General features: G+C 70.7%; 39 protein-coding genes, 3 rRNA genes and 1 riboswitch (2 of these 43 running past the window's edge). Of the genes, 19 read left to right on the top strand and 23 right to left on the bottom strand.

Annotated features, from left to right (window positions below):
- The 3 genes from OG521_19025 to OG521_19015 form a co-directional block, all read left to right on the top strand.
- Positions 1–957, top strand: partial view of a serine/threonine-protein phosphatase gene (locus OG521_19025; protein ID WUW22777.1) — the 3' portion only. 258 nt of this gene lie to the left of the window's left edge; only the last 957 of its 1215 coding nucleotides appear in the window; the start codon falls outside the window, past its left edge; the stop codon is at positions 955–957.
- A gap of 287 nt (positions 958–1244) precedes the next feature.
- Positions 1245–1398, top strand: a riboswitch (cyclic di-AMP (ydaO/yuaA leader).
- Positions 1399–1409: 11 nt separating this feature from the next.
- Positions 1410–2609, top strand: a complete 1200-nt coding sequence (locus OG521_19020; protein ID WUW22776.1) for a M23 family metallopeptidase — start codon at positions 1410–1412, stop codon at positions 2607–2609.
- A gap of 161 nt (positions 2610–2770) precedes the next feature.
- On the top strand, positions 2771–3715 hold the full coding sequence (locus OG521_19015) for an aldo/keto reductase (GenBank protein WUW22775.1): 945 nt from the start codon (positions 2771–2773) through the stop codon (positions 3713–3715).
- A gap of 48 nt (positions 3716–3763) precedes the next feature.
- Here the strand turns inward: OG521_19015 and OG521_19010 are convergent, their stop codons facing one another.
- The 4 genes from OG521_19010 to OG521_18995 form a co-directional block, all read right to left on the bottom strand.
- On the bottom strand, positions 3764–5488 hold the full coding sequence (locus tag OG521_19010) for a PrsW family glutamic-type intramembrane protease (GenBank protein WUW22774.1): 1725 nt from the start codon (positions 5486–5488) through the stop codon (positions 3764–3766).
- 118 nt (positions 5489–5606) lie between these two features.
- Entirely contained in the window at positions 5607–6491 is an 885-nt protein-coding gene (gene trmB / locus OG521_19005) for a tRNA (guanosine(46)-N7)-methyltransferase TrmB (protein WUW22773.1), read from the bottom strand.
- Positions 6484–7740, bottom strand: a complete 1257-nt coding sequence (gene lhgO, locus OG521_19000; protein ID WUW22772.1) for an L-2-hydroxyglutarate oxidase — start codon at positions 7738–7740, stop codon at positions 6484–6486. Before lhgO ends, trmB begins: the two co-directional genes overlap by 8 nt.
- Positions 7741–7884: 144 nt before the next feature.
- Positions 7885–9588, bottom strand: a complete 1704-nt coding sequence (locus OG521_18995; GenBank protein WUW22771.1) for a sporulation protein — start codon at positions 9586–9588, stop codon at positions 7885–7887.
- A gap of 1383 nt (positions 9589–10971) precedes the next feature.
- Here OG521_18995 and OG521_18990 point away from each other — a divergent pair.
- Positions 10972–13083, top strand: coding sequence for an asparagine synthase-related protein (locus OG521_18990; GenBank protein ID WUW22770.1), 2112 nt, complete (start codon positions 10972–10974; stop codon positions 13081–13083).
- A gap of 131 nt (positions 13084–13214) precedes the next feature.
- Entirely contained in the window at positions 13215–16577 is a 3363-nt protein-coding gene (locus tag OG521_18985; GenBank protein WUW22769.1) for an AAA family ATPase, read from the top strand.
- Between the two features lie 45 nt (positions 16578–16622).
- Here OG521_18985 and OG521_18980 read toward each other — a convergent pair whose 3' ends face one another.
- Both OG521_18980 and OG521_18975 read right to left on the bottom strand, forming a co-directional pair.
- Positions 16623–18689, bottom strand: coding sequence for a sigma-70 family RNA polymerase sigma factor (locus tag OG521_18980; protein ID WUW22768.1), 2067 nt, complete (start codon positions 18687–18689; stop codon positions 16623–16625).
- A 435-nt stretch (positions 18690–19124) separates the two neighbouring features.
- Positions 19125–20015, bottom strand: a complete 891-nt coding sequence (locus tag OG521_18975; GenBank protein WUW22767.1) for a TetR/AcrR family transcriptional regulator — start codon at positions 20013–20015, stop codon at positions 19125–19127.
- A 419-nt stretch (positions 20016–20434) separates the two neighbouring features.
- Between OG521_18975 and OG521_18970 the strand changes: the two genes are divergently transcribed.
- Entirely contained in the window at positions 20435–21751 is a 1317-nt protein-coding gene (locus OG521_18970; protein ID WUW22766.1) for an NAD(P)/FAD-dependent oxidoreductase, read from the top strand.
- A 192-nt stretch (positions 21752–21943) separates the two neighbouring features.
- Complete coding sequence (locus OG521_18965; GenBank protein WUW22765.1) at positions 21944–23608, top strand: SpoIIE family protein phosphatase; 1665 nt, start codon at positions 21944–21946, stop codon at positions 23606–23608.
- Positions 23609–23636: 28 nt separating this feature from the next.
- On the opposite strand, the gene OG521_18960 is transcribed toward OG521_18965, so the two are convergent.
- Entirely contained in the window at positions 23637–24944 is a 1308-nt protein-coding gene (locus OG521_18960) for an MFS transporter (GenBank protein ID WUW22764.1), read from the bottom strand.
- A 147-nt stretch (positions 24945–25091) separates the two neighbouring features.
- Between OG521_18960 and OG521_18955 the strand changes: the two genes are divergently transcribed.
- From OG521_18955 to rrf, 4 genes are all read left to right on the top strand, one after another.
- Positions 25092–25646, top strand: a complete 555-nt coding sequence (locus tag OG521_18955; protein ID WUW22763.1) for a MarR family transcriptional regulator — start codon at positions 25092–25094, stop codon at positions 25644–25646.
- Between the two features lie 691 nt (positions 25647–26337).
- Positions 26338–27863, top strand: a 16S ribosomal RNA gene (locus OG521_18950).
- 298 nt (positions 27864–28161) lie between these two features.
- Positions 28162–31286, top strand: a 23S ribosomal RNA gene (locus OG521_18945).
- Positions 31287–31365: 79 nt separating this feature from the next.
- A 5S ribosomal RNA gene (rrf, locus tag OG521_18940) occupies positions 31366–31482 on the top strand.
- The 16S, 23S and 5S rRNA genes sit together here, the layout of an rRNA operon.
- A gap of 84 nt (positions 31483–31566) precedes the next feature.
- On the opposite strand, the gene OG521_18935 is transcribed toward rrf, so the two are convergent.
- The 4 genes from OG521_18935 to OG521_18920 are packed head-to-tail and all read right to left on the bottom strand — an operon-like array spanning position 31567 to position 35281.
- Positions 31567–32232: a response regulator transcription factor gene (locus tag OG521_18935; protein WUW22762.1), complete on the bottom strand. Its 666-nt coding sequence runs from the start codon at positions 32230–32232 to the stop codon at positions 31567–31569.
- Positions 32229–33488: a histidine kinase gene (locus OG521_18930; GenBank protein WUW22761.1), complete on the bottom strand. Its 1260-nt coding sequence runs from the start codon at positions 33486–33488 to the stop codon at positions 32229–32231. Before OG521_18930 ends, OG521_18935 begins: the two co-directional genes overlap by 4 nt.
- Before the next feature lie 54 nt (positions 33489–33542).
- Positions 33543–34352 carry an ABC transporter permease gene (locus tag OG521_18925; protein WUW22760.1) on the bottom strand — a complete coding sequence of 270 codons (810 nt, stop codon included), beginning with the start codon at positions 34350–34352 and terminating at the stop codon, positions 33543–33545.
- Positions 34349–35281 carry an ATP-binding cassette domain-containing protein gene (locus OG521_18920; protein ID WUW22759.1) on the bottom strand — a complete coding sequence of 311 codons (933 nt, stop codon included), beginning with the start codon at positions 35279–35281 and terminating at the stop codon, positions 34349–34351. Before OG521_18920 ends, OG521_18925 begins: the two co-directional genes overlap by 4 nt.
- A 163-nt stretch (positions 35282–35444) precedes the next feature.
- Between OG521_18920 and OG521_18915 the strand changes: the two genes are divergently transcribed.
- Positions 35445–36002 (top strand): GNAT family N-acetyltransferase, encoded by a 558-nt coding sequence (locus OG521_18915; GenBank protein ID WUW22758.1) that lies wholly within the window; start codon positions 35445–35447, stop codon positions 36000–36002.
- A gap of 26 nt (positions 36003–36028) precedes the next feature.
- On the opposite strand, the gene OG521_18910 is transcribed toward OG521_18915, so the two are convergent.
- The 10 genes from OG521_18910 to sigJ form a co-directional block, all read right to left on the bottom strand.
- On the bottom strand, positions 36029–37552 hold the full coding sequence (locus OG521_18910) for a type VI secretion protein (GenBank protein WUW22757.1): 1524 nt from the start codon (positions 37550–37552) through the stop codon (positions 36029–36031).
- Between the two features lies 1 nt (position 37553).
- Positions 37554–38972 (bottom strand): ATP-binding protein, encoded by a 1419-nt coding sequence (locus OG521_18905; GenBank protein ID WUW22756.1) that lies wholly within the window; start codon positions 38970–38972, stop codon positions 37554–37556.
- A 42-nt stretch (positions 38973–39014) separates the two neighbouring features.
- On the bottom strand, positions 39015–40565 hold the full coding sequence (locus OG521_18900) for a hypothetical protein (GenBank protein ID WUW22755.1): 1551 nt from the start codon (positions 40563–40565) through the stop codon (positions 39015–39017).
- The gene (locus OG521_18895) at positions 40562–41911 is read right to left on the bottom strand and encodes a hypothetical protein (GenBank protein ID WUW22754.1); all 1350 of its coding nucleotides are present in this window, start codon (positions 41909–41911) and stop codon (positions 40562–40564) included. Before OG521_18895 ends, OG521_18900 begins: the two co-directional genes overlap by 4 nt.
- Positions 41901–42764 carry a hypothetical protein gene (locus OG521_18890; protein ID WUW22753.1) on the bottom strand — a complete coding sequence of 288 codons (864 nt, stop codon included), beginning with the start codon at positions 42762–42764 and terminating at the stop codon, positions 41901–41903. The genes OG521_18895 and OG521_18890 overlap by 11 nt, the downstream gene beginning before the upstream one ends.
- Before the next feature lie 183 nt (positions 42765–42947).
- Positions 42948–43256 (bottom strand): hypothetical protein, encoded by a 309-nt coding sequence (locus tag OG521_18885; GenBank protein ID WUW22752.1) that lies wholly within the window; start codon positions 43254–43256, stop codon positions 42948–42950.
- Between the two features lie 279 nt (positions 43257–43535).
- Positions 43536–44264: a DUF402 domain-containing protein gene (locus tag OG521_18880; protein ID WUW22751.1), complete on the bottom strand. Its 729-nt coding sequence runs from the start codon at positions 44262–44264 to the stop codon at positions 43536–43538.
- Between the two features lie 464 nt (positions 44265–44728).
- Entirely contained in the window at positions 44729–45106 is a 378-nt protein-coding gene (locus OG521_18875; protein WUW22750.1) for a hypothetical protein, read from the bottom strand.
- A 303-nt stretch (positions 45107–45409) separates the two neighbouring features.
- Entirely contained in the window at positions 45410–46138 is a 729-nt protein-coding gene (locus OG521_18870) for a DUF5701 family protein (protein ID WUW22749.1), read from the bottom strand.
- Between the two features lie 177 nt (positions 46139–46315).
- Entirely contained in the window at positions 46316–47242 is a 927-nt protein-coding gene (gene sigJ, locus OG521_18865) for an RNA polymerase sigma factor SigJ (protein ID WUW22748.1), read from the bottom strand.
- A gap of 103 nt (positions 47243–47345) precedes the next feature.
- Between sigJ and OG521_18860 the strand changes: the two genes are divergently transcribed.
- Complete coding sequence (locus tag OG521_18860; GenBank protein ID WUW22747.1) at positions 47346–47708, top strand: hypothetical protein; 363 nt, start codon at positions 47346–47348, stop codon at positions 47706–47708.
- A gap of 92 nt (positions 47709–47800) precedes the next feature.
- Here the strand turns inward: OG521_18860 and OG521_18855 are convergent, their stop codons facing one another.
- Positions 47801–48586 carry a DUF4232 domain-containing protein gene (locus OG521_18855; protein WUW22746.1) on the bottom strand — a complete coding sequence of 262 codons (786 nt, stop codon included), beginning with the start codon at positions 48584–48586 and terminating at the stop codon, positions 47801–47803.
- A 294-nt stretch (positions 48587–48880) separates the two neighbouring features.
- Here OG521_18855 and OG521_18850 point away from each other — a divergent pair, with 294 nt between their 5' ends.
- The gene (locus OG521_18850; protein WUW26728.1) at positions 48881–50071 is read left to right on the top strand and encodes a hypothetical protein; all 1191 of its coding nucleotides are present in this window, start codon (positions 48881–48883) and stop codon (positions 50069–50071) included.
- 56 nt (positions 50072–50127) lie between these two features.
- On the opposite strand, the gene OG521_18845 is transcribed toward OG521_18850, so the two are convergent.
- Complete coding sequence (locus OG521_18845; protein WUW22745.1) at positions 50128–51318, bottom strand: low temperature requirement protein A; 1191 nt, start codon at positions 51316–51318, stop codon at positions 50128–50130.
- 307 nt (positions 51319–51625) lie between these two features.
- On the opposite strand from OG521_18845, the gene OG521_18840 reads away from it, so the two are divergent.
- The 5 genes from OG521_18840 to OG521_18820 all read left to right on the top strand — a co-directional run.
- A complete protein-coding gene (locus OG521_18840) occupies positions 51626–53263 on the top strand; it encodes a hypothetical protein (GenBank protein WUW22744.1) in 1638 nt (545 codons plus the stop codon).
- A gap of 170 nt (positions 53264–53433) precedes the next feature.
- On the top strand, positions 53434–53817 hold the full coding sequence (locus OG521_18835) for a hypothetical protein (GenBank protein WUW22743.1): 384 nt from the start codon (positions 53434–53436) through the stop codon (positions 53815–53817).
- Positions 53814–55622 (top strand): alpha/beta hydrolase family protein, encoded by a 1809-nt coding sequence (locus OG521_18830; protein ID WUW22742.1) that lies wholly within the window; start codon positions 53814–53816, stop codon positions 55620–55622. Before OG521_18835 ends, OG521_18830 begins: the two co-directional genes overlap by 4 nt.
- Before the next feature lie 83 nt (positions 55623–55705).
- Positions 55706–56158: a hypothetical protein gene (locus tag OG521_18825; GenBank protein WUW26727.1), complete on the top strand. Its 453-nt coding sequence runs from the start codon at positions 55706–55708 to the stop codon at positions 56156–56158.
- Between the two features lie 347 nt (positions 56159–56505).
- Positions 56506–57671, top strand: partial view of an alpha/beta hydrolase gene (locus OG521_18820; GenBank protein ID WUW22741.1) — the 5' portion only. 1162 nt of this gene lie beyond the right edge of the window; the window shows 1166 of its 2328 coding nt (coding positions 1–1166); it begins with the start codon at positions 56506–56508; its stop codon lies beyond the right edge, outside the window.

The raw sequence follows: 57671 nt of genomic DNA, 5'->3' as shown, positions 1-57671 counted from the left end.
ATCGCCGCACTGCTGGCCGTCGCCGGGGTGCGTCTCTACGACGGCCATGTGATCCGGGTCGTGCCCTCCATCGAGATGCTCACCGTCCTCACCGTCTCCGTCCTCGCCGTGGTGATCAACGGCGTCGTGCGGCGCAGTAACGAGCAGCTGGCCTCGGCCCGCGTCATCGCGGAGACCGCGATGCGGGCGGTGCTGCCGACGCCGGCCGAGCGGATCGGCGGACTGCACGTGGCCGCGCGGTACGAGGCGGCCCAGGCGGACGAGTTCGTCGGCGGCGACCTCTTCTCGGTCACGGACACCCCGCACGGGGTGCGGCTGGTGGTCGGGGACGTGCGCGGCAAGGGGCTGGACGCCGTGGAGGCGGTGGCGGTGATCATCGGGGCGTTCCGGGAGGCGGCCGAGCAGGAGGAGACGCTGGAGGGCGTGGCGGAGCGGCTGGAGCGTGCGCTGGCGCGCGAGTCGAGCCGGCGCGGCGGTCTCGACGCGGTCGAGGGGTTCATCACCGCGGCGCTCGCGGAGATCCCGCCGGGTTCGGCCCGGGTGCGGATCGTCAACCGCGGCCACCCCGAGCCGCTGCTGCTGCACACGGACGGGGCGCTGGACGTGCTCGGCCCGTCCGTGCCCGCGCTGCCGCTGGGCATGGACCTGGGGGTGTGGCCGGACCGGGCGGACGAGTGGGAGCTGCCCGCCGGGTCGACGCTCCTCTTCTACACGGACGGCCTCTCCGAGGCCCGTAACACCGAAGGGGTCTTCTACGACCCCGCCGAGCGGCTGCGCGGACGGATCTTCCCGGGGCCCGAGGAACTGCTGTCCGCGCTGACCGACGACGTCCGGCTGCACACGGGTGGCGAGTCGACGGACGACATGGCCCTGCTCGCGGTCCTGCGGCCCGCCGAGGGCCAGCCGGACCGGCGGACGACCGTGAAGATCGTCGGTCTGGGCGACGGCTCCGGCTGAGCGGGTGGCCGCCGGTGCCGGCGGCGGGGGACGGTGCGGGAGGGCTCCGGCCGCGGATACCACTGTCCGTAACTGAAAGACACCCCTCCGCATAACGTTTGACGTAACGTCAGAAAGACGGTATCGCCCGAGAGGCGATCAACTCGCCCGATTCCACCCGGTTGTGTCCCGTAAAGTCCAGGCCAAAGACGTGAACGATCAGTGGGAACGGCTTGGAATCGGACCCGGGTGTCTATTAACGTTCGATAACGCAGCGCGGTTGTCCCTGCCGCCGTCAGTGGCGGCACCGTGCGCGAGCGCCGAATTCCGCAAGGGAACCGGGGAACCACCTACATGGGGTGAATCGGGCATCTCTGTCTCGTTTCGAGGCGGAGGTACTCGTAGGAGACCTTCCTGCTCCGAACCCGTCAGCTAACCCGGTAGGCGAGAAGGAAGGAAAGGAGTGCGCCCCCGTGGCGTCCAACAAGCCTGCCCCAGAATCTCCCTCCCGGTTCGGGTCCGAGTACGGCAATGACTTCGCGACCGGATCCGCTACCGCTTTCGGTACGGAGTACGGGGCCGACTACGCGACCGATTACGGGACCGATCGGGGCAGCGACTTCACCAACGACTTCCGCGCCGACGGCGTCCGCGTCGATACCTTCCGCGCCGACGAGGCCGGGGCCGACCGGGCCTGGGAGGAATGGAATCCCACCGAGGAGTCCGTCCGTCCCGTGCGCGGCAAGCACCGCGTCGCCAAGCAGCGCAATGGTCTGGCCCGCAGCTCCACCGTCCTCGGCGTCGGCGTCATAGCGGCCGTCGGTGCGGGTGGCATGGCCACCGCCCAGAGCAAGCCGCCGGTCTCCATCTCCCTACCCGATGCCATCTCGGACAATCTCCCCGACGCCAAGTCCCTTCCTGGCGTGGGCGCACTGTTCGCGGGCGGGACCGAGTCCGCGGCGGACAAGGCCGACGCCGCGATCGCCGCCGCCCCGCTGACGTCCGCCGGCATCACCACCGCCGAGGCCGAGCAGGGCACCACCGACGCGGGCGAGGCGCTCCGCGCCCGCATCCTCCAGCAGGCCGAGCAGCAGCAGGACTCCGCCGACGCCGAGGTCAAGGCGGCCGAGGAGAAGGCCGCGGCGGAGAAGGCGGCCGCCGAGGCGAAGAAGCAGCAGGACGCCGCCGAGGCCAAGATCGCCGCCGAGAAGAAGAAGGCGGCCGAGGAGGCGAAGAAGAAGGCGGAGGCCCTGCGGCTCGCCAAGCTCGCCGCCAGCTACGCCATCCCCACCTCGTCGTACACGATCACCTCGACCTTCGGCGAGGCCGGATCGATGTGGTCCTCCGGCTACCACACGGGCCTCGACTTCGCGGCGCCCACCGGTACGCCGATCAAGGCGATCCACAGCGGCACGGTCAAGTCGGCCGGCTACTCCGGTTCCTACGGCTACCGCACGGTCCTGGAGCTGGAGGACGGCACCGAGCTGTGGTTCTGCCACCAGTCCTCGATGGACGTCAGCATCGGCCAGAAGGTCACCACCGGCGACACCATCGGACGCGTCGGCGCGACCGGCAACGTGACCGGCCCGCACCTCCACCTCGAGGTCCACACCCCGGACGGCACCGGCATCGACCCGATGGCCTGGCTGCGTGCCCGTGGTCTGACGGTCTGAGACCGTTCACCTCCGCCGGTCCTCCGGCCGGACGATGAAACCCCGGCAGCCCTGACGCTCACCCCCCGACGTCAGGGCTGCCGGTCCGTCTCCACGGCGTTCATCCATGTACCTGTACCGGGCATGGAATAGCGGAGCCGGTGGAGCGGGTTGTTCCACCCATGACTTCTCTTCGCACACTCGGTTCCTCCAGCCTTCAGGTCTTCCCGCTCGCCCTCGGGGGCAACGTCTTCGGCTGGACCGCCGACGAGGCGCAGTCCTTCGCCGTCCTCGACGCGTACGCGGCGGCCGGCGGCAACTTCATCGACACCGCCGACTCCTACTCGGCCTGGGTCCCCGGCAACGAGGGCGGCGAGTCGGAGACCCTCATCGGCAAGTGGCTCGCCGCGCGCGGCAACCGCTCCGACATCGTCGTGGCCACCAAGGTCGGCGCCCACCCCTCGTACAAGGGGCTCTCCGCCACCACGATCAAGGCCGCCGCCGAGGAGTCGCTGCGCCGGCTCGGCACCGACCACATCGACCTCTACTACACGCACTTCGACGACGAGACCGTCCCGGTCGAGGAGATCATCACCGCGCTCGACCAGCTGGTGAAGGACGGAAAGGTCCGCGAGATCGCCGCCTCCAACATCAGCCCGGAGCGGCTCCGCGCCTCGCTGGAGTTCTCCGAGCGCGAGGGACTCGCCCGGTACGTGGCCCTGCAGCCGCACTACAACCTCGTCTCCCGCGACACCTACGAGGGTGAGCTCCAGGACACCGCGGCCGCCGCCGGGCTCGCCGCCGTCCCGTACTTCGCCCTCGCCTCCGGATTCCTCACCGGCAAGTACCGTCCGGGCACCTCCGTCGACAGCGCCCGCGCGGGCAGTGCGGCCACGCACCTGGAGTCGGAGCGCGGGCAGAAGGTGCTCGCCGCGCTCGACACGGTGGCGCAGCAGCGGGACGCGGAGATCGCGACCGTGGCGCTGGCGTGGCTGGCCGCCCGGCCGACCGTCGCCGCGCCGATCGCGTCGGCCCGTACGGTCGAGCAGCTTCCCGCGCTGGTGGCCGTCGCCGAACTGCGGCTGACGGACCAGGAGCTCGCGCTCCTCACCGAGGCTTCCGCCTAGTCCGGCTGCCCGGTCCGGACGTCTGGCCCGGCTGCCAGGTCCGGACGTCTAGCCCGGCTGCCCGGGCCCGTTCGGTCCGTCCGACGGGCCGTGCGGCGGGTCGTACGGTGCGGGGCCCGCGTACGGCGGTGCGCTGTACGGCTGCTGCCCGGCGTAGGTCTGTCCTGCGTAGGTCTGCCCGCCATGGGGCCGGCCGGCGTACGGATACGCGGGGTGCGGGTACTGCGGGTACTGGGCGTACGGGGCCGGTCCGGTCCGGGGGTGGTGCGAGCCGTACGCCCCGTACCCCTGGGGCCGGTACGGCTGGGGCGCCGCGGGTATGAAGCGGGGGCGCAGCCGGCCCGTGGCCTGTGCCGCGTACGCCAGGGCCGGGCCCGCGGTCTCCCTGCGCTGCCACAGGTGGTGCAGCAGCTCCACCTCACGTACGCCGAAGTCCGGGCCCGCCGTGCCGCGGCGGGCCTGCCGGCGCAGAAAGGCCAGCGAGGTCGCGAACGACTCGTACTCGGCGACCGCGCGGGCCGCCTCCTTGCCCCGGGCCTTCGCCGCCTTCCGCACCGCGGCCGGTAGCTGCGCCCGGGCGTGCACATGGTGAGGAGCGGCGTGGTGAGGAGCGGCGTGGTGCGGGACGACGTGTGCGTGGTGAGCGGCGTGCGCGGGGGTGTGTGCCGCGGCCGTCGCCTCCGCCGCGGCGCGTTGCCGCGCGACGTCCCTGGCCATGCCGCGGGCCCGCATGGAGGACAGGGCGAGAGGTTCGGCGGGGGACAGCCAGCCGGCCGCGGCGTAGGCCGGCAGTTCGATGCCGAGGGTGCGCAGTCCGCGCTGCCGGGACCAGACCGCCAGCCAGGTCATCAGCCCGAAGACCGGCACCATGAACGCCCCGTACACGGCGTAGAAGCCGTACGGGCCGAACGACGACGAACCGTTCCACAGGGCGTGCATGCCCATCGCGAGGAGCAGGCCCAGCGGCGGGAGCGCGATGCGGCGGAGGCGCTGGTGGCGCGCGCTGCTCGCGGCGATCCCGAAACCGATGCCGGTCAGCACCGTGAAGAGCGGATGCGCGAACGGCGACATCACCGCCCGTACGAAGAACGTCGCCACGGTCACCGAGGCGAAACCGGAGCCCATCTGCTGGTCCTCGCCGAAGGCGTTGCCCAGGTAGAGGATGTTCTCGGTGAAGGCGAAACCCGTCGCGGTGAAGCCGGCGACGACCACGCCGTCGACGATTCCGCCGAAGTCCCGTCTTCGGAAGAGGAAGAGCAACAGCACGGCGGCCGCCTTGGCGCTCTCCTCCACGACGGGCGCTATGACCGTGGCGCCCAGGGTGTCGGCGTTACCCGGATCGGCCGTGGCGGTGGCGATCCACTGCGTCGCGAAGGAGTTCGCGAGGATCGCGACCAGGGCGGCCGCACAGGCACCCCAGGCGAAGGCGAACGTCATGTTCCGCCAGGGGCCCGGCTCGACCCGGTCCAGCCAGCGGAAGGCCGTCATCAGCACCGGGACGGGCAGCACGGCCAGCCCCAGACCGACGAGGAACCCCTGCGTCCCGGTCTGGTCGCGCACCAGGGCCAGGATCACCAGACCGCAGAGCGCCAGCACGGTGAAGACGGCGACGACGCGAAGTGTCCTGCTCCGCCACAGCACGCCGACGCGGCGCGGGTGGTAGCGCCACTGACCGCGGTCCGGCACGGCAGCCAGGATCTCGCCGACCCGCTGCTCCTCGAGCAACGGGACGGCCGGCTGTGACTGCTGCTGCTGGACAGACCCGTCGGACACCCCACGACCCTAACGAGCAGGACTGACAACGGCCATGGCGTGTGGGTGCCCCCGGCCGGAAGAGGGCGCACGCACGGTGTGACGGGACGGCAGGGGAGGCGGGCCGGCCCGCCCGCCGTCAGCAGCGGGCGAAGAGCAGGTCGTGCACGACGTGGCCCTTGTCCAGGCCCTGTCCCTCGAACCGGGTCAGCGGCCGGAACGCGGGCCGGGGTGCGTAGCCGCCGTCCGCGGCCGTGTTCTCGAAGCGGGGGTGCGCGGTCAGCACCTCCAGCATCTGCTCGGCGTACGGCTCCCAGTCGGTCGCGCAGTGCAGGACCGCTCCGGGCCTCAGCCGCTGCGCCGCCAGGTCCAGGAACTCCGGCTGGATCAGGCGGCGCTTGTGGTGGCGCGACTTGGGCCAGGGGTCGGGGAAGTACACGCGCAGCCCGTCCAGGGTGTCCGGCTCCAGCATCTCCCGCAGCAGGATGATCGCGTCCCCGTTGGCGACCCGGATGTTGGACAGGCCGTTCCGGTCCGCGAGACCGAGCAGGTTGCCCTGGCCCGGGGTGTGCACGTCGACGGCGAGGATGCCGGTGCCCGGGTCGTCGGCGCCCATCTGTGCGGTGGCCTCACCCATGCCGAAGCCGATCTCCAGGACCACCGGGAGGCCGTCGAACAGCTCGGGCAGATCGATGACGCGCAGCCCGTCGATGTCCAGGCCCCACTTCGGCCAGAGCCGCTCCAGGGCGTCCTGCTGGCCGGGGGTGACCCGGCTGCGGCGCGGCTGGAAACTGCGGATCCGGCGCTCGTGGTGCGAACCGGCCGGATCGGCCGCGGGGCCGCCCGGGAAGCGGGGTTCCTGGCGCAGCCTGCGCGCACGGTCCAGGGCCGCGGCGCGCAGCTCGTCCGGGATCCCGGCGGTGGCGTGCGGTGGGGTGGGGGGCGTCCCGGTGGGGAGCGTGCTGTCCGTCTCGGCAGCGGCGTCGCCGGGCGTCGCGGGGGAGGGGTTCAAGGGCTCAGACACAATGCCCTGATTCTACGGCGGGAGGCTTCCACCCCGTGCCCTGTGCCCGGAGCAGCGCCCTGCGTGCCACCTCCCGCCCGATGGGCAGCGCGGCCGTGGCGGCGGGCGACGGGGCGTTCAGCACGTGCACGGTGTGCGGGGCCTCCCGGATCAGGAAGTCGTCCACCAGGGTGCCGTCCCGCAGCACGGCCTGGGCCCTGACCCCGGCCGGGGAGGGGCGCAGGTCGTCCTCGGTCACCTCGGGCAGCAGCCGTCGCACGGCCGTCGTGAAGGCGTGCTTCGACAGCGAGCGGTGTACCTCGCCCGCCCCGTACCGCCAGTGTCTGCGCGCTATCCGCCAGGAGCCCGGCCAGCTCAGCGTGGAGAACAGCTCGCGCGGCCGGACGACCGGCCAGCCATAGCCCTCACGGGCCAGCGCGGGCACCGCGTTCGGACCGACGTGGACGCCGCCGTCGTGACCGCGGGTCAGGTGCACCCCGAGGAACGGGAACGCCGGATCGGGCACCGGATAGACCAGGCCGCGCACCAGACCGGGCCGGGTCAGCTCGTAGTACTCCCCCCGGAAGGGCACGATGCGCATCCCGGGATCGTCGCCCGCCAGCCGCGCCACCCGGTCGCTGTGCAGCCCCGCGCAGTTGACCAGCACCCGGGCCCGCACCACCAGGCCGTCCGCCGTCCGCACCGCCACGCCCCACGGGCGCCGGTCGATCGCGGTGACCTCCGCGCCGAACCGGATCAGTCCGCCGGCTTCCCGCACCTCGGCGGCGAAGCGCTCGGTGACCGCGCCGAAGTCGCACACCCCCGTCGTGCCCACCCGGATCGCGGCGAGGCCGCGCACATGCGGCTCGTACTCCGCGATCTGGGCGGGTCCGAGCTCGCGCACCGGCAGTCCGTGCTCCCGGCCGCGCTGGACCAGGGCGTGCAGCCGGGGCAGCTCGGAGCGCCCGGTCGCGACGATCAGTTTGCCGGTCACCGCGTGCGCGATGCCGTGCTCGCGGCAGAATTCGACCATCTCGGCCGAGCCGCGCAGCGCGTACCGCGCCTTCAGGGAGCCCGGCGGGTAGTAGATGCCGCTGTGGATCACCCCGCTGTTGCGCCCCGTCTGGTGGCGCGCGGGGCCCCACTCCTTCTCCAGCACGGTCACCCTCGTGCCCGGTGCGGTCCGCGTGATCGCATACGCGGCCGACAGGCCGACGATCCCGCCGCCGATCACCAGCACATCGCAGTCGTACGCCGCGTGCGTCATCATCACGCCACCTCCCACCCCGATAGTGCACTGACCCACTGACAACGCGCTCAAACCAGTGCGGGCACAGCGTGGCGGATCCCGGCCACGACACGGCCACGTCCCGGTCCCGGCCCGGCGGGGCCCGGCCGGGGCCTCGTCCTCCGGCTACGCGGGCGCGACGAGCAGCGGCCTGGCGCGCTCCCGCAGCTCGACGACGCGCGGCTCGTCCCCGTAGGGCTCCAGCCGGTGCAGCAGGTCGCGCACGTACTCGGTGGTCCGGGCCGACGAGATGCGGCCGGCCACCTCCACGGCCCGGGTACCCGCCGCGCACGCCGCGTCCAGGTTCCCCGACTCCAGCTCGGCGACGGCCGACACGACGAGCCGCAGCCCGTGCGAGCGGACGAACTCCTCGGTGGGCCGGGACAGCGCCTGCTCGGTGAAGCGCCGCACCTGCCGCGGCGCCTTCAGGTCGAGGTGGCACTCGGCGGCGTCGGCCGCGAACCGGTCGTACGAGTAGAAGCCCAGCCACGACGGGTCCGCGTCGCCGTCCCGCGAGCGCTCCAGCCACCCCTCGGCGGCCTTCAGCGCGGCTCCGGCGGCCGGTGCGTCGTTGGCCTTGGCGTGGGCCCGCGCTTCCACCAGGCGGAAGAAGCTCATGGTGCGGGCCGTCGCGAGGCCGCGGTTGCGCTCGACCGCCGCCTGGGCGAGGTCGACGCCCTCGTCGGCGAAGCCGCGGTAGGTCGCCTGCAGCGACATGGACGCGAGGACATAGCCGCCGAGCGGCACGTCGGCGGCGGCCCGGGCCAGGCGCAGCGCCTGGATGTAGTAGCGCTGGGCGGCTTCCTGCTGGCCGGTGTCGAAGGCCATCCACCCGGCGAGTCTGGTCAGTTCGGCCGCCGCGCCGAAGAGCGCCCGGCCGACCTCGTCGCTGTACGAACCGAGCAGCAGCGGTGCCGCGTCGACGCGTAAGCACTCCGGGACCATGGACGAACGCCAGTCCCCGCCGCCGTACTTGGAGTCCCAGCGGCGCGCGTCCTGGGCGGCCTCGCGCAGCTTGGACACGTCGCTGTGGCCGACCCGCAGCGACGAGATGTCGTGGGCGGACTCCGGTCCCGGCTGGACGGGGATCGACAGTCCGTGCCCGGGAACCGCTGCCGTGCCGGGCCCGGCGGGCGCGGACGGCCCGGTCGCCGCCGTGGGACCCGAAGTGTCCGGTACGAGCGCGGAGCCCGACGGGTTCCGCTGCCCCGGTGCACCGGGCGATCCGGATGATCCCGGGGGTCCGGACGGGAGCAGGATTCCCGGAGCGCCCGATGTCCGTTGCGCCCCCGACGCGCCCCGTGCGCCCTGCGTGCCGTACCGCTGGGGGTCCGCCACCTCAGCCGCCGTCGAGGCACGGGCCACCGACGGGTCGGCAGGGGATATCAGCCAGCGGGACGCGGGGGTCGCGTACGCGCTCACGGAGAACGAACCCGCCAGCGACTGCCAGATCCCGCCGCTGCCGGCCCGCCGTCCGGCCAGATCCAGCCGGTACAGCTCGGTCGCCGAACGGACCGCCTCGCCCACATCGCGCGGAAACGCCAGCCCGACCTCCGGCGCCGGGTCGGCGTCGGCCAGGCCGATCTCGTGCAGGGGGACCGGGCGGCCGAGCTTGGCCCCGATCGCCGCGGCGATGAGATGCGGCGCGGCGCCCTGCGGCACCATGCCCTTGGAGACCCACCGGGCCACCGAGGTCTTGTCGTACCGAAGTGTCAGTCCGCGCTGCGCCCCGAGGTCGTTGACCCGCCGGGCGAGCCCGGCGTTGCTGATTCCCGCGAGGGCGAGAACGGTTCCGAGCTTCTCGTTCGGTCCGCGTTGCTCCCTGGACATGCGCCACCCCTCGACACACAGACGGCAGCCGCGTCACCGTGGAGGCGCGCGGCATTCGTACCGTGTTCTCCCCAGGGACGAACCCCGGCACTCCGGCCGCACACGCATTTGGCCGAGCCCCGAGGAATATGCCGCCCTGCTGAGAACATCAGTAAACCCAGCGTAGTTCGCCGCATCCCTACCGTTAAGGGGCAGACGTCCGTATGGCGGGATTGTTGTCCGTCCCCGGCCACGCGCGGCGAACAGCGGGGAGCCGGAGCGGGCGAGGGGCCCGCGGGGCGGGTGGGGTGAGCGGGAGGCGGAGGATGCGCGAAGGAGCGGGGGAGGAAACGCGGAGGAAGAGCGGGGGAAGAGCGGAGGCCCGGGGGAGACTCCGCCGGACCTGCCCCGGCCGGCCCGGGGAGATCGCCGGAGCGGGCCGCGCCCGGCCGTGCGGCGCCCGGCCCGGTGCCGGTGCGCGGGGCGGTGCGGAGGGTGCGCGGACCGTACGGTTCCGGGTCCCGCCCGCCCGTCGACCTGCCAGGACCCGGGTGCCGGGGGCTGTCCCGGCGCCCGGTCCGCACGGCCCCGGCGGCCCCCTCCGCGGTCCCCTTCCGAGGTGTCTCCGCGTGCTCCTGGCGTGTGGCCGTGCGCCCGGCCGTGCGCTCTGGCCCGGCCACCACGGCAGCGCTTGCATGGATGCTGCGTGGGTCGGCCCGCTGCACTGGACTCGGCGGGCTGGGGGAATACCGCTGCCTCATTCCCCGCAGGCGGCGGACCGGTCCGGGGGGCGGACTGCGCCTCCCGGACCGTGCGACGAGCCCGCGCGGGCCGTCCGCCGGGCCGGGCCGCGGGGCGCTGACCGGGGCGCCGCCCGAGACCTGTCACGGCTCGGAGCCCGCGCACCGATCACTCGGCAGGGGCCCGGCAGCGGCTCGGGCACAGCCGCGCAGCGGTCCGGAACAAACCGGTGCGAACAATGATGAATTCGGCCGCGAAGACCAGGTCGATCGGTTCCCGCGGCTCCTGAGATTGGCCGGATGTCGCCGGTCGGGTGCGGTTGGGCCGACGGATCCGCGGACATCCCGGCGGTCGTCCGGACGGGTGGCCGGCCATGGCCGGATCGGGGCCGTTCGGCCCGGGCGCGTACGGGGAAGGCAACGCGCGGAATGCAACGCTCCGTTGACGCCGGGGCCGACGCGCGCGGGCCGTACGCCGAACGCCGGGTCCGGCGGCTGCTCTCCGGCCTTTGCCAGGGGCGCATGCGCTCGCGACGTGCGCCGTCCGTAGCCCCTCCTGCACGCCGTTGTCGTGGCAGCATGTCCGCAACGGCGCCACGCGTTACCGGAGTTCTCCCGATACCGCCCTGCTGCGCCGATTTGTCCACAGCCTGTGGAGGCGGCGATGCGTTGGTTGGTGGGCTGGAGCAGTATCGCCGCGAGCTTCGGCACGGTCGGAGCGGTCGGCGGCAGTGACGAGGGGCGCACGATGCACCCCGTGGGTTCCCAACTCCTGTGGGGGGACCCGGATCCGCTGTGGGCGGTCGGCGACTGGCGCCCCGACGAGATCCGCACCGTCCGGGTGGACACCGCCGAGGGCACCCCGACCGCCCGGCTCGCCGTACTCGGCTGCTGCGGCGCCACCGACGAGCAGCTGCGCATCGGGCTGCTCGCCGCCCGCGGTGGCGCGCTGCGCCACCTCACCGCGTGGACGGGCAGCTACACGGCCGTCGTGCAGATAGGGCGACGGATCACCGTGACCGGGGACCTCGCCGGTGCCCGCCCGGTCTTCTACACGCCCTGGGCCGGCGGCACGGCGTACGCCACCGCCGCGCTCCCCCTCGCCGACCTCATCGAGGCCCAGCTGGACATCGGCCACCTCGCCGCCCTGCTCGCCTGCCCCGAGACCCCGGAGGCGCTGCGCGACGGCACCCCGTACACGGGAGTGAAGCGCATCCCGCCCGGGCACGCGCTGATCCTCCGCGAGGGTTCGCGGGAGATCACGGGGTACGAGGCGGTGGCCTCCCTCGCTGTGGCCGCACCCGAACTCGACCCGGTGAGCGCCGTCGACGGGGTGCGCGACGCCCTGGTCGACGCGGTGCGCGCCCGGCTCCTGGCCCCGCGCCACGCCCCGGAGACCCTGCCGCCCGACCCCGGCCCGGTGCCCGGCATGGGCCCGGCCGAACGCCGCGCCGCCCGCGGCGCACCCGTCCCCGGCATCGGCTCCGACCTCTCCGGGGGCAGCGCGTCGGCGACCCTCGCCCTGCTCGCCGCCGGCCTGCCCGGTCTGCCCGGCACGCTCCTGGGCCACGGCACGGGAGCGGGGGAGCGGCTGCTCGCCGTCACCTTCAACGACCTGACGACGCGCGCCCACGAGGACGAACTCGAACGGGCCCGCGTCATCGCCGCCAATCCGAGGCTCCACCACGTCGTGGTCGCCGCCGGCGAGGAGGCCCTGCCGTACGCCGATCTGGAGAACGGCCCGCTCACCGACGAGCCGGCCCCCTCCCTCGTCCTCGTCGAACGACACCGCCGCCGGCTCTCCGCGGGCAGCGCCGACCACTTCGTCGGCGACGGTGCCCGGCAGGTGCTCGACGCCCATCCGGCGCGCCTCGCCGATCTGCTGATCGACCGCAGACGGCGCCATCTGGTCCGCCCGGTCGCCGCGCTCGCCAAGGCCGAAGGGCCCTCCGCGCACTCCCTGTTCGTGCCGCTGACCGTCTACCGGGCGGCCCGCCGGCTGGCCCGTACGTCCTACCGCACCGGTCTCGAAACGGCGGCCGGCCGGCTGACCGACGCCAACCGCCTCACCCCCGACCTCGACACCCCCGCCGACGCCTCGCTCGCCGCACTGGCCTGGTCCCGGCCGGGTCCGGCCGCCCGGTGGCTGACCGGGGAGGCGCTGGCTGAAGTATCGGTTCGTCTCCAGGAGGCGGCAATCCGCCCCACGTCCGTCCAGCGCCCCGGCGAGGCCCGGGCCAGGGCCTCGCTGGCCCGGCAGGCCGCCGACCACCGGATCCTGGAGCAGGCCGCCGAGATCCGCAGCCAGCGGCTGCACGCGCCCTTCCTGGACAACCAGGTGGTACGCGCCGCCCGTGCGCTCCCCGAGTCCCTGCGCGTCCAGCCGGGCGCCCGGGCGGCGATCCTGCGCCGGGTCCTGGCGGGCACCGGCATCCACGATCTGCCACCCGGCTGGGGCACCCCGTCCCAGGCCACCTCGACCGCCGTCACGCGCACCGGCCTGCGCGCCTCGCTGCCCGAACTGATCGCCCTCTTCGACGCCCCGCTGCTCGCCGACGCGGGCCTGGTCGAGGCCCGCGTCGTCCGCAAGGCCCTGCGCGCGGCCTCCGAGGGGGAGCCCCTCCCCCTGGACGGCCTGGCCGACCTCGCCTCCACGGAGCTGTGGCTGCGCCGCCTCGTCTCGCGCCGCGGCACCTGCTGGACGGGCACGGCGGCACCGCGCCAGCGCGCGGTCGCCGGCGGGGTGGCTCCGGCCCGGCGGTCGCTGCAGGGGTGACCCGCGCGGCCCGTGCACCGAGGCCGTGATCCGGGGCCCGCATCCGATGCCGGCCGTGCCCGCGGCCCGGTGACCGCGCCCGGTACAGGCGTTCGGTGACCGTTGTCCGAGGGGCGGGACACAATGGCAGAGTGCGGTATCTGATCCTGGGCGTCACGGAGGCGCGAGACGAGAGCGGCGACGCGCTGTCCCTCGGCGGTACGCGGCTGCGCGCCCTGCTCGCGGCCCTCGCCCTGCGCCCGGGCCGCCCGGTGCCGGTCACCGACCTCGTGGACGACGTCTGGGCCGACGAACCCCCGGCCGACGCCCCCGCCGCGCTCCAGGCCCTCGTCGGGCGGCTGCGCCGCGTGCTCGGGAAGGACGCGCTGGCCAGCACCCCGGGCGGCTACCGCCTCGTCGCCGGTCGGGACGACGTCGACCTGTACGTGTTCGAGCGGCTCGCCCGGCAGGGCACGGCCGAGCTGGAGGCCGGCGCCCCGGCCGAGGCCGCGCGTACGCTGCGCGAGGCGCTCGCCCTCTGGCGCGGTCCCGCGCTCGCCGACCTGCCCGACGGGGACCGGGGCCACGCCCTGAGACCGGAGGCCCACCGGCTGGCCGCCCGCGAGCGCCGGATCGAGGCCGACCTGCGCTGGGCGGCAGCGACCGGGAGGCCCCCGGCCGACGCCGACAGCGACACCAGCACCGCCCCCGACCCCGCCGCCCTCGTCGCAGAGCTGACGGAGCTGACCGCCGCCCATCCGTACGACGAGCGCTTCCGGGCCCAGCTCATCCGCGCCCTGCGCGCCGACGGCAGACAGGCCGACGCCCTCGCGGCGTACGAGGACGCGCGCCGCACCCTCGCCGACGGCCTCGGCACCGACCCCGGGCCCGAACTGACCACGCTCCACCAGGAGCTCCTCAGCCCCGCGCCCACCGCGCCCGTCCCGCCCGCTCCGGACGGCGCACCGCCGGCGGCGCGCGGCAACCTCCGCCCCCGGCTCACCTCGTTCGTCGGACGCGAGCCCGAACTGCACGCCATCCGCGACGAGCTGACCCGGTCCCGCCTGGTCACCCTCACCGGCCCCGGCGGCTCGGGGAAGACCCGCCTCGCCGAGGAGTCCGCGGCCCACGAGAACCGCACCGCCGCCGCCCCGCGCGAGATCTGGCTCGCCGAACTCGCCCCGGTGGAGGACCCCGACGCCGTCCCCGGAGCCGTACTCTCCGCGCTCGGGCTGCGCGAGACGGCCCTGCTGCGGGACAGCACCCACGACGGTCCGCTGCCGCGCACCGACCCGGTCGACCTGCTCGTCGACCATCTCGCGCACGGCTCCCGGTCCCGGCCCGTCCTCCTCATCCTCGACAACTGCGAGCACGTCATCGACGCGGCCGCCGCACTGGCCGAGACGCTGCTGACCCGCTGCCCCGAGCTGCGCGTCCTCGCCACCAGCCGCGAACCGCTCGGCGTCCCCGGCGAGTCCGTCCGGCCGGTCGACCCGCTCCCCGCCGACCCCGCCCTGCGTCTCTTCACCGAACGGGCCCGGGCCGTACGCCCCGGATTCGACCCCGAACACGAGCCGGCGCACGATCCCGAGGCCGTCGCTGAGATCTGCCGCCGGCTGGACGGGCTGCCGCTCGCGATCGAACTGGCCGCCGCCCGGCTGCGGCTGCTCGGACCGCGCCAGATCGCCGACCGGCTCGACGACCGCTTCCGCCTGCTGACGGGTGGCAGCCGGACCGTGCTGCCCCGCCAGCAGACCCTGCAGGCCGTCGTCGACTGGTCCTGGGACCTGCTCGACGAGGATGAACGCACCGCGCTGCGCCAGGTCTCCGTCTTCGCGGGCGGCTGGGATCTGGCCGCCGCCGAAGCCGTCGTCGGCGCACCGGCGGAAACCGGCGGCACCGTCCTGGCCGACACCGCGGACCTGATCGGCGCCCTCGTCGACAAGTCCCTGGTCGTCGCGTCCCCGGCGGGGGACGGCACGATGCGCTACCGCCTCCTGGAGACCATCCATGAGTACGCCGCCGAGCGCTGCGCCGAGACGCCGGACATACGGACCGCCGCCGGCCGCGCCCACACCGCGTACTTCACCGCACTCGTCGAGCAGGCTGAACCCCTCCTGCGCTCCAGTGAACAACTGCCGTGGATCCAGCACCTGGAGACGGACCTCGACAACATCAGGGCCGCCCTCCAGCGCACCACCACCGCCGGCCCTACCGGCGAACCGGACGCGGCGCGCCTGGTGCTGGGCATGGCCTGGTTCTGGTGGCTGCGCAACTACCGCCCCGAGGGCCACGCCTGGGCCGACCGGACCCTGGCCCTCGGCCCCGAAACCGCGGACCCCGCGGACCCCCGCTACTGGCCCCGGATGAACCTGCACATGGTGCGGTTCTTCCTCATGATGGACAGCCGGCCCGCCGACCGGGACGAGGAGGGCCCGGACGACCAGCAGGTCCAGGAGGTCATGAGCCGCGTCGCCGAGGCGTTCGCCGAATCCGGGCCGCAGGGCGCCCGGTTCCCCGGACTGCTCTGGCCGATGACCTCGTTCCTCACCTGGACCACGGCCGACGTGCGGCGGAAGATCGACGTGGCCGTCGACAACGCCCGTGTCCACGGTGGCCCGTGGGAGTACGGCGTCGCCCTGATGTTCCGTACGCACATGGTCGTCGACATGCCCGGCGGCATGCCCGGCGTCGACGAGGACCTCGCCGAACTGCGCGTCCTGAGCCGCCGCGTCGGCGACCGCTGGATGCGCGCCCAGGTCGCGAGCGCGGCGGCCGAGGCGGGCATGATGCGCGGACGGTACGAGGAGGCGCGCGCCGACTACGAGGAGGCGCTGCTGCTCGCCCGCGAGGTGGGGGCCCATGCCGAGGCCCCGTTCCTGCTGGCCCGGCTCGCCGAACTCGCCTACCGCACCGGCGACCTGGCCGCCGCCGAGGAGGGCCTGGACCGCTCGGAGACCGAGGCGGAACGGCACCGGACGCACGACGCGACTTCGTACGTCCACTACCTGCGGGCCCTCATGGCGCTCGACCGGGGCGATGCGGTGACCGCCCGCCGGCAGCTCACGTCCGCCCAGGAGGCGAACGGGCGCGGCGGCCCGGCCTCGCACTTCACCGTCATCCAGGAAGGCCTCTCGGCCCGGATCGCGATACACGAGGCCGGGCCCGCGGGCGGCCCGGCCGTCGGGGTGCGAGGGCTGACGGCCGCCCTGGTCCTGGCGAAGGAGGCGCAGTGCGCCGAGAACGTCACGGGGTATCTGGCGGACAGCGCGGGAGTCGCGCTGCCGAGGATCGGCCGGCACGCGGAAGCCGTACGGATCCTCGCCGCCGCCGACACCTGGCGGCTCTCCGGGCCCAGGTCCGCCATGGAGCAGTCCGAGGTGGACGCCGCCGAGCGGCTGGCCCGCAAGGAACTGGGCGAACTGCGGTACGAGGAGGAGCACGCCGCGGGCCGCGAGCTGAGCCTCGATGACGTCACCGCGCTGATGGAGAGCGTCACCGCGGACCTCCCGTGAGCCGGAGGAGCACGGTGGGAGGCGCACCGGGCGGCTCCCGCCCGGTCAGCGGCAGCTGATCCGTGATTCGGCCCAGTCGGCGAGGGCGACCCCGCCGAACGGGCCCGTCGGCTCCACGACGAGCCGGATCCGCTCCTGCCCCTCGATGCCGACACTCACCGGAACGGCCGGGTCGTCACCCTTCATCACGGGGGACTGCCACAGCCGCGCCCCGTCGCCGTTGAACACCGAGAAGCGCACCGAGCCGAGCCCCATCGTCAGGTCGTCGACGCCGACCATCGCCTCGTAGCGGCTGCACCGGCGGTTCAGCTGGATGATCACCGATGACCGGCTGTGGACGGTCACCCCGTGCGCGTACCGCGTGCCGCCGATCGACATGCCGGAGCGCTGCCAGACCCAGCTGCTCTCGCCGAGCACCACCTCGGGGCCGGTGTGGTCGCCGAGCAGGGTGTAGTCCAGCTCGCTGACCTGGTACACCTCCGGCGCAGGTGCGGGCGGCGGCGGGGGAGTCGGGGCCGGCGGCGCCGGAGGTGGTGACGGAGGCGGCGTCGGCTTCGGTGTGGGCTTCGGGGGCGGGGTGGGGGTGGGTGTCGGGGTGGGGGTCGGCGTGGGTGTGGGCGTGGGTGTGGGCTTCGGCGGCGTGGGAGCCGGCGGAGCGGGCGCGGGGGGAGTCGGCTTCGGTTTCGGCTTCGGCGGTGCGGGGCTCGGCACCGCGGGCGCCACGGCCGGGGGCTTGGCGACCGGCTTCGCCTCCGGGCGCGGCTGTTCGTCCCCGACGAGCGCCCATACGAGTCCGGCCGCGGCCGCGACGGCGACCGCCGCAGCGATACCGGCCTTGGCCGGAGCACCGAGCCCCTCGGAGGCGGCGGCGCCACCGGCCGAGCCCGCGGACGAGCCCCCGCCGGTCGCGGCGGCCGCGGCCCCCGCACCGGCGGCACCGGCCGCGCCGCCCGCCACGATCCCGGCGGCCTTGAGCGCGTATCCGGCGGCGAACCAGCCGATGACCGCGACCGGGAGCAGCGCGGGGATACCGGCGTTGACATGGGCGAGTTCGCCCGCGGCGAGCCGGCACTTCGCGCACTCGTCCAGATGCCCGCGCAGCCCGCGCTCGGCCCGCATCCGCAGCCCGCCCCGGGCGTACGCGCCGAGCCGGTCGGCGTAGCGTGCGCAGTCGCCGCCCGAGGTGAGCGCCTGGCTCACATGGGCCTGCAGATAGGCCTGCTTGAGCCCTTCACGGGCGCGACTGGCCAGGACGGACGTGGCGTTGGCGGTCAGTCCGAAGAGCGGGGCGATGTCGCTGGGCGACTCCTCCTCGACGGTGGTGTGCCACAGGACGGCCTGCCAGCGCTCGGGGAGGCTGCGGAAGGCCTGCATCGCCATCGACTGCTCGGCCTCGTGCATCGCCATCACATCGGCGCCGAGATCGAGGGTGTCGGCGTCCGAGATATCGGAGGAGTGGGCCGCCTGGGCGGCGAACACCGCGAAGTCGTCGACCAGTTGCTCACGCTTCGCGGTCTTCGTCCATGCCGCGGCCACGTGCCGAACCGCCGTCATCAGGTAGGCCCGCACGGCCTCCTCGGGGCCCTTGCCGCCCCGGACGGCCTGCAGTGTCCTGGCGAAGACCTCGGCCGTCAGGTCGTCGGCGGTGTGCGCGTCACGGCAGCAGGTGCGCGCATAGCGGCGCACGGCGTCGGAGTGGCGCCGGAACAGCTCCTCGTACGCCAGGTCGTCGCCGTCCCGCATCTGCTGGATCAACTGGGCGTCGGCGGGCGCGAGTCCGGAGGAGGCGACGCCGGACGCGCTGCCGGGCGCCCGCTGCTGCGGCACGGCGGCCGCGGCGGCGGCATCGATCGCGTCCGTGTCAGTCCTGTCGGTCCTGCCGGTCCTGTCCGCAGAGTTCGCCGTGTCCACCGTGTCCGCCGTGTTCTCGACGGGGGCGGGCGGCCACGGCCCGGGCAGGACGGTGCCGCCCTCGTTGTCGTCCTCGGCGTCGGACCGGCGCGGTCGGGCCTGGCTCGGCACCTGTTGGCCGGGCAGCCCGCCCGTCTCCGTGCCGCCGCCCGCGGCGACGGCGCCGTCGAGCGACTCTTCCTGCTGCCCGTCACCGCTCATCGCGGTCGCCCCCGTATGCGCTGTCGGACCCGAACACCGGGCAAGCGTGCCACAGCGGGCGGGAGCGGCGAACCCTCAGCCTAGCCAACCACTCATCCGGGGCGTTTTCCCGAATGTGAGCTCTAACGACGACCCATTCGGGGAAGGAGTAACAGGATGTGCTGACGGGACAGTTGGGGCGGAACGCACCGAGAGCACCACAAGTGCCCTGCCCGGACAGGGTGGGGCAGCCCGGCCGGACGCCGCGACGCTCCCGGGCCGGACGGCCATCACCGCACCGGCCCGAGCATCACCGCACCGGCCCGAGCGTCTCGGCACCGGCCAGCACTGCGCAACGCACGCACCACATCGGTCCGCCCTGCGCACCGCGCCCTACCTGACCGCACTGCGCACCGCGCCCCACCGGACCGCACTCCGCAACGGTGCGCCGCACCCCTACGCGGGCCGCGAGCGCAGGCCCTCCAGCAGGATGTCCAGCAGCCGGGCCGAAGCGGCCGCCTGCTGAGCCGCGTCCGGCAGCGAGGGTGCCGCCGTCGCGATGACCAGCAGCACATCGGCCACCGTCACATCGCGGCGCAGCTCACCGGATGTCCGCGCCCGCTCGACCAGCCGGCCCACGACCTCCAGCAGTTCGGCCGCGCCCGCGCCGAGGTCAACGGCCTCGTCCTCCGGTGCGGCGCGGCGCTCGGCCGCCCGCAGCCCGGCCTGGCCGGTCTCCTGGCGCTGCTGGGGCACCCGGGTTTCGTCCCGCGTGTCCTGCGGCGCCGCCGGCGTCCGTACCTCGCCCGCTTCGCCGACCACCGTCGAGTCGTCGACATCCACCCCGACCCGCAGTATCTGCGGAGGCAGCAGCCGTCCCGCGCCCGAGGCCACCGAGGTCCGCAGGAAGCGCGACAGCGCCGACCACGGCTCGTCCTCCTGCCCGAGCGCGGACCGGGCCTGGTCGGTCAGGCGGGCGGTCTCCTCCTCGGCTATCCGGCGCACCAGCACGTCCTTGCTGGGGAAGCGCCGGTACACCGTGCCGACGCCGACCCGTGCACGGCGTGCCACGTCCTCCATCGGAGCGCCGTATCCCAGCTCGCCGAACACCTCGCGGGCGGCACGCAGCACGTGCTCCAGATTGCGCTGCGCGTCCACGCGCAACGGCGCCGAGCGGTTGTGGGCACCTGAGGCCGAGCCGAGCGCGGCCCCCAGCGTGCTCACTGTTCCCGTCGATGCGGCGGTCGCGCCCGACCCGACCCCGCTCACTGTGCCGACTGCCCCGATTCGCCCGTTTCCTTCGGGCGCGACCGCAGCAGTCGGCCAATGCGATTCCTGAATATGCATAACTGTTCCCCCGGTTATGACGTCTCCCCCCGGAGACTCCCGCCGTGTCAGTCGAGGGTGGACCGTTGGTCACCGTCCGACACCCCGACGACACACGAACATAGTTGAGCCCGGGTCAATTCAGAAGGGGGCAGTCCGTCCGGAGCGCCCCCTGATCGGAGCAAGGACCGGTTGGTCACCGATTGGGCCCCCGCCCGTATCCCTCCCCGTAACCCCTGACCTGCGGGACTTCCGTACAACCGGGTCGATCCGCGGCACCGGCCCGTGCGGAACCTCCGGTCACACAATTTGCCGGGGCTGTGGACAAACTCCTGTGCACGTTGCGTCATGGGGTGGTGATGGCTTCAGATTCCGGGGGAACACCCCCCGGCCCCCCGCCGGGTGTGCGCATTCTCGTCGTCGGTGGGGGCTATGTCGGGATGTACACCGCACTGCGTCTCCAACGGAAGCTGAAGCAGCGGCTGAGAGGCGGTGAGACGGAGATCGTCGTCGTCACCCCCGACCCCTATATGACGTATCAGCCGTTCCTTCCCGAAGCCGCCGCCGGTTCGATCTCACCGCGCCATGTCGTCGTGCCGCTGCGCCGCGTCCTGCCCCACTGCACGATCGTCATCGGCGAGGCCCGGAGCATCGACCACGCCAAGCGCACCGCCACGGTCACCACCCTCGCCACGGGCGAGGACGGCACCGGCGCCGTGGAGATCCCGTACGACGAACTCGTCCTCGCCCCCGGCTCCGTCTCGCGCACCCTCCCGGTCCCCGGCCTCGCCGAGCACGGCGTCGGCTTCAAGACCATCGAGGAGGCCATCGGCCTGCGCAACCACGTCATCGAGCAGATGGACATCGCCTCCGCCACCCGCGACCCCGCGATCCGAGACGCCGCCCTCACCTTCGTCTTCGTCGGCGGCGGCTACGCGGGAGTGGAGGCGCTCGCCGAGCTGGAGGACATGGCCCGCTACACCTCGCGGTACTACCACAACATCAAGGCCGAGGACCTGAAGTGGATCCTCGTCGAGGCCACCGGGCGCATCCTCCCCGAGGTCGGCGAGTCGATGGGCCGGTACGCGGTCCGGGAGCTGCGCGGCCGCAACATCGACGTCCGCCTCGACACCCGGCTGGAGTCCTGCGAGGACCGGGTCGCCGTACTCAGCGACGGCTCCCGCTTCCCGACCCGCACGCTCGTGTGGACAGCCGGCGTCAAACCCGCCCCGCTGCTCGCCGCCACGGACCTGCCCCGCAACGAACGCGGCAGGCTCGTCTGCACGCCACGGCTCACCGTCGAGGGGACCGAGCACGCCTGGGCGGCCGGTGACGCCGCCGCCGTCCCCGACCTGACCGCCGCCGAACCGGGCAGGGAGACCGCGCCCAACGCACAGCACGCCGTCCGCCAGGCCAAGGTCCTCGCCGACAACCTTGTCGCGGCGCTCGACGGCCGCCCCCTCGCGGACTACCGCCACAGCTACGCGGGATCCGTCGCCTCGCTCGGCCTCCACAAGGGCGTCGCCCACGTCTACGGACGCCGCCTCAAGGGATACCCGGCCTGGCTGATGCACCGCATGTACCACCTGAGCCGCGTCCCCACGTTCAACCGCAAGGCCCGGGTGCTGGCCGAGTGGACCCTCGCCGGACTCTTCAAACGGGAGATCGTCTCCCTCGGCTCCCTGGAACACCCCAGGGCCGAATTCGAAATCGCCGCAGGCCGGCAGCCCCGGCCGGACGACGACGACTGTCAGTAGGGTCCGACACACTGGACGTGTGACCATAGGTGGGCTCACATCTGCACAGAGTGACCCGGCCGGCAGCGACCGACAGTGACCACCGAACACCGTCCCAGGGGCAACCAGACCGCCACTACATACTTGTGACGCCCCGGCAGAGGAAGCAGCCCGCCCGAGCGGACCAGACCGACACACGAGGCCAGAAATTCCGTGAACTTCACGCGTTGGAGCGCCCGCCTACCCGGTACGCAGCGTCGAGCCGCCCGGGACGACCGCAGTCCCGTACCCGCGGCCCGCGCCGAGTACGCACAGGCCGCCACCGGATCCGGCCCCCCGGACGCCGATCCGGAAAGCCCCGGCGCCCGGCCCGCCGCGCCCGCCCTCGAGGACCTCTCCGCCCGCGACATCCTCGGCCAGCTCCCCGCTCTCGTCGCCCTGGTGCACGGACCCGACCACCGCATCGCGTACGTCAACGACGCCTACGCCGCGGCGTTCGGCCCGCGCCCGTCCGGCGTCCCCGCCGCCGAGGCCATGCCCGAGCTGACCGAGCTCAGCCTGCTCCCCCTGATGGACCAGGTCCTGCGCAGCGGCACCCCCCGCACGGTCAAGTCGCGCAAGGCCGGCAGCGGCAACTCGTACACCGTCACCTGCACCCCCGTGCGGCGCGACCAGGACAAGGGGCACGAGGGCGGAGTCCTCGTGTACGCCGCCGACGTCACCGACCACGCCGAGGCCGCCGAGCGGCTGCGCACCAGCGAGAGCCGCCACCGCGAGACGGCCGTCACCCTCCAGCGCTCGCTGCTCCCGCAGGAGCTGGAACAGCCCGACGACCTGCGGATCGCCGCCACCTACCAGCCGGGCGGCACGGACGCCGCGGTCGGCGGCGACTGGTACGACGTGATCACCCTCGGCGCGGGCCGCACCGCGCTGGTCATCGGGGACGTGATGGGCCGCGGGGTGCGCGCCGCCGCGGTGATGGGCCAGCTGCGCACGGCCGTGCGCGCCTACGCCCGGCTCGACCTGCCCCCGCACGAGGTGCTCCAGCTGCTCGACGGCCTGGCGGCCGAGATCGACGCCAGCCAGATCGCCACCTGCGCCTACGCCGTGCACGACCCCAACGAGGGCCTGCTCGTCTACTCCTCCGCAGGCCACCTCCCGATCCTCGTGCGCGACGAGGACGGCGCGGTCCACCGCGCCGCGGACCCGACCGGCCCCCCGCTCGGCACCGGCGGCTGGATCCACACCTCGGGCACGATCGCCCTGCCGCCCGGCTCCACCGCCGTCCTCTACACGGACGGCCTGGTCGAGCGCCGCAGCGAGGACATCGACGAAGGCGTGGCCGCGCTGGAGCGGGCGCTGTCCGGTGCGAAGGGTTCACCGCAGGTGGTCTGCGACCGTCTGATCCGTTCCCTGAACGTCACGGCGGAGCACGACGACGACGTGGCGGTGCTGGTCGTCCAGCACCCCGCCCGCACGGGCCCGACCGCGGAGCTCTTCCACAACGCCTCGCTCGATCTGCTCGGCGGCATCGAGGCGGCCCCGCGCGCCCGCGCCTTCGCGACGGGCGTGCTGACGTCGTGGCGCTTCCCGGTCGAGCTGTGCGACCTGGGTGTCCTGGCGGCCGGCGAGCTGGTGGCGAACTCCCTGCAGCACGGCACACCGCCGATGCGCCTGGGCCTGCGCCGTACCGACCGCCGGCTGATCATCGAGGTGACCGACGGCGACGACCACCTGCCGCGCCGCCGCCGCGCCGAACCAGGGGACGAGGCGGGCCGGGGCATCTCCATCGTCGCGTCGATCGCGACGTCGTGGGGCAGCCGCCGCACGCCCGGCGGCGGCAAGGCGGTCTGGTGCGAGTTCGCCCTGCCGCAGTAGCGGCCCGCAGGCCGGCCGGCCCGGTCCGTCAGTGAACGACGGCGACCGGGGCCGGCACCTCGCCCTGCGCCTGCTCCGGCAGTGACACGGCCACCACCCGCGACGGCACCGCCGCGAGCGAGGGCTGGTCCTGTACGGGGGTGAGCCGCCGGCCGAGCCGCAGCGCCAGCACCGTGATGCCGAGCGAGAACAGCACGAACGTCACGATGTACGGCCCGTGCAGCGAGGCCCCCATCGGCCCGCCCACGGCAGGACCCACCGCCAGCGCCAGCTGCTTGCAGAGCGCGAACGCCGAGTTGTACTGCCCGACCATCGACTCGGGCGCCAGATCCGCGACCAGCGGGGCGACGGTCGGCGACAGCATCGCCTCACCGAGCCCGAAGAGCGCGTACGTGGAGATCATCGCGGCGGTCGCCATGGTCTGGCTGCCGTGCCCGAGGCCCGCGTAGCCCGCCACGATCCAGGCGAACGCCCAGATCAGACCGACGGAGGCGATGACCCGGCTGCGCTTGCGGCGCTCCACCAGGCGCAGCACCACGAACTGGGCCACGACGATGACGGCGGTGTTGGCGGCCAGCGCGATCCCGAGCGTCGAGGGCTGGATGCCGGCGGCCTCGGTGCCGTACGCCGCGAGGCCGGACTCGAACTGTCCGTAGCAGGCGAAGAACACCACGAAGCCCAGCACGCACAGCTGCACCATGGCCCGGTGCGAGAGCAGCACCCGCAGCCCGCCGCGCGGCGCGGACCCGTCGGCCGCCGTCTCCGTCACGACAGCGGCGGTACACGGCATCCGCACGGTCGCCGTGATGGCGCCGAGCACGAGGAACATCACCGCTTCGATCAGGAACAGCAGCGTGAAGGACGCCGGCCGGCTCGTGTCGACGATCTGTCCGCCGACGAGGCCGCCGATGCCGAGCCCCAGGTTCTGCAGGAAGAACTGCATCGCGAAGGCCCGCGTACGGGTGCTGGTGTCGGAGCAGCGGACCAGCATCGTGGCGAGGGCCGGCTGCATGACGGCGGTACCCGCGCCGAGCACGGCCGCCGACAGGACGGACGCGGTGACCTGCGAGGAGAAGCCCAGTGCGGCAGCGCCCAGGGAGGCGACGACCGAGGCGACGATCAGTACGGGCAGTGGCCCGCGACGGTCGATGGCCCGGCCGGTGAACGGTAGGACGGCGAGCGCTGCCATGGCGAAGACCGCCAGTACGACTCCCGCCGTACCGGCACCCAGATCCCGTACCTGCGCCACGTAGACGTACAGATACGGAACGGTGAACCCCAGCCCGAACGCGCTCAGCGCGCTCCCCAGCTGGATCCGCCGCAGTGCTGCACCCATTTCCCTGGTCACACTCACCTACCTCAAGGTCTCGAAACCACGTCATCGAACGACTCGAACCCGAAGACTTTAGCACTAAAGTTAGAAGCTCAACAATACAGCCTGAAGGACTTCGACGGCTGTGGGCGGCGTGCCATACTGCGCGCCATGCCTGACACCACCGAGCCCGGACTCCAGGAACCGAGCCTCGACGAGCAGATCGCCGCCTATCAACGCGAGTTCCGCGACCTCGACCCGCAGGTCGAGCAGGTCGTCTCGGCCCTGGGCCGGCTGAACCGCCGGATGAACGTGGCGTACGGACGGCAGGTCGCCGCCCTCGGCATCAGCAACGCGGAATGGGAGGTCCTCAAGACCCTCGTGCTGGCCGGCACCCCGTACCGGCTGGGCCCGGGCGAACTGGCCAAGCGGCTCGGTCTCACCCCGGCAGCGATGACGCACCGCATCGACCGCATGGCGGGCGAGGGCCTGGTGACCCGCGACCGGGACGAGAACAACCGGGTGCGCGTCATCGTCGAGCTGACGGACGAGGGCCGTACGAAGTGGCTGGAGGCGATGCGCATGGCCTCGGACTTCGAGGAGGAGCTGCTCCAGGACCTCTCGGGCGACGAGCGCGGCGCCCTCGGCGAGATGCTGATCCGTCTCCTGCGCCGGGTGGAGCACGCCCAGCCGGACGCCGGCGGCCGCCTCAAGGACCTGGACTGAGCCCGACCGGAGCCGCACCGCTCGGCAGGGCCGAGGAGGGGTTGACACACCCTTGGGCGATCCGTAAGGTTCTTCGAGTTGTCACGGAGCCGGAACGGTTCACCGACAACCGATCACGCCGCTCATGCGGCAACCAACTCTCAGCACGATCTCCCACTCGGGAGAATTTCGGCGTGCCGAAATTGATTTCGATGACTCGATTATGAGTCGCCGGAAGAATCCGCTAGAGTTTTGGACGTCGGAACGGCCCAACAGCCGGGAAGACAAGCCCCACTGACTGGGAATCAGGCCCGAAAGGATCTGATAGAGTCGGACTCGCCGGAAAGGGAAACGCGAAAGCGAAGAACTGGAAAGCGGAAAATGCGAGGCCCGCTTCGACCGGGAATCGGACACGAAAGAGTCTGATAGAGTCGGAAACGCAAGACCGAAGGGAAGCGCCCGGAGGAAAGCCCGAGAGGGTGAGTACAAAGGAAGCGTCCGTTCCTTGAGAACTCAACAGCGTGCCAAAAGTCAACGCCAGATATGTTGATACCCCGACCTGCTTCGGCAGGTTCGAGGTTCCTTTGAAAGTCCTAACAGGCCTTTACCGGCCTGGTAGGCAATGAACACAGCGAGGACACAGTGAACGGTCGGTCTTATTCCGACCTGACCGTTCCGCTCTCGTGTGTGTCTACCCGATTACGGGAAAACATTCACGGAGAGTTTGATCCTGGCTCAGGACGAACGCTGGCGGCGTGCTTAACACATGCAAGTCGAACGATGAAGCCCTTCGGGGTGGATTAGTGGCGAACGGGTGAGTAACACGTGGGCAATCTGCCCTTCACTCTGGGACAAGCCCTGGAAACGGGGTCTAATACCGGATAATACTTTCTCTCTCATGGGGGAAGGTTAAAAGCTCCGGCGGTGAAGGATGAGCCCGCGGCCTATCAGCTAGTTGGTGGGGTAATGGCCTACCAAGGCGACGACGGGTAGCCGGCCTGAGAGGGCGACCGGCCACACTGGGACTGAGACACGGCCCAGACTCCTACGGGAGGCAGCAGTGGGGAATATTGCACAATGGGCGAAAGCCTGATGCAGCGACGCCGCGTGAGGGATGACGGCCTTCGGGTTGTAAACCTCTTTCAGCAGGGAAGAAGCGAAAGTGACGGTACCTGCAGAAGAAGCGCCGGCTAACTACGTGCCAGCAGCCGCGGTAATACGTAGGGCGCAAGCGTTGTCCGGAATTATTGGGCGTAAAGAGCTCGTAGGCGGCTTGTTGCGTCGGTTGTGAAAGCCCGGGGCTTAACCCCGGGTCTGCAGTCGATACGGGCAGGCTAGAGTGTGGTAGGGGAGATCGGAATTCCTGGTGTAGCGGTGAAATGCGCAGATATCAGGAGGAACACCGGTGGCGAAGGCGGATCTCTGGGCCATTACTGACGCTGAGGAGCGAAAGCGTGGGGAGCGAACAGGATTAGATACCCTGGTAGTCCACGCCGTAAACGTTGGGAACTAGGTGTTGGCGACATTCCACGTCGTCGGTGCCGCAGCTAACGCATTAAGTTCCCCGCCTGGGGAGTACGGCCGCAAGGCTAAAACTCAAAGGAATTGACGGGGGCCCGCACAAGCAGCGGAGCATGTGGCTTAATTCGACGCAACGCGAAGAACCTTACCAAGGCTTGACATCGCCCGGAAAGCCGTAGAGATACGGCCCCCCTTGTGGTCGGGTGACAGGTGGTGCATGGCTGTCGTCAGCTCGTGTCGTGAGATGTTGGGTTAAGTCCCGCAACGAGCGCAACCCTTGTTCTGTGTTGCCAGCATGCCCTTCGGGGTGATGGGGACTCACAGGAGACTGCCGGGGTCAACTCGGAGGAAGGTGGGGACGACGTCAAGTCATCATGCCCCTTATGTCTTGGGCTGCACACGTGCTACAATGGCCGGTACAATGAGCTGCGATGCCGCGAGGCGGAGCGAATCTCAAAAAGCCGGTCTCAGTTCGGATTGGGGTCTGCAACTCGACCCCATGAAGTCGGAGTTGCTAGTAATCGCAGATCAGCATTGCTGCGGTGAATACGTTCCCGGGCCTTGTACACACCGCCCGTCACGTCACGAAAGTCGGTAACACCCGAAGCCGGTGGCCCAACCCCTTGTGGGAGGGAGCTGTCGAAGGTGGGACTGGCGATTGGGACGAAGTCGTAACAAGGTAGCCGTACCGGAAGGTGCGGCTGGATCACCTCCTTTCTAAGGAGCATCTAGATTCCGCAAGGAATCCAGAGCCACTACGTCGACAAATGTTCGACGGTGGTCAGCTCATGGGTGGAACGTTGACTATTCGGCACGGTTGGCTGGTTTTCGTAAGTACTGCTTCGGCGTGGAACATGAAGACGGGTTGACTGTGTCGGGCACGCTGTTGGGTATCTGAAGGTACGGCCGTAAAGGTCGTCCTTCGGTTGCCGGCCCCAGTGAACTCGCCTGTAAGGGTGGGGTGATGGGTGGCTGGTCGTTGTTTGAGAACTGCACAGTGGACGCGAGCATCTGTGGCCAAGTTTTTAAGGGCGCACGGTGGATGCCTTGGCACCAGGAACCGATGAAGGACGTGGGAGGCCACGATAGGCCCCGGGGAGCTGTCAACCAAGCTTTGATCCGGGGGTGTCCGAATGGGGAAACCCGGCAGTCGTCATGGGCTGTCACCCGCTGCTGAACACATAGGCAGTGTGGAGGGAACGAGGGGAAGTGAAACATCTCAGTACCCTCAGGAAGAGAAAACAACCGTGATTCCGGGAGTAGTGGCGAGCGAAACTGGATCAGGCCAAACCGTATGCGTGTGATACCCGGCAGGGGTTGCGCATGCGGGGTTGTGGGATCTCTTTTTCACAGTCTGCCGGCTGTGAGACGAGTCAGAAACCGTTGATGTAGGCGAAGGACATGCGAAAGGTCCGGCGTAGAGGGTAAGACCCCCGTAGCTGAAACATTAACGGCTCGTTTAAGAGACACCCAAGTAGCACGGGGCCCGAGAAATCCCGTGTGAATCTGGCGGGACCACCCGTTAAGCCTAAATATTCCCTGGTGACCGATAGCGGATAGTACCGTGAGGGAATGGTGAAAAGTACCGCGGGAGCGGAGTGAAATAGTACCTGAAACCGTGTGCCTACAAGCCGTGGGAGCGTCGCGCATCGAGTTTACTCGGTGCGTCGTGACTGCGTGCCTTTTGAAGAATGAGCCTGCGAGTTTGCGGTGTGTTGCGAGGTTAACCCGTGTGGGGAAGCCGTAGCGAAAGCGAGTCCGAATAGGGCGATTTAGTAGCGCGCTCAAGACCCGAAGCGGAGTGATCTAGCCATGGGCAGGTTGAAGCGGAGGTAAGACTTCGTGGAGGACCGAACCCACCAGGGTTGAAAACCTGGGGGATGACCTGTGGTTAGGGGTGAAAGGCCAATCAAACTCCGTGATAGCTGGTTCTCCCCGAAATGCATTTAGGTGCAGCGTCGTGTGTTTCTTGCCGGAGGTAGAGCACTGGATAGGCGATGGGCCCTACCGGGTTACTGACCTTAGCCAAACTCCGAATGCCGGTAAGTGAGAGCACGGCAGTGAGACTGTGGGGGATAAGCTCCATGGTCGAGAGGGAAACAGCCCAGAGCATCGACTAAGGCCCCTAAGCGTACGCTAAGTGGGAAAGGATGTGGAGTCGCAGAGACAACCAGGAGGTTGGCTTAGAAGCAGCCACCCTTGAAAGAGTGCGTAATAGCTCACTGGTCAAGTGATTCCGCGCCGACAATGTAGCGGGGCTCAAGCGTACCGCCGAAGTCGTGTCATTCATACACATATCCCCAACGGGAGTATGGATGGGTAGGGGAGCGTCGTGTGCCGGGTGAAGCAGCCGCGGAAGCGAGTTGTGGACGGTTCACGAGTGAGAATGCAGGCATGAGTAGCGATACACACGTGAGAAACGTGTGCGCCGATTGACTAAGGGTTCCTGGGTCAAGCTGATCTGCCCAGGGTAAGTCGGGACCTAAGGCGAGGCCGACAGGCGTAGTCGATGGACAACCGGTTGATATTCCGGTACCCGCTTTGAAACGCCCAATACTGAATCAGGCGATGCTAAGTCCGTGAAGCCGGCCCGATCTCTTCGGAGTTGAGGGTAGTGGTGGAGCCGACGAACCAGACTTGTACTAGGTAAGCGATGGGGTGACGCAGGAAGGTAGTCCAGCCCGGGCGGTGGTAGTCCCGGGGTAAGGGTGTAGGCCGTGTGGTAGGTAAATCCGTCACACATTAAGGCTGAGACCTGATGCCGAGCCGATTGTGGTGAAGTGGATGATCCTATGCTGTCGAGAAAAGCCTCTAGCGAGTTTCATGGCGGCCCGTACCCTAAACCGACTCAGGTAGTCAGGTAGAGAATACCGAGGCGTTCGGGTGAACTATGGTTAAGGAACTCGGCAAAATGCCCCCGTAACTTCGGGAGAAGGGGGGCCATCACTGGTGAGGGAACTTGCTTCCTGAGCTGGGGGTGGCCGCAGAGACCAGCGAGAAGCGACTGTTTACTAAAAACACAGGTCCGTGCGAAGCCGTAAGGCGATGTATACGGACTGACGCCTGCCCGGTGCTGGAACGTTAAGGGGACCGGTTAGCTGACTTTCGGGTCGGCGAAGCTGAGAACTTAAGCGCCAGTAAACGGCGGTGGTAACTATAACCATCCTAAGGTAGCGAAATTCCTTGTCGGGTAAGTTCCGACCTGCACGAATGGCGTAACGACTTCTCGACTGTCTCAACCATAGGCCCGGTGAAATTGCACTACGAGTAAAGATGCTCGTTTCGCGCAGCAGGACGGAAAGACCCCGGGACCTTTACTATAGTTTGATATTGGTGTTCGGTTCGGCTTGTGTAGGATAGGTGGGAGACTTTGAAGCGGCCACGCCAGTGGTTGTGGAGTCGTCGTTGAAATACCACTCTGGTCGTGCTGGATGTCTAACCTGGGTCCGTGATCCGGATCAGGGACAGTGTCTGATGGGTAGTTTAACTGGGGCGGTTGCCTCCTAAAGAGTAACGGAGGCGCCCAAAGGTTCCCTCAGCCTGGTTGGCAATCAGGTGTTGAGTGTAAGTGCACAAGGGAGCTTGACTGTGAGACCGACGGGTCGAGCAGGGACGAAAGTCGGGACTAGTGATCCGGCAGTGGCTTGTGGAAGCGCTGTCGCTCAACGGATAAAAGGTACCCCGGGGATAACAGGCTGATCTTCCCCAAGAGTCCATATCGACGGGATGGTTTGGCACCTCGATGTCGGCTCGTCGCATCCTGGGGCTGGAGTCGGTCCCAAGGGTTGGGCTGTTCGCCCATTAAAGCGGTACGCGAGCTGGGTTTAGAACGTCGTGAGACAGTTCGGTCCCTATCCGCTGTGCGCGTAGGAATATTGAGAAGGGCTGTCCCTAGTACGAGAGGACCGGGACGGACGAACCTCTGGTGTGCCAGTTGTCCTGCCAAGGGCATGGCTGGTTGGCTACGTTCGGAAAGGATAACCGCTGAAAGCATCTAAGCGGGAAGCCTGCTTCGAGATGAGTATTCCCACCAACTTGATTGGTTAAGGCTCCCAGTAGACGACTGGGTTGATAGGCCAGATGTGGAAGCCCGGTAACGGGTGGAGCTGACTGGTACTAATAGGCCGAGGGCTTGTCCTCAGTTGCTCGCGTCCACTGTGTTAGTTCTGAAATAACGAACGGCCGTGTTTTGTTCCGGTGTTGGTTAATTTCATAGTGTTTCGGTGGTCATTGCGTTAGGGAAACGCCCGGTTACATTCCGAACCCGGAAGCTAAGCCTTTCAGCGCCGATGGTACTGCAGGGGGGACCCTGTGGGAGAGTAGGACGCCGCCGAACTCCTTTTAAAATGGTTGAGCCCCGTGCCCTTGTGGCACGGGGCTTTTCCGCGTTTACGGGTCCTTACTCTGTGTGCAGGGCCTTTCAGCCGGCAGTCACCAGGTGGGTGTCGTACGCCAGGATGACCGCCTGGACGCGGTCCCGGGCGCCGGTCTTCGCGAGAATGCGCGAGACATGGGTCTTCACGGTCGACTCGGCCAGGTGGAGACGTTCGGCGATCTCCGAGTTGGTCCAGCCGCGGCCGATGACGGTGAGGATCTCTCTCTCCCGGTCGGTGAGCTTCGCGATCCGGGCGTCCGGGGTCGCGGGTCCGCCGGGAACGGCCGGCAAGTGCTGTACGTACGCGTCCAGGAGACGGCGGGTCAGGCTCGGGGCGACCACCGCGTCGCCGCTGGCCACCGCCCGTACCCCGGAGAGGAGCTCCTCCGGCAGCGCGTCCTTGATCAGGAAGCCGCTGGCTCCGGCGCGCAGACCGTCGTACGCGTAGCGGTCCAGGTCGAACGTGGTGACGATGAGGACGCGGGTGCGGGAGCCCGTCCTGATGATGCGGCGGGTGGCCTCGATGCCGTCGAGCAAGGGCATGCGGATGTCCATCAGGGCGACGTCCGGCTGGTGCCGGGCGACGAGTTGGAGCGCCTCGTGGCCGGTGGCGGCCTCGCCGACGACCGTCATGTCGTCCTGGCTCTCCAGCAGCATGCGGAAACCGAAGCGCTGCATGGCCTGGTCGTCCGCGATCAGCACGGTCGTCACGAGAGGGAGTCCTCCAGGGGGAGTAGGAGCCGGACCTGCCAGCCCGTGGTGACGGACCGGCCGGCTTCGAGTGTGCCGTCGTACAGGGAAGCGCGCTCGCGCATGCCCGTGATGCCCTGGCCGGTGCCGTCCGGCGCCCCGGTCCCGGGGCGGCGGGTGCCGTTGTCGGTGATCAGGACCTCCAACTCCGTCGCACGGTAGGTCAGCGTGACCTCCGCCGCCAGGGACGGAACCGTGGCCGCGTGCTTCAGGGTGTTCGTCAGCGCCTCCTGCACCACCCGGTAGACCGTCAGCTGCCGTCCGGCGGTGGGCGGGACGGCCGGCGGTGTGCCGTGGCGGTGCAGGCGTACGGGCAGCCCGGCGGCACGTACACCGGTGAGCAGGGCGTCTATGTCGTCGAGCGTGGGCTGCGGGGTGCGGTCGGCCCGGTCCGGAGCGTCCCGCAGGACGCCCAGCAGGCGGCGGAGCTCGGCGAGGGCCTGGCGGCTGGTGGTGCCGATGGCGTCCAGGGCCTGGGCGGCCCGTTCCGGGCTCTTGGCCGCGGCGTAGGCGCCGCCGTCCGCGAGGCCCGTGATCACGGAGAGGTTGTGGCCGATGATGTCGTGCATCTCCCGGGCGATCCGGGTCCGTTCGGCGGCGGCCGCGAGCCGGGCCTGCTGGTCGCGTTCGAGTTCGAGCCGGTTCGCCCGGTCGACGAGGGCCTCCGTGTACTCCTTGCGCGTACGCACCACGATGCCGACCAGGGACGCGAACGCCAACGCGTACAGATGCGGGACGAAGAGGCGGTTCCAGTCGTCCGGGAAGTGACCCGCGCCGATCACCAGCGGGGCGAGCACGATGCCGCCCGACCACGCCAGGGTGCGCATCGGCTGCCGGAGCGCGATGTTGAAGACGACGATCTCCTGGAGGAAGGCGGCCTGGATGACCGCCCCCGTCCAGACGTTGACCAGGGAGAACGGGGCCATGAACACCAGCACGGCCAGCGGATGACTGCGGCGCCACAGCAGCGGGGCGGAGAACGCCACGCTCATCACGAGCACCAGGGGCGCCGGCACGCTCCGGTCCACGGCGACCGTGCGCCAGCCGCCCGACGAGACGTCGAGGACCGCGAACAGCACCCAGAACGTGGCCAGCAGCCCGTCCCAGACCAGCGGCCGGCGCCGGTCGTACGCGCGGACGCGCTGGAGCAGCCGCTGGATGTGACCGGTGAGCGGGAAGGCGCCCGTCGTGGAGCGGCCCGTGCCGTGATCCGTCACCCGTGCATCACCTGTGCTTCCTCGCGTCCGTCATCGAGACCGGTCCCGGCTGCGTCATGCGTCGCGTCGGCGCAGGAGCGCGGCCGCCGCGATCAGTGTGGCCGCCGACCACAGGAGGAGGGCGAGCAGGGCCCCGCCGGCGGGGGCGGCGTCGGGGAGCGGCGTCGCGGAACCGAGGACTCCGGCGGCCTGGGTCGGGAAGTAGCGGATGGCGGTCTCCACCGCGTCGTACGGGAGCATGCCGAGGACCTCCGGAAGGACCATCACGCCGCCGATGAAGGCGCCGATCGCGCCGGGGACCGAGCGGAGCAGGGCGCCGAGGCCCAGGGCGATGAGGCTGAGGAGGGTGGTGCCGACGGCGTTGCCCGCCACGGCGCGGAGCACGCCGGGGTCGGTCAGGGAGGCGGCCTGGTCCGTGTCGTGGAGGAACAGCTGGGCGGCGACGAACGTGAGCAGGGAGGTCGTCAGCATGACGCCGAGGACGGTGGCGCTGAAGACGGCCGCCTTGGCCCACAGGACGGGGAGCCGGCGGGGTACCGCGGTGAGCGAGGCACGGATCATGCCGGAGGAGTACTCGCCCGCGGTGACGAGGATGCCCAGCACCACCGTGCAGAGCGTGCCGAGAGTGGTGCCGTAGAGGACCAGGATGACCGTGTCGACGTCGGAGTCGCCGCCGTCGGACGTGTAGGTGATGCCCATGACGAGGCCGACGGCGAGGACGAGCGCCGCGGCGGACCCCAGGGTGATCCAGCTGGAGCGCAGGGTGCGGAGCTTGTGCCACTCGGAGCGCAGGACGCGGGCCGGGGTGACGCGGTAGCGGGGCGGTGCGCCGGTGGTGGCGGCGGTGGGCGTGGCGGTGGTCATGCGAGGGCTCCGGTCGGTTCGGGGGCGGTGATCCGGTACTCGACCGACTCCTGGGTGAGATCCATGAACGCCTGCTCCAGGGAGGCGGTACGGGGCGTGAGTTCGTGGAGGGGAATGGCGTGGGCGGCGGCGACGCGCCCGATGTGGGCGGCGTCCGTGCCGCGGACCTCCAGCTGGTCCGGGCCCGCCGCGCCGCTGATGTCGATGCCGGGGCCGCGCAGCAGGTCGCTGAGGGCCGGGGCCTGGGGGGTGACGACCTTGACGGCGCTGCCGCCCGCCGTGGCGACGAAGTCGGCGACGGTCGTGTCGGCGAGGAGGCGGCCGCGTCCGATGATGACGAGGTGGTCGGCGGTCAGGGCCATCTCGCTCATGAGGTGCGAGGAGACGAGGACGGTGCGGCCCTGGGTGGCGAGGGACTTGAGCAGGTTGCGGATCCACAGCACGCCCTCCGGGTCGAGGCCGTTGACCGGCTCGTCCAGGATCAGGGTGGCCGGGTCGCCGAGCAGTGCGGCGGCGATGCCGAGCCGCTGGCCCATGCCGAGCGAGAAGCCCTTGACGCGTTTTCCGGCGACCCCGGTCAGTCCGGCGAGGTCGAGGACGTGCTCGACGCGGCTGCGCGGGATGCCGTGGGTGTGGGCGAGGGCCATCAGGTGGTGGAAGGCGGTCCGGCCGGGGTGGACGGAACGGGCCTCCAGCAGGGCGCCGACCTCGGTGAGGGGTGCGTTGTGGGTGGCGTACGCGCGCCCGCCGATCGTGGAGCGGCCGCGGGTGGGGGCGTCCAGGCCGAGGAGCATCCGCATGGTCGTGGACTTCCCGGCGCCGTTCGGGCCGAGGAAGCCGGTGACGGTGCCCGGCCGGACCGTGAAGTCGAGGTCCTGGACGACGGTCGTGCCGCCGTACCGTTTGGTGAGTTCGTATGCCCTGATCATGCGGCCGACGCTACGGAGCGGGCGGGCGCGGGGCGTCGGACCGGGGGCGGGATGTGGCGACGGGCGTAGTACCGGGGTACGACGCGGCGGCCACCGCCGCGGACCTGCCGGATCGGGCGGGAATCACATTGCGTGGCGCGGGAGCGCAGGTCAGGATCGGTGCATGGACTACGTGATACGGCCGGTGCGTGCCGACGAGTGGCAGCAGGCGAAGGAACTCCGACTGGCCGCGTTGCGGGACCCGGCGGCTCCGGTGGCGTTCCTGGAGACGTACGAGACCTGCCTGGAGCGCACCGACGACTTCTGGCGCGAGCGCACGCTCGGCGCTTCGGAGGACGGGGCCGGCGGGGTGCGGCAGTTCGTCGCCGAGGGATCCGACGGCAGTTGGGCGGGCACGGTCAGTGTGCTGATCGAGCGGCCCGACGGGGATGCGGTGTTCGGCGGGGCTGCCGTGGTGCACCAGGCCCATGTGGTCGGTGTGTTCGTGCGGCCCGAGGCGCGGGGCAGGGGGCTGATCGATGAGCTGTTCCGGGTCGGTACGGACTGGGCGTGGTCGCTGGGCGAGCCGTTGATCGAGCGGGTCCGGCTGTATGTGCACGAGGACAATCCGCGGGCCGCGGCCGTCTACCGCCGGATCGGCTTCGTGCCGACCGGGGAGACCGTGCCGATGCCGGGTGACCCGACGGCCCGGGAGCTGGAGTACGCGGTGCCCCGCCCCTGACGTGCGTACGACGGGGCGCGCGGCTGTCAGAGGGTGGTCGGGGTCTGGAGCTGCTGGGTCCAGCGGGCGCGGGCCTGCTCGGGGGAGCGGAGCAGGGCGACGACGGGCAGGCCCTGGTCCTCGCCGGTGGCCAGCAGCTCCGGCAGCCGGGGCAGCGGCGCCACGGCGGCGACGTCGTCGAGGACGAGCGTCATTGGTGGGTCGAGCCGGCCGTCGGATGACCGTGCGGCCATGCGGCGGCCGTGCTCGACCACGTCTGCGGCGAGCGCGGTGAGCAGGGGCATGGCCCCTGGGCCCGAGCGGGGGTTCTCGATGGGTTCACCGACCACATAGAGGCTGCCCCCCTCGTCCGCGAAAGATGCCAGCGCGAGCGAATCGGCTCGATTCGGTGTGCAGGCCTCCCGGATGTGGACCGAGGACAGTGCGCCGAAGGCCCGTACCGTCAGCTCCTGCGCCATCTCCCGGCGTTCGGGGTGGGCGGTCAGCGCGGACTCCAGGAGTCCGGCGAGTCCGGAGGCCGCCTTGGGGTGCGTACGGAGCAGGCGCACCGGTTCGTGGGCGCTGCCGCCGAGGGCCCAGCGGTGGACCTGGCGGAAGGGGCGTCCGTCGATGGCGGCGGCGTGCAGCCAGCACTGCAGGAGGGTCTCGGCGGTGTCGGCCGTCGCCGCGTCGATGCGGGACTGCGGCCGTACGGGGGCGAGGAGCGCGGCGGAGCGGGCGGCGGCACGGTCGGGCTGTTCGCAGCCGGCGGTGGGGGCCCAGTGGAGCCGGGCGGGGGTGTCGCAGAGGTGGCCGGGGTCGTAGACGAGGACCGGGCCGAGCTTGGCCCGGGCGTCCTTGGTCTCGGCCCAGACGCTGGGGTCGGAGGTGACGACGAGCACGGGCCCGTCCGCCTCCCGGATGGCCTGGACGGCGGTGGGCCGGCGGGTCGCGGCGGGGCCGTAGAGGACGAGCGGGGTGCGCGGGGCGGGGACGACGGGCGGGAGGGCGGCCAGCGGGAGGGCGGTGTCGTCCGGGGCGGCCGCCTGTTCGGTGACGGGCGGGGACGCGGGCGTGGGTTCCGGCCTGTGGTTGGCGGGCGTGGGTGTGGGCTCCGGCCGGCGGGTAGCGGGCCGTTCCTCGTACGCGTACTCCTGCGGGGACTCGATCCGTGGCTCCAGCCGTTCGGCGCGCTGTCGGGCCCGGACGCCGCGCCAGCGGGCGACCACGCCCATCGCGAACACCGACAGCACCACCAGCACCATCAGTTCGCCGATGAACAGGCCCCAGAAAAGCCCGTATCCGGAGAGTTCGCCGGCGGGTGTGGTCGGCCAGGCGGCCGGCAGGTCGTGCGGTGCCTCCACCAGGCGGCGCATGGCCAGCGGGGTCTCGGCGAGCGTGACGCCGTCCGGCCAGCCGCCGTGGGCGAGGAGGCCGGCCAGCCCGGTGGCCGACCACGCCAGGAGGGTCAGGCCGAGGAGGAAGGCCAGCAGGCCGATCAGCAGCCCGTCGGGGATGCCGCCGCTCCCGTTGCCACCGCCGCGTACGTCACCGCGCCCCGCACCCGCCATGTCATGCCACCGTTGACTCGGACGACTCGTTCAGCCGTTGCTGGTTCTCGATCCGCGCCGCGCGTTGCTCCGCCTCCAGCTCGGCGGCGCGTACGTCCTCCGGGAGGAGATCGGTCGCAGAGGCCTCGGTCATGGCGCGGTCGGTGAAGACGAGAGGCCGTTCGGCCTCGGTGATCAGGTGTTTGACGACCTGTACGTTCCCGTTGACGTCCCAGACGGCGATGCCGGGGGTGAGCGTGGGGATGATCTCGACCGCCCACCGGGGCAGCCCGAGCACCCGGCCGGTCGCTCTGGCCTCGTCGGCCTTCTGGGCGTAGATCGTGCGGGTCGAGGCCATCTTCAGGATGGCCGCAGCTTCCCGCGCCGCGGCTCCGTCGACCACGTCGCTGAGGTGGTGGACTACGGCGACGAACGAGAGACCGAGCCGGCGGCCGAACTTCAGCAGCCGCTGGAAGAGCTGCGCCACGAACGGGGAGTTGATGATGTGCCAGGCCTCCTCGACCAGGAAGATGCGCTTCTTCCGGTCGGGCCTGATCCAGGTGTGCTCCAGCCAGACGCCGACGATCGCCATCAGGATCGGCATGGCGATGGAGTTGCGGTCGATGTGGGAGAGGTCGAAGACGATCAGCGGGGCGTCGAGGTCGATGTCGGCGGAGGTCGGTCCGTCGAACATGCCGCGCAGGTCGCCGTCGACGAGCCGGTCCAGGACGAGGGCGACGTCCAGGCCCCAGGCCCGTACGTCGTCTATGTCGACGTTCATCGCCTCGGCGGATTCCGGCTCCGGGTGGCGCAGCTGGTCGACGATGTCCATCAGGACGGGCTGCCGCTCGGTCTTCGTCTCGTTCACATAGGCGTGCGCGACCTTCAGCGCGAAGCCGGACCGTTCGTCGAGGCCGTGTCCCATGGCGACTTCGATGATGGTGCGCAGCAGCGCGAGCTGCCCGGTGGTGGTGATCGCCGGGTCGAGCGGGTTGAGCCGGATGCCGCCGTTGAGCGCGGAGGTGGGGTCGAGACGGATGGGGGTGAGGCCGAGCTCCTGGGCGATGAGGTTCCATTCGCCGACGCCGTCCTCGCCCTGGGCGTCCAGGACGACGACCTGGCGGTCGCGGAAGCGGAGCTGGCGGAGCACGTAGGTCTTCTCCAGCGCGGACTTGCCGTTCCCGGACTCGCCGAGCACCAGCCAGTGCGGGGCGGGGAGCTGCTGGCCGTAGAGCTGGAAGGGGTCGTAGATGTAGCCCTTGCCGGAGTACACCTCGCGGCCGATGATCACGCCGGAGTCGCCGAGGCCGGGGGCGGCGGTGGGCAGGTAGACCGCCTGGGCCTGTCCGGTCGAGGTGCGGACGGGCAGCCGGGTCGTCTCCACCTTCCCGAAGAGGAAGGCGGTGAAGGCGTCCGACAACGCGGACAGCGGATCTCGCATGGCGTGACCGACCTCCCTTTCGTCTCTCTCGGTCGTGCGGGGCTAGCGGCGGATGCCGGTGGCGAAGGGCAGGGTGTTCACGAAGGCGCGGTGGTGCTCGCGGTCGCACCACTCCAGCTTCAGATACGACTTGCCGGCCGAGGCCCGGATCGTCCGCTTGTCGCGGGCGAGGGACTCGGGGGAACGCGACGACACGGTGATGTACCCCACGAGGTTCACCCCGGCCGCGCCGCTCGCGAGATCTTCACCCCGCTGGTCGAGCCGGCCGTGGGCGGCGATGTCGCGGGGGTCGACGGTGCGGTTCATCTTGGCCTGGCGGCTGGCCTCGGCCTCGTCGTTGGTCTTCTCGGTGAGCATCCGCTCGATGGCGACCTCGGTGGGTTCCAGGTCCATGCAGACCGCGACCGTACGGATCACGTCGGGCGTGTGGACGAGGAGCGGGGCGAGGAAGTTGACGCCGACGGGTGTCATCGGCCACTCCTTCACCCAGGCCGTGGAGTGGCACCAGGGGGCGCGGGTGGAGGACTCGCGGGTCTTGGCCTGGAGGAACGTGGGCTCGACCGCGTCCAGTTCGGCCGGCCAGGCGTTGCGCTTCGTCATGGCCTGGATGTGGTCGATGGGGTGGTCGGGGTCGTACATGGAATGGACGAGGGAGGCGAGACGGCTCTGGCCGAGCGGCTGGCGCACCCGGATGTCGGCCTCGGCGAGGCGGGCGCAGATGTCGGTGAGCTCGCGGGCCATGACGACGGCGAGCCCGGCGTCCCGGTCGAGCTTGCGTCCGGCGTGCGGGCGGGCGGCGCGGGCCATGGCGTTGGCCTCGGCGGCGAGCTCGCGGTCGAACTCCATGCAGGCGACGAGGTAGGCGCGGTGCTGCTCGCTGGAGGTGGAGACCATCGACTGGAGCTGGTCGTAGGACTCCTGCAGCCAGCCGGGGGAGGCCTTGTCGCCGCGCTGGGCGACGTCCTTGGCGTGGGCGTCGGGGTCGGCGGGCAGGGTGCGGGCCAGCATCTGGATGCGGGTCACGAAGCCGTCGCCGTTCGCGACGTGCTTGAGGAGCGTGCCGAAGCGGTCGACGAGCGCTTCCTGGTCCTCGCTGTCGCGCAGCCCGACGCCCGGCCCCTCGATCTCGATCGCGGCGGTGACGGTGCGGCGGTCGGCGTGCAGCAGTACGGCGATCTCGTCCGGGCCGAAGGGGGCGGCCAGCCAGTTGATCCGGCCGATGCCGGGGGGCGGCCCGATCTCGACCTCGCGCCCGTCGGCGCTGACGCCGGCCTCCATGGCGGAGGAGCGGTAGGCCGTGCCCTGGCGCAGGGAGCGCTTGAAGCTGCGGTTGATCTCGAACCACTTGTAGAACGTGCGGTGCTTGTACGGGACGTAGACGATCGCCAGGGCGAGCATCGGGAAGCCGGTGAGCAGCACGATCCGCAGCGACAGGACCGGGACGAGGAGTCCGCTCATCATGCCGAGGAACGCCCCGGCGATGATCAGGGCGATCTCGCCGGTCTCGCGGTTCTTGCCGACCATCGCGTTCGGCCGGGCCCGGCCGATGAGATACGTACGGCGGGGCGCGATCGGATGGGACTGCGTGCTCAACGCCCGCCACCTCCTGTGCTCTTGTTACCTGAACTGCCTGATCCGCGCGAGCCGCGGCTGCTGTGCGGGGTGCCGGAGGTGGGGCCCGAACCGCTGCGGGGCGGAGGTGCGGCGGAGGGGACAGATCCGCCGCCGACCCCGCTCCCGGAGTTGCGGGAGCTGTGCGCGGCGACTCCGCCGCTGACCGGGTTGGCGGGCCGTCCGCCGCCGCTGTTGCTGCCGCCGTCCTGGCCGCCGCCGCGGCTGCTGTGGGTCTTGATGCCCTGCGAGACGAGAGCGGCGGGGGAGCTGATCATCGCGGCGGCCTGGGAGCCGTCGGTGGCCTGCTTGCGGTTGGTGCGGGCGCCCTGGATCTCGTCGCCGAAGCCGGGGACGAAGCGGTAGATCATGCCGGAGGCGAAGATCGCCAGCAGGATGATGGCCAGCCCGGAGACGACGGCCGAGAACGCGTCGGGCCCGTCGTCCGATGACAGTGCGCCGGCCAGTCCGAGCACGATGACGATGACCGGCTTCACCATGATCACCGCGATCATGATGCCCGCCCAGCGGCGTACGTGTCCCCACATGTTCTTGTCGACGAGCCCCGCGTACACGGCGGTTCCGAGCAGGGCGCCGACGTAGAGCAGGGCGGCGCGGATCACGAGCTCAAGCCAGAGGATTCCGGCGGCGAGGATCGACACGAGCGAGACGACGATCAGCATGATCGGGCCGCCGCCGATGTCGGAGTCCTTCTTGAGCGCCTCGGCGAACGACCCGAAGAAGACGTCGGTCTGCCCGCCAGATGACGAGGCGATGACCTCGGTGACGCCGTCGGTGGCGGAGACGATCGTGTAGAGGATCAGCGGGGTGAAGGCCGAGGCGAGCACGGTGAGCCAGAGGAAGCCGATGGCCTCGGAGATCGCGGTGGTCAGCGGCACGCCGCGGATCGCCCGCTTGGCGACGGCGAGCAGCCACAGGACGAGCGTCAGCACGGTGGAGGCGGCGAAGACGATCGCGTACTGCTGGAGGAAGCGGGTGTTGGTGAAGTCGACGTTCGCGGTGCTTTTGACGGCTTCGCTGAGCTTGCCCACGATCCAGGCCGCGGCGTCGGCGCAGCCGCGGCCGAGGGAGGTGAGGGGGTCGAGGGCGGGGTCGACGCTGTCGGGGGCGTTGGATTTGGGAGCGGAGTTGCTGCCTTCGCAGTAGTCCTTGGCCGGGCCGACGATGAGGGAGCAGTTCCCGTTGCTGGGCGGGGAGGGAGAAGGAGTGGGGGCCGCCGCAGCGCGGGTTGCCAGAATCACCACGGTTGCTTGGACGCTCGCCAGGAACGCACCCAGCTTGAGTGCGTTCCGCGATTTAGCGGGCATAGGTGAACCCTCCGTACTCCTCGACAGCCTTGGCGATCTCATCGGCGTTGGAGGCCGTACGGTCGGTATTGACCGGCGCCGGGCCGTCCTTCTGAGAGAAGCTGTCGACCTTCCAGTCGCCGCCTTCCCATTGGAGCTTGAACGTCATGGTGAACCAGTCGTTGCTCACGGGATTGGTGGAGCCGACACCAGCGGTGCCGAAGACTCCTGTGCACCACACCTCCACGGTCGCGGAGGAGTCCGAGAGTTGAGTGACTTTGGTACCGACCGGCGCGGTCCTCGACACATATGTCATGCCCGCAGCAGCATTGCCGCTCTCATCAAGGCCGACCTTGTCGAGGAAGTCTTTGGTGTAGGCGTTGTTGAACTTTGTCTCAAGCTCGTCGACCCGACTGGTGACGAAGACCTGCCGCACGATCTGAGGGCGCTGAGCCGGCTTCAGGATGTCAGCGGACACGAGCGCCACGGAGTAGTTCGCCGCAGCGCTCTGCGCCCCTTGCTGGTCATGCGCGAAGCCCGCCGCGATCTCGCCGTTCTTCCCCGTCACCGGCTTCGTCCCCGTAGCCGCCGTCGGTGCCGTGCCTGCCTGGGTGCCGTTGTTTCCCGAGGTGCCGCCCTTGTCCCCGTCGTCCCCGCCCATGTTGGCGAACGCGATGGCTCCGAGCAGCAGGACGATCACGCCGACCACCGTGACCAGCGAGCGGGAGCTGCGGGCCGGGCGGCGGGGGCCGTAGCCGTCGCCGCCCTCGCCGTCGGGGAGGCGGGTACGGGTCTGGCGGGTGCCGCCGATGGTGCTGTAGCCGTCGCCGGAGCGCCCCGAGTCGTTGCCGTAGCCGTCGTCGTCGAGACTCATGCCGCGTACGCCCCCTCAACCGTTGCCTGAACCGCCTCGTGGTACGACGGTAGTCGTGCTGGTTTCCGCGCGGACGCGGTGTGGTGACTCGACATCAGGGAGACGCAACCTCTGCCGGTGGGCACGACGGACGGATGGTGGGAGGTGGGGCGGGACTGCCCCGGGGAGCGGGCCGACGGCTGGTTAGACGGCCATCCCGTAGACGATGGTGAACAAGGTTCCCAGCGATCCGATGATGAACACACCGGTCAGGCCGGCGACGATCAGCCCCTTGCCCTGTTCCGCACTGAACGTGTCACGCAGGGCCGTCGCGCCGATGCGCTGCTTCGCCGCTCCCCAGACCGCGATGCCGAGACAGAGCAGGATCGCGATCGCCATCACGACCTCGATCATGACGCGGGCCTCGTTGCCGAGGGTCCCGAACGGCCCCCAGTTCGGGGCGATTCCGCCGATGATGGTGGTGATGTCGCCCTTTTCAGCTGCCAGGATCATGTAAGTCACCGCCCCTGTTGGGTAGTTCGGCGCCCGTACCGCACGGCACGGGTCACCCTCTATCTTCGCTGATGAAACTGCTCTCGTACGACGACTTGGCGGCTCTCTTTACCCGGATCTCGTACATTTGACCGGTCTGACCGCCCTGACCTGCGGATCGAATCGGTGTGTGAGTGATTTGCGTATGGTTACTCTGTGTATCACGGAGGGTGACGCCGGGCAATGATCGCCATCACGCCACCCTGACCGAGACTCGCAACTGGGCTCGAACCGCACCCATCAGAGGTTCTGCTGGGAGGCCGGGGAGGTCGGGGAGGTCGGAAACGTCGGGACGGTCGACGGGCTTAGGAGTGGGTGGCGGGGGACGGGGGGTCTGGGCGGGGTCGTCCAGGCCGGGGGCGGCCGGAAATCGCACCAGGAGCCGTCGAAGGGAAAGGTTCCGGCCTCGGCGAGCCGGGCCACGGTGTCTCCCTCGGTCCTGATGGCCACGGCTTCCTCGGCCGTCCAGTACGCGGGATGGCCGGTCTTCTCCGCGAAGGACTGCTCGTCCTTCCAGCACCAGGTCCGGTCCGGTGCCACGTTGATGTCGAGTTCGTGGTCGGTGATGTCGATGTCGTCGCCGCGGTGGACGCGCCGTTCCAGATTGACGTACCAGCCGCGGAACTTCTGTCTGCGGCCGAAGAGCCACAGGACGGAGTGCGCGGCCCCGGCCGGCTGGTAGAAGAGCGCGTCGCCCATCGGCCACCGGTCGGCGACGACGGGATAGCCCTCGGCGGGGCGCTCGTGCGGTGCGATGTCCCGGAGGTGGGTGGCGCCGCGCGGGAGGGCGGTGCGCCACATCGGGGTGCCCGTCTCCATCCAGACCAGTTGGCCCTCGGGCGTGCGTTCGACGAGGCGCACGGGTACGGAGGCGCTCAGATGGCCGCCTATGAAGAAGTTCCAGTGCAGGATCCGTCCCTTCTCGCTGCTCGTGCGGTTGTTCGCGACGTCCTGCTTGTCGGTTTTCATGTGATTGATCATGCCCGCGGTGCGTGCGTCGGACACGTGGAAGGCGCAGGTCCCGCCGGTCGTCGGCAGGCCCTGCGCCCTGGCACGCGGGGGGACGCGGAGCGGCAGACCGGGCGGCGCAGTAAGCCCTCGACGGAGGCCATGAGGTGCTGGGTGCCGAGCGCCTGCTGCGTGATCGGGTCGCTGAGCTCCTCCGACGGTGCCCGGACCCGGCTGCCACGGGACCACGTGCACCGGCACCACGGGACCACGCGCACCGGCACCACGGGACCACGTGCACCGGCACCACGGGGCCACGTGCACCGGCAAGGATGCCGAGGACCTGGAGTGCTCCACGACGCGACGGGTTCGGTCTCCACATCCATGGCCGCCGCATCCGGTGCCATTCCGGGCCATGTCAGGGCCTGTCTGGTCCGGGCGGGCGAACGGCACTGCTTCACGGCGGCCCCGGGCCGGGTGCCGGGTCAGTGACCTCCCCGGTTCTCCACGCACGGGCCCGTACCCGGCTGGGGTTCGGCGTAGGCGCCGTGCACCGCGATGGTGAGTTCCCGCTCCGTCACGTGCCCCGACACGCACACGTCCCCCGTGTGCACGCTGTAGAAGTCGTGCCAGATGTAGACCCCGTGCTCCTTGCCGCAGCCGAGGTGCTCCAGCGCCGCCGTGATCCGCTGCACACTGACGTCGCCCTCCGTCCGGGCCTTCTCCAGTTCCGACCGGATGAGTCCGGCCGACGCCTCGCCCAGGGCGCGCTTCTCCGGAGTGAGCTCGGCGGACATGCGATAGGCGTGGTTGTCGGCGTAGTTGGGAGGCCGGTCGTCGTCGTTGCCCTCTCGGGGTGACATGGCCGCGCTCGCCCTGGGCGACGCGGAGGAGGGCGGGCCCTTCGGGGTCTCGGAGGGCTGGGCGCACTTGGGCCTGGGGGTGAACGACGGTCGCGGGATCGCGGACCGGGACTGTTGCCCGGACGCTGACCGGGACTGCCGCTGCCCGGCGTGTTCCGTTCCGCACGCGGTCACGGTGAGCGCGAGGAGGACGGCTGCCGCGGCAGTACGTCTGAGGCGTGTGGTGTGGGACATGACATGAGTCTCCCGTTCCCTAGGCCGGGCCCGCCTTTCGGGCAGACGGCGCTACTTTCGAAAAACGCCTCAGTGGCGGCCCGTCGTGGAGCCGAAGCCCAGCCAGGTGTGCCGGTTGCCCGCCCAGCACCACCCGGCCTTCGGGGCGTTGCGCCGCTCCCGGCCGTCCCGGCCGGTGCCGTTGCTGATCCAGAGTGCCGGCGTACGGGCGTCGAATGCGCCGTTGGCCTTGCGCAGCCGGGAGCCGATGGTCATGAAGCAGTGATTGCGCTCCAGGGCCGCGGGCTGTTGCAGCACCCAGTGGATGCCCTCGGCGAGCAGCAGCGGGGTGCGGCCCTGAGCGGTGAGGGCGGGGAGTGCCTCGTCGGGGCTCCAGTTGGCCATCTGGTCGCCGCGGTCGACGCCGTTGAGGACGTAGAGCGGTGCGTCGGGGAGGGCGATGGTGTCGAGCGGGGTGAAGAGGTCGACGTCCGGCATGTCGACGACGACGAATCCCGGCTTGTCGTCGCGGCGGAGCAGCGGTGCGAGTGCGGATGCGGGGGCCCGGTCCGGGTGGACGGCGAGCAGGCCGCCGCGTCCGTCGCCGAGTCCCTCGCCGTTCCCGGCGGCCTCGGCGGTGTCCGCACTCCCGCCGGCCTCCCTCGCCTTCGCCTCCGCCTCCGCCGCGAAGTCGCGGATCTCGTTGGGGGAGAGCCCGGCGATCTCGTGCACCCCGAGTTCGATCAGTTGCTCGGCCTGTGCGCTCAGGGGCGGAAGCGCGGGGAGAACGGTGGTGGTGGCGGGGGTGGATTCGGGCACGGTGCTCCTCGGGCGACGGGGCGACGGGGCGACGGGGCGACGGGGCGACGGGGCGACGGGGTGACGTGGCGGCGGGGTGACGTGGACGGCCGCAGGCCTAACGAGACGGTCGCCGCGGAACGTTCCCTTCCCCCGCCCCGCCTCCTTCCCGCCTTCCGGCTCCCACCGCCGTGCCTGTCAGGAGCCGTCCCGTGTCCACGGGCGCAGCTTCTCCGGGTTGCGCACCGCCCAGATCCGGCTGATGCGGCCGTCGTCGGCGATGTCGAACGCGGCCACGGTCATGACGGCGCCGCCCTGCTGGGCCACCAGGCCCGGCAGCCCGTTGACCGGGCGCTCCAGGAGTTCGAGGCCCGGGGCCTTGTCGGCGATGGCGACCATGTACTGGGCGATGCGTGCGCCGCCCTCGATCGGGCGCAGGACGGTGCCGACCATGCCGCCGCCGTCGGCGGTCATCACGGCGGCCGGGTCGAGGAGGTCGACGAGGGCCGCGATGTTCTTGGTCTCCCACGCCTCCTTGACCTGCCGCACCGCTTCGGCCCGGCCGGCCGCCGACACGGGCGCCCGCGCGGGGCGCACCCGCCGTCGGGCGGAGGCCGCGAGCTGTTTGCAGGCCGCGGGGGTCCGGCCGAGGATGCCGGCGATCTCGGCGAAGGGGTACCGGAAGACGTCATGGAGGACGAACGCCACCCGCTCGGCGGGCGTCATCGACTCCAGGACGACGAGGAAGGCCATGGTCACCGACTCGTCCAGGACCAGCTGGTCGGCGGGGTCGGTGGAGGCGGGGGCGGTGCTCCGGCCGGGGCCGGGGTTCAGCGCGGCGTGCCCGGGCAAGGGGTCGGGCAGCCATGCGCCGACGTACCGTTCACGCCGTGCCCGCGCCGAGCCGAGCACGTCCAGACAGATACGTCCGGTCACCGTCGTCAGCCAGGCGCCGGGGGACACGATCTCGTCCTGCCGGCTGCGTGGCAGCGCGTACCAGCGGGCGAACGCCTCCTGCACGGCGTCCTCGGACTCGGCCACCGATCCGAGCAACCGGTACGCGACGTTCAACAGTTGGCGCCGTTCGCCGGCTATCCCCTCGGCACTCGCCCCCGCCGCTCCCATGTTCCCGACCGCCCCCTCGCCTTACCTTTCGCGGGCCCGCGTCGTCGGGCCGGTGAGACCTTATCGATCTACTGCCCCCGGGGGCGGAAAAGGGGACCGCGTCATGGCCACCCAGGCGACGGAACGGCACCACTTCTCGTTTCTGCAGATCGCGGTCGCTCTGCAGACCCTGACCATCTTCCTCCAGGCGGTCTCCGCCGGACTGCTGCTGACCTCGTCCTACGGAGAGACGCTGCACAGCGCCGGCGCGCGGGTGATGTACGGGGCGTCGATGCTGTACGTCCTCGCGGCGGTGCTGGCGTGGAAGCCGGGCGGCGGGCCGGTCCGGCCGATCTGGTACGCGTCCGGCTTCCTCGTGCTCGCCTCGGTCCAGGTCGTCCTCGGCATCGCGCACGTGCCCTCGGTCCATCTCCCGCTGGGTGTGCTGATGTTCGGACTGAGCCTGCTGGCACTGGTGCGGCGCTGACGCCCGGTGCGGGGCCGGCGTCTCCGGCACGGCGTGCGCGGTCGAGGAGGGCGTACGGGGCGGCCTCCCCGACCGCAGTCGGGGGCGGCGGGTCAGGACTTCGTGTCCGCCTGCTTCATGGAGGCCACGGCGTCGGCGACCGTGCTCTCGTAGAGACCGAGCTTCGGGTCGAGGACCTTCACGTCCGGGCCGAGCGGGAAGTTGAGCTGCTCCGCGTTGGGCATGTGGTCGCCGTCGGCCAGCACGTTCAGCTCGTTGATCCAGGTCACGCCGGAGCCCCCGCCGCTCGGGTTGAGGTCGATCACCGCGATGGCGGCGGTCTTCGGCTTGACCGGGTACGCGGGAGCGCCGCCCAGGCCGCTCGGGATCAGCGGCCTGATGTCGCCGCTGTGGTCCTTCGCGGTCGCGCTGCCCAGGCTGACACGCGGGAAGTAGCTCAGCCCGCAGGAGTTCGCCCCGGTGTTGTTGACCTCGATCACCTGCTGGGTGGCCGAGCCCTCGCGGGCGTAGACCCGTACCGACAGGTCCTCGCTCTTGCACGGGTGCTTGTAGGCGTAGCTGTCGCTGGTGTCGCCGCCGGTGGTGCCGCCGGCCTTGGCGGCGCCGCCGTTGGACTTGCCCGTGCTGGACGTGACCGCCTTCGCGGAGCCGCCGGTCGTTGCGGCGTCCGCGTTCGCGTCCTTGTCAGTGTCCGAGTTGGCGTCGTGGGACTTGGCCGCGCCGGACGTGCCGGCGGAGGAGGTGGAGGAGTTGTTCGCCGGGCCGGCGGACTTCGTGCCGCTGCCGTCGCCGCCGCAGGCGGTGAGCGCCAGGGCGAGTGCGGCGGTGGCGGCGGCGCCGATGGTGGCGGTGCGGATGCGGGTGCGGTTCGTGCGCATGAGGAATCCCCGTGTGTGTGGCGGTCGAGTGTGGTCGTCCAGCCGTGGCCCGGAACTTGCGGCGAACCGCTCCCCCTCCTGACCTGCTGACTTCTGAAGCTTCCCGCCCGCCGCTCATGTTCTGCTAACGCCTCCCTGACGTCCCGCTGACGTCCCCCGGAATGGCGGTGCCGCGGTCCCCCGTACGGCCGCGTCCCGCGAGGTCTCCCTTTCGTCGGGCCGCTCAAGGGCCAGCCCTGCGGTGTGGCCCACGTCACGCGTGACTTCTGCGGTCTGATCACCGTTAGATGTGATGTGCCCAAGCCTGCCGTCTCGCCCGAGCCCCCCACTCAGCCGGCTCCGCCGCCCGCGCCCCTGCCCTTCCTGCTGACGACGCGACAGGGAGAGGCGGCGCGCGAACTCCTCTCGTACGTCGCGGGGCTGCCGCTGACCTCCGTCGACGCGCAACTCCTCGCGGTCGTCGTGGCGATCCGGGCCGCGCGGACCGGGCTCGGCAACCTCACCGGCACCGATCTGCGGTCGCTGCGGCTGGACGATCCGCAGGGGGCCGTGGCCGAACTGATCGCGGCCGGCTGGCAGGTGCCCGGTTCGCTGCTCGACGGTGACCCGGACAAGCCGGCCGGGATCATCGTGCCGGAGATGTCACCGGGGCCCGGGCACGTACTGCCCCTGGGCAAGGGGGTGCGGTCGAAGGTCTCGGGATGGGCCATGCGCACGCGGATCGCCAAGCCGGTGAAGAAGACCCCGCCGGCCGCGCGGCTCGCCGCGCTGTTCCTGGCGGCGTACTGCACCGAGGAACTGGTCGGGGAGGCTCCCGCCGAGCTGCCCGTCGCCTGCTACGGGGCCGTGCCCGTCCTCCTCGACAAGGGGTTCCTGACCGAGATCTCCGGCCGGACGTACCGGCTCGGTCCGGCGGTGCGGCACCTCGCCGGCATGTTCCGTACGCCCGAGGAAGTCGCGGCACAGGAAGCCGAGGAGGCCGAGCGGCGGGCGGTGCGTGAGGCGGCGGCCGCCGAGGAACTCGTGGAGGTCACCCCGGAGCAGTGGGCGGCGTGGAAGTCGGGCATCAGTCCGGCGCTGCTGCGGCACGTGGAGGCCGTGGAGCAGTGCGCGGTGTGCCGGTGCTCCTTCGGGCGGGTCGCCAGGGCCTTCATGTCCTCGCCCACACCCGTCCCCGCGCCCCGGCCGGTGGCCGGTGACCACGAGGTGTGGCGGGACGCGCATCCGGAGTGCGGCCGGGAGGCCGCCGAGTTCACCCTGGCCTTCCGCGCCGAGCACGGACACGGGCCCTCGTACGGTCAGTTGTGCAAGGGCCTGGGCTGGAAGAAGCTGTCGCGCTCGCTGCGCGGCCTCGTCGTGGGCGGCATCCTCGCCGACGGATGGCTCACCGACACCTCGCCGGTGCCGTGGACGCTGCGCCCGGGGAAGACGGCCCAGGCGCAGGGGATCGCCCTGCCGGGACAGACGGCCAGGGGCCGGGGCTGAGGCTGTCCCCTCCCGGGCCCGGGAGGGGACAGCCTCAATCCGGGTCCTGGCCGCAGTCAGGAGGTTCCGGTCCTGGCCTTGGCGCGTGCGGACAGGATCACCGTCGTGGTGACCAGCAGCGCCGTGACGAGGCCCGTGACGAGCGCGGGGTAGGGGCCGGGCGCGAACGTCGCCGCGAGGACGGCGAGGACCGCGACCGGGTGGACGGCGTCGGCCGCCCGGCGCAGTCCGTCGCTCCGGTGGTGCAGCAGCCAGACGAGGCAGACGAACACGGCGACCGGAACGGTGTACGCCGCTGCCGCCGCACGGTCCGAGAGGTGACCGTGGCCCGTCGCATGGGCCACGTTGACGGCGAGGCCGGCGCCGACGGCCGCGGCGGACGCGAAGACGAGGTAGTGGCCGTAGCCCCAGAGCAGCGCCACGCGCAGGGTGGTGAGCCGTTCAGGAGCGCTCTGCGCGAAGTAGAGCCACCACAGGGCGAAGACGGTCAGGAGACCCCCGACGACGAGGACGGCGAGGTCGCCGAGCGGCGCGTGGGTGTCGAGCGCGGCACGTACCGCACCCGTGGCGGCGGTGATCGACTCGCCCAGCACGATCAGGGTGAACAGGCCGTACCGCTCGGCGATGTGGTGCGGATGCCAGGTGGTGGTGGCCGCGCGCTCCGCCCAGGCGGGGACGGCGATCTCGGCCACGACGAGGACGGCGAAGGTGGCGACCCCGATGTCGTCGGGCAGGGTGAGGCGGACGAGCCAGCCGATCTGCACCACGAGGATCCCCACGGCGTAGCGCAGGCAGGTGCGGCGCCGTTCGGGGTCGGACCTGGCGGCACGCAGCCACTGTGTGACCATGGCCAGCCGCATGATCACGTAGCCCCAGGTGATGACCGTGAAGTCCTCGTGCACGAGGGCCTCGGACGCTCCTGCGGCCAGGACGAGCGCCCCGGTGATCTGGACCAGGGTCAGGAGCCGGTAGGGCACGTCGTCGGTGTCGTAGGCGGAGGCGAACCAGGTGAAGTTCATCCAGGCCCACCAGATCGCGAAGAAGACCATCGCGTAGCCGAGGACGCCGTGACCGATGCGTCCCTCCGCGAGCTCGTGCTCGAAGGCGGCAGCGGCCTGGGCCACCGCGGTGACGAAGCAGAGGTCGAAGAACAGCTCCAGCATGGTCGCGGTGCGGTGCCGCTCGTCGGTGAGGCGGGCGACCATGGGCCGGTGCCAGGCGCTGGAGGTGGGCTGTGAATCACTCATGGCCCGCATTCTTCCTGCCCTGCGGGTGCGAAACCTGTTGGAACGGGGCGGGCGGCCCTGCCAGACTGCGCCGCATGACTTACGGAATCGAGAACCACCCCGCCCGTTGAGCGCCGGGGCAGAGCGCGAGGCGCTCACTCCTCCCTCGCTCCATTCGTACGCTGTGCGCCTGTGCCGCGACGAGCCCGATGGCCGGCTCCCCGCAGGGGGATATCCGCTACCCGACCTCTCCGGTCCGTCCGGTCCGTCCGGTGCCTCCCGCTCGAAGCCTCGGTACAGCCGCAGTTGGGCCGAGGCGCGGGCGGCGGTGACGGAGATCGTGGCCCCGCTGCTCGCCGACCCCGACACGGTTTGGGCCGCGGCGGAGACCGAACGGCGTTTCGCCGGACTGCGACCAGTCGTCCGGGACCTTCAGATCGGCCGCATCGTCCGCGAGCTGGCGCTGGAGCACGAGGACCGGGCGCGGGCGCTCGGACGCCGCCTCGCCCGTACGGGAACCACCCCCACCGCGGTCTGCGTCGGACTCGGCCTGCTGGCCCGGCTGGGCGAGCCGGAGGACGTGCCGTTGCTGGAGGTCCTGGGCGCGCTGCGTGACCTCGTGACCCCCGCCGTGCACGCGCTCGACGCCATCGACCGGCGGGCCGGGGCACTGGTGTGGCTGGGCCATCACGCCGAAGGGCCGGAACTGCGTTCGCTGGTCGCCGCGTTGGAGGCGGACGACGGGGCGGCGGTGCGCCGGGGGCTCGCGGCGGTTCCGAGAGAACGCCGGAACGTGGGGCCCGAGACCGCGCGACGCATCGTGGACGCGGTGCGGCCGGCCGACATCCTGAGGTCGCCGGACGTCACGCCGTCCCTGCGCGAGGCGTTGACGGCGCGTACGGGATGGCTGCTGTTCCGTGCGACGAGCCTGCGCGACGACCGGGCCGAGATCCTCTTCTGCGCGGAGGCCGTCAGCACGTACGAGGCGTTCGTGTCGTGCGCCGCGGGACTGGCGCCCACGCTCGACCACTACGCGCTGCTGCTCTCGGCGGCCTTCGACCTCCACAGCGGCCCCGGCCGGCTGCACGACTGGGGGACGGGCCGGCGCGAGGCGGTGCTGGAGCAGGTGGAGTCCGTGCTGGACCGGCCCGAGTGGCGCGCTGTCGTGGTCCCCGGAGCGGACCCGGGACCCGGTGCGGAGGGTGTGGAGCGGCGGCGGTTCCAGTGGGCCGTACGCAATGGGAAGCGGCCGTTCGCCGACGCGGCGGCTGGTGCGGATGCCATCGGCGGGCCGGGTCCCTCGCTACGGGCCCTCCGGATCGAGACCGTCGTACGCGACCCGGCCGATGCCCACACCGTGGAGTCCCGGATGCTGATCGACGGCCGGCCGCTGGTCCAGGAGGCGTTCGGGCGGGGTGCCGCGCATTCCCCCGAGGACCTGCTGGACAGCGGCGTGCTGCGGGCCACCGCGGAACCCCGGGAGGTGCAGCTCGCGGAGGCGTACTGCACCGAGGGCTGCTGCGGTGCGCTGTACGTCACCGTCCGGCGGGACGGCGACCAGGTCGTCTGGTCCGACTGGCGCCGCCCGCCCCCGCCGCCCTCGCCGCTGTACCTGCGGGAGATCCCGGAGTTGCGCTTCGACGGGGCGGCGTACGACGCGGAGATCGCGCGCGCCGAGAACGACCACGCGTGGACGTGGCCGGCTCGCAGGACGTCCCGGCTGATCGCCGCCGGACTGCGCGACCGGCCGGAACTGCTCACCCGGTGGGACATGGAACTGGGCTGGATCGCCACGGACTTCCAGGACCCGGACCGTACGGCGGTCTGCCTGCTGTACGCCGGGGACGACGGCGCCCCCCGGCACCGCATGTGGCAGATCCCGGAGGACGGCACCCCGCCGGAGGACCGGGCGGCCGCCGCGCTGGACCGGCTCGCCACGGTGGACCCGAGGACGTACGGGGCGTAGTGCCCGGTCCACCGTTCGGGTGATCTGCGCCCGGGCGGCGATGCGTTGGGAGGCCCGGGGAGTGGGCGACCGGCCCGCGCCCCGGCATCCGTGTGCCCGGCGTGTCGTGACATCTCCGTTTGGCACAGTGCCGCTCCACGATCAAGGAACGGGCGAGCGGGGTGAACGGGATGCAGAGGCTGAGTGATCTGGCCGGTGGCGGGACCGGTGGTGGGGGCGGCCCGGGCGGCGGGGACCGGCTGAGCCACAGCGACGGGGTGTGGTTGCGGGCCGCGGGGGGTGCGGACGGCATGGGGGTGCACCTGGGCCCGGTGAGGACGGAACTCGCCACGGCGCACGAGGGCTTGCTCGCCGGGACCGCAGGCCTGACCGCGCTGGCCGAGCTGGGGTCGGTACGCGAGTCCTGGGAGCGGCGCATCGAGACGGCACGGCGGGAGTGCGGGGCCCTGGCCGGGAACCTGCGGGCCGTGGCCCGGGCCCAGGGCGACACGAACGAGACCGTGAAGTCGTCCTTCGCCCCGGTGGCGAGGCGGACGCGGGGGGTCGAACGATGACGCCCGCTGCCGCCCCTGCCTCGCCGCTGACCTGGGCCCAGTTACGGGATCTGAAGTGCGCCGAACTGGAGGGCGCGGCCGACGGCTGGGGCAAGGCGAGCAACCGGGCCGACGCCGGGCGTGACCGGATCGAACACCAACTGCTGAACGGCCTGCGTGAGACCCAGCAGGGCGCGGCGGCGGAAGCGGCCGTGGGGCGGCTGCGGCGGCTGGGCCGGAACCTGAGTTACGTCTACACGGAGTGCGGCCTGGTCCGGACGGCGCTGAACAGCCTCGCCTTCGAGATGCGGGCCCAGCAACGGGTGTTGAGGGAGGCACTGGACGACGCGGAGTCGCTGAGGTTCACGGTGCATGCCGACGGGTCGGTGACGTATCCGGCGGCGGGGGAGGGCCTGATCGACGGGAAGCCGCTGGCGGGCGGGACGGCGTCGGTGGGGGCGGCGCCGGGACTGCTGCCACCGTCGGAGCTGGTGGCCCCGAACCCGCATGCGGCGAAGGCGCAGGACATCGCGGACCGGGTGGCGAAGGCGGTGCGGACGGCGGCCGAGATCGACTGGCGGTTCGCCAGGATCCTGCGGAAGCTGAAGGCCGAGGAGGGCCTGACGGTCCCGGAACGCACGTGGACGGACACGGCGGGGGACGCCGCGTCGGTACGGGCCGCGGCGCGGGGCTACCTGAAGTCGGGCATCCCGTACGAGGCGAGTGCGGTGGCGCGGCGCGAGTGGTGGGCGGGCCTGACGGACGAACAGCGCGAGGAGTACCTCGCGGTGTACCCGGACCAGATCGGCAATCTGGACGGCATCCCGGCCCTGGTCCGCGACACGGCGAACCGGGACAACCTGCAGCTGCTGATCGGCAAGCTGGAGGGGAGGGACGGTGAGCGGGCGGAGACGCAGTTGGCGGGGCTGCGGGAGATCGACCGGCAGCTGCGGGCGGGCCGGCAGCCGCCGATGTTCCTGCTCGGCATCGGTGATGAGGGGAACGGGCGCGCGATCGTTTCTTACGGGAATCCGGATACGGCGCGGAATGTTTCGGCTTATGTGCCGGGGTTGAATACTTCGTTGGATGCGGATTTTGCGAAGAATGACCTTAAGCGAGCTCGTGATACGGCGATCGGAATGCAGCAGCACGACCCATCTAGTGCGGCGATCGTCTGGCTTGGTTACGACGCGCCGCAATCTCCGGATGGTTTGGACAGTCTTGACGTAATGGGCGATGAGCGGGCCGAGAAAGGTGGATTAGCCTTCCATGGTTTCATGGGTGGCATTTCTGCCACAAATGAGAACGAGGATCCGCATATGACGGCGATCGGGCATTCATACGGTTCGCGCACAGTGGGTGCTGCGACGCAGCATGAAGACGGCATTCCAGGGGTTGATGACATCGTCCTGGTGGGCAGTCCGGGAGTCGGTGTAGATCGCGCGGATGACCTTGGTGTGGGTAAGGGGCACGTCTTCGTTGGTGCAGCAGAGAACGATGTTGTGACAAAGCTTCCTTCGAAGCAGCAGGGTGCGGTTGGTGCGGTTGGCTGGGCTGCTGCGGGCCCTGCTGGTGCCTACCTGCTCGGTGAGATCGCCGACAAGGAAGACGATGATCTTTGGTTTGGCAAGGATCCTGCCAGCGAGGCGTTCGGTGCCAGGAGATTTCCCGTAGATGACGGGCCAAGGCTTGTTAGCGGTCACGGCCTATCTATCGATGCGCACTCTCAGTATTTCGATCCGGATCGAGATGCTTCATCCGCGAACAGCATTGCTCTGGTTGCGGCTGGGCAATCTCGGAGGCTCAAGGCCGAGGAGTATCGATGATGGATCGCGTTTTGCGATGCACGGTGACGCTAATCCTAAGCGCAGTTCTGTCCGGATGCGTAATAAGCGAGAAGAGGGCGGACATGGACATGCAGTCAGCTGCGGACCACGCAGACGGGATTATGGATGCAACACTGGCGAGCATTGAGCCGTCTGTTGAGTGGGCTCACGGGCCCACCACCACAGGTAGCTGTGATGTGACCCGGCGCCGATCGGTAATGACTGTTGTGTCTGACGAACGGCGGGGTAGTTTCCTGGGGTTGGTGGAGAGGGTTTGGCGGAAACGTGATTACAGAATCAAGGGGGTCAACAATGACCGAGATTCGCCCGCGATCTATGGGCAAACCCGTGACGGGTTCGGCGTGAGCCTTATCTTCGGGGGAGGGCAAGCCTTCTTCGAAGTGGACAGTCCCTGCGTGGAGGAGTCCGAAGTCGCTGAGTCGACGACACCTCCCAACGGCCCCTCCTACGAAGGCATCTACCCGATCCCCCGCCCCAACGTCCACTCCGACTTCTGGTCCGCCGGGGCCTCCTGACGGCTCGTCCCTGCCCCCAATGACCGGAACGGCATGGTCGGTGGGGGTAAGGGACGGCTGATTGACCTCAGGTTGAGTCCAGCATTGGGCCCTAGGGCCCATGCACAACCCCGCAGCGTTGTGGTCGCATACGGATACCGGGGGAACCGTCGCTGCGCCTGCTCACAAAGCTGGGGAGACTCTTCGTGTCTGGCATAGGAGAAGTAGCGTTACCGGATGGTGCTGACGTAGGCACCCCCGAGGTCCGCCCGGGCAGACAACCGCTGTCGCGCCCCTTGCAGGCGGTACTGACTCTCGTCCGATTACTCTTTGTCGTCACGATCGTCGGCGCGTTCAACGTGTTGCTCGTGGCGTCCTCGGCCGACGCGGTGGACGGTCGGCTGCTCGGCATGTTGCTGTACGCCGTGCTTCCCGGCATCACCGGGTTCGTGTTGTCGCTGTACGTACGCGCCGGAGGCGTCCGCATCTGGTGCGGGCTGCTCGCCGTTCACGCCTGGCTCGTGCTCGGCGCGCTCGCGACGCTCAACGACGCGGACAACAGCCGGGGCGTGATGCAACTGGTGCTGCCGGTAGCCGTTCTCGTCCTCCTGTGCCTGCCCCGGTCCCGCGCGTGGTTCAGGCTCGCCCCCGAACAGCGCGTCGAGCACCGCCCGTTCCACATACCCCAGTTGGCCAGATGGCGCTTGGACACCGGGCAGTCCGCTCTGGAGTACGTGGGCCTGGTCCTCGTCGTCGCGGCTCTCGTCGGCGGCCTCCTGGCCACCGGGGTCGGTGGGCCGGTGTCCGGTCGATTCCGCGGTGCCGTCTGCCAGGTGACCGGGAATGCCTGCCCTTCGCCCCAGGTCGTCGCCGACGGCGGCAGTGATGTGAAGGGCGGCGGCGTCCGGAGCAGGTCCAGCTCCGGTGACGGGTTCGAAGGCGCGACCGTGGCCGGGGGAACTGACTCCGGGGGGACTGACTCCGGCGGAGCCGATTCCAGTGGAGCAGATTCCGGCGGAGCCGAATCCAGTGGAAGCGATTCCGGCGGAGCCGACTCCGGTGCGACCGAGAGCGGTGGGTCCGACGCGACCGGAGGCAACGCCGCCGGCGGAAACGCCAACGGCGTCGGCGGCAACGCCAACGGGGCCGCCAACTCCGACACTTCCAGCAAGTCCGGAACCTCCGGCGCCTCCGACCCGGCCGCCGGTTCGGGCAGAACCGCCGGTTCTTCTTCAGGAGTCGACGCGGGTAGACAAGCCTCGAAACCCGGCTCCGACCGCGGCTCCGACGGCAACTTCTTCACCGGGCTCGTCGGTGGTGACGGGCTGCTGGGCGACGTGACCGGGGCCGTCGACACCATCGCGCACCCCGTCGACACCGCCAAGGGCGTCGCCCACCAGTACGCCCAGGCCGCCAACAAGTCCGGTGGCAAATGGGGCAACGGCCAGTACGTGGCCGCCGCGTGGGACGTGGCCAAGGGGTCCGGCGGGGTCGGTGGTGTCACCGGCCTGCCCGGTTCGGGTACGCGCGTAGA

Source organism: Streptomyces sp. NBC_01463 (genome assembly GCA_036227345.1).
Classification (GTDB): domain Bacteria; phylum Actinomycetota; class Actinomycetes; order Streptomycetales; family Streptomycetaceae; genus Streptomyces.
The sequence above is the reverse complement of the archived record's forward strand: the minus strand, read 5'-3'. Positions and strand labels throughout refer to the sequence as shown.

Bases quoted from the DNA above. Each gene is read 5' to 3' on its own strand.
- OG521_18920 (WUW22759.1), bottom strand. From the start codon at position 35,281: ATGATCAGGGCATACGAACTCACCAAACGGTACGGCGGCACGACCGTC.
- OG521_18860 (WUW22747.1), top strand. From the start codon at position 47,346: ATGGCCACCCAGGCGACGGAACGGCACCACTTCTCGTTTCTGCAGATC.
- OG521_18960 (WUW22764.1), bottom strand. From the start codon at position 24,944: ATGGGTGCAGCACTGCGGCGGATCCAGCTGGGGAGCGCGCTGAGCGCG.
- OG521_18975 (WUW22767.1), bottom strand. From the start codon at position 20,015: ATGCATATTCAGGAATCGCATTGGCCGACTGCTGCGGTCGCGCCCGAA.
- OG521_18880 (WUW22751.1), bottom strand. From the start codon at position 44,264: ATGAAAACCGACAAGCAGGACGTCGCGAACAACCGCACGAGCAGCGAG.
- sigJ (WUW22748.1), bottom strand. From the start codon at position 47,242: ATGGGAGCGGCGGGGGCGAGTGCCGAGGGGATAGCCGGCGAACGGCGC.
- OG521_18915 (WUW22758.1), top strand. From the start codon at position 35,445: ATGGACTACGTGATACGGCCGGTGCGTGCCGACGAGTGGCAGCAGGCG.
- OG521_18835 (WUW22743.1), top strand. From the start codon at position 53,434: ATGCAGAGGCTGAGTGATCTGGCCGGTGGCGGGACCGGTGGTGGGGGC.
- OG521_18855 (WUW22746.1), bottom strand. From the start codon at position 48,586: ATGCGCACGAACCGCACCCGCATCCGCACCGCCACCATCGGCGCCGCC.
- OG521_18990 (WUW22770.1), top strand. From the start codon at position 10,972: ATGCGTTGGTTGGTGGGCTGGAGCAGTATCGCCGCGAGCTTCGGCACG.
- OG521_18885 (WUW22752.1), bottom strand. From the start codon at position 43,256: ATGATCCTGGCAGCTGAAAAGGGCGACATCACCACCATCATCGGCGGA.
- OG521_18995 (WUW22771.1), bottom strand. From the start codon at position 9,588: ATGTCCAGGGAGCAACGCGGACCGAACGAGAAGCTCGGAACCGTTCTC.
- OG521_18910 (WUW22757.1), bottom strand. From the start codon at position 37,552: ATGGCGGGTGCGGGGCGCGGTGACGTACGCGGCGGTGGCAACGGGAGC.
- OG521_18830 (WUW22742.1), top strand. From the start codon at position 53,814: ATGACGCCCGCTGCCGCCCCTGCCTCGCCGCTGACCTGGGCCCAGTTA.
- OG521_18825 (WUW26727.1), top strand. From the start codon at position 55,706: ATGGACATGCAGTCAGCTGCGGACCACGCAGACGGGATTATGGATGCA.
- OG521_18970 (WUW22766.1), top strand. From the start codon at position 20,435: ATGTACACCGCACTGCGTCTCCAACGGAAGCTGAAGCAGCGGCTGAGA.
- OG521_18980 (WUW22768.1), bottom strand. From the start codon at position 18,689: ATGAGCGGTGACGGGCAGCAGGAAGAGTCGCTCGACGGCGCCGTCGCC.
- OG521_18845 (WUW22745.1), bottom strand. From the start codon at position 51,318: ATGAGTGATTCACAGCCCACCTCCAGCGCCTGGCACCGGCCCATGGTC.
- OG521_18875 (WUW22750.1), bottom strand. From the start codon at position 45,106: ATGTCACCCCGAGAGGGCAACGACGACGACCGGCCTCCCAACTACGCC.
- OG521_18890 (WUW22753.1), bottom strand. From the start codon at position 42,764: ATGAGTCTCGACGACGACGGCTACGGCAACGACTCGGGGCGCTCCGGC.
- lhgO (WUW22772.1), bottom strand. From the start codon at position 7,740: ATGATGACGCACGCGGCGTACGACTGCGATGTGCTGGTGATCGGCGGC.
- OG521_18895 (WUW22754.1), bottom strand. From the start codon at position 41,911: ATGCCCGCTAAATCGCGGAACGCACTCAAGCTGGGTGCGTTCCTGGCG.
- OG521_18905 (WUW22756.1), bottom strand. From the start codon at position 38,972: ATGCGAGATCCGCTGTCCGCGTTGTCGGACGCCTTCACCGCCTTCCTC.
- OG521_19015 (WUW22775.1), top strand. From the start codon at position 2,771: ATGACTTCTCTTCGCACACTCGGTTCCTCCAGCCTTCAGGTCTTCCCG.
- OG521_18955 (WUW22763.1), top strand. From the start codon at position 25,092: ATGCCTGACACCACCGAGCCCGGACTCCAGGAACCGAGCCTCGACGAG.
- OG521_18925 (WUW22760.1), bottom strand. From the start codon at position 34,352: ATGACCACCGCCACGCCCACCGCCGCCACCACCGGCGCACCGCCCCGC.